The sequence below is a fragment of the Streptomyces sp. NPDC031132 genome (assembly GCF_055570595.1).
Map to the genome: position 1 here is coordinate 12,818 of NZ_JBVIGX010000033.1, position 55,910 is coordinate 68,727.

Below are 55,910 nucleotides of genomic sequence, written 5' to 3' on the forward strand. Positions count from 1 at the left end.
GGTTTTTCCCTGAGGTCGGGGGAGGAAGGGCCGGGGGTGGGGAAGGCGCGGGGGGGGGGGCGGGTCGACGGGGTTGAACCTTTCTTTGGGGGGGGGGGGGGGGGGTTGGGGCCCCCCCCCCCCCCCCCCCCCCCCGATGCTGTCGACCGGCGGCCGGCCCAGGGTGATGGCCGTGTTCACCAGGCCGACGTGGCTGAACGCCTGCGGGAAGTTGCCGAGTTGGCAGCCCGATACCGGGTCGTACTCCTCCGCGAGCAGCCCCACGTCGTTGCGTACGGCCAGCAGCCGCTCGAACAGCTCCCGCGCCTCCTTCTCCCGCCCGGTCATGTGCAGCGCGTCGGCCAGCCAGAACGAGCAGGCCAGGAAGGCCCCTTCGTCGCCGGGCAGCCCGTCCACCGACGGACCCTCGGTGCTGTAGCGGCGTACCAGGCCGCTGCTGCCGAGCTCCGCCCGGACCGCGTCGACCGTGCCGATCACGCGCGGGTCGTCGGGCGGCAGGAACCCGACCCGCGGGATGAGCAGGGTGGCCGCATCCAGCTCGCGGGAGCCGTAGTACTGCGTGAAGGTGCCCCGTACGGGATCGAAGCCGTTCTCGATCACATCCCGGTGCACCTGATCCCGCATGGTCCGCCACCGCTGCACGTCGCCGAGCAGCGAGGAGTCGCTCTCCATGGTGCGCACGGCCCGGTCCGCGGCGACCCAGGCCATCACCTTGGAGTGCACGAAGTGCCGGCGCGGCCCCCGGACCTCCCACAGGCCCTCGTCCGGCCGGTGCCAGTTGCGCTCCAGGAAGTCGAGGAGCGCGAGCTGGATCCGCCAGGCGTGCCGCTCGGAGGGCAGTCCGTTCGACCTGGCCAGGTAGAGGGAGTCGAGGACCTCCCCGTACACGTCGAGCTGGAGCTGGTCCACGGCCGCGTTGCCGACACGGACCGGGGAGGAGGAGGCGTAACCGCGCAGCCACGGCAGGTCGAATTCGGGGATCCGCCGCTCGCCGCCGATCCCGTACATGATCTGGAGGTCGGCGGGGTCGCCGGCGATCGTGCGCAGCAGCCATTCGCGCCAGGCGCGGGCCTCGTCCAGGAAGCCGGTCTCCAGGAGGGAGCCGAGGGTGAGGGTGGCGTCGCGCAGCCAGCAGTAGCGGTAGTCCCAGTTGCGGACGCCGCCGATCTCCTCGGGGAGGGAGGTCGTGGCGGCGGCCGCGATTCCGCCGGTCGGGGCGTACGTGAGGGCCTTGAGGGTGATCAGGGAGCGGGTCACGGCCTCCCGGTAGGGGCCCTCGTAGGTGCACTGCCCGCTCCACTCGCGCCAGTCGGCCAGGCTCTGCTCCAGGGCCTCGTACGGGTCGCAGGGCGTGGGGCGCGGCTCGTGCGAGGCGTGCCAGGTGAGGACGAAGGCGACCTGCTCGCCTGCGGCGACCGTGAACTCGGACCGGGTGCTGTTGGCCTCGCCCCAGGTGTGTACGGGCGGCTCGCTGCGGAACCAGACGGAGTCGGGCCCGGCGATGGCCACCCGGTCGCCGTTGGTGCGCCGGACCCAGGGGACGACGTGCCCGTAGTCGAAGCGCAGGCGCAGCACGCTGAGTACGGTGACCTCGCCGGAGAGGCCCTCGACGATCCGGATCACGTCGGGTGCGCTGTCGCGCTGCGGCATGAAGTCGGTGACCTTGACCGAGCCGCCGTCGGGGGTGTCCCAGTAGGACTCCAGGACCAGTGAGCCGTCGACGTAGGCGCGGCGGGTGCACTGCTCGCCGTCGGCGATCCCGGACGGGGCGATGCGCCAGTGGCCGTTCTCCTTGTCTCCGAGGAGTGCCGCGAAGCAGGCGGGCGAGTCGAAGCGCGGGAGGCACAGCCAGTCGAGGGACCCGTCGCGGCCGACGAGCCCGCTGGTCATGAGGTCGCCGATGAGTGCGTAGTCTTCGATGGGTTGTGTCATTTGTGCGCTGTTCCCCCGAATCCCCGGGCCCAATCAGCGTGGGGCCCGGGCACCCTCGTGCGCGCGAGAGACGGCTCGGGCCGTCTGTTTCGGACACGCCGGCGAGGCGTGATCCGAAAGAGAGACGTCCTAGTTGCGTACGAGGAGCAGCGCGCTCGCGATGACCACGCCGAGGGCGACGGCGAGGGCCCCGTGGGCCAGGCGGTGGCTGCGCAGGACGGGCAGGAACCGGTCGGCGGCGTACCGGCCGGGGCCGGTGAGGGCGAGGGCTGCGGCGCCCACGGTCAGGAGGAGCTCGTACTCGATGCCCTTCGGGGCGAAGAACGACCCGGCGCCGTGGACGGCGATCGCGTTGATCATGGTGCCGACGACCGCGGCTCCGGCGAGCGGGGTGAGCAGCCCGAGGACGAGTCCGAGGCCGCCGAGGGTCTCGGTCAGGCCGGCGAGCACGGCCATGGCGTCGCCCGACGGGTAACCGCTGGCGGTGAAGAACTGGCCGGTGCCGCTGATGCCGCCGCCGCCGAACCAGCCGAAGAGCTTCTGGGTGCCGTGCCCGGCCATGGTGAGTCCGAGGACCACGCGCAGGAGGAGCAGGCCGGCGTCGTGGGCGGGGGTGGAGAGGGCGGGCGGGACGGCCGGTGCGGCAGCGGCCTGCGGCTTCGTCGCGGTGACGGAGGGGCTGGTCATGGGGGGATCCTTCCGGTCGGGCGGTCCGGGGCGGGGACAGAGTTGTTCAAATTCGAACCGCCGGCCCCGACCCTAACCATTGATTCAAATTGGAACAACCCGTGTACCCTGGGCGCATGGCTGAAACGAGATGGCTGGACGAGCGCGAGATGCGCGCCTGGAGCGGCTTCCTGGCCGCATCCGCCCTGGTGAACCGCCGTCTCGACCAGCAGCTCAAGGACGATTCCGGGCTCTCGCACCCGCAGTACGAGATACTCGTGCGCCTCGCGGCGGCCCCGGACCGCGAGCTGCGGATGACAGAACTCGCCAATGGCCTGATCAATTCGAAAAGCGGGCTGACCTACCAGGTCACCCAGCTGGAGAAGGCGGGTCTGGTCCGCCGCCGCAGCTGCCCCTCCGACGTGCGCGGGGTCTTCGCCGTCCTCACGGACGCCGGCAGCGCCCGCCTGGAGGCGGCCGCGCCCGGTCATGTGGCCACCGTCCGGGAGGCGCTGATCGACGTCCTCACGCCCGAGCAGCTCGAGGTGCTCGCGGACGGGCTGGGCGAGGTCAGCCGCCGACTGCGCGAGCACGGCGGACAGCACGGCGGATAAGCGGATATCGGTACCCGACGGGGTATAGGGATGGCATGGACGCAACGGTCTGGCTGACGGTCGTCGCGGTAGTCGCCCTCGGGCTGGCGATCGCGGCCGGCGTGCTGCTCGTACGGGTCTTCGCGGCGCGGCGCCTGCTGCTCGACGCGGGGATCCCGCTGCGCGACAAAGCGCTCTTCTGGGTCGCGGTGATCTACACCGTCTCGCCCGTGGACCTGATCCCGGACCCGGTGTACCTCGACGACATCGGCGTACTTCTGCTGGCCCTGCGCTCCCTGCACGCGGCGGCGGGGGCGGTGCGACCGGGCTCGGTGGAGGCCTCGAAGCCCGCTGGGGCGAAGGAGCCGGACCCCGCGTAGCGGCAGGGCGCCCAACACCCCCTGGACCGGGGACTGTCAGTGACCTCCGGCACCATGGTGGCATGCCCCGTGAAGATCTTGACGCCCTGTTCTCCTCCCCCGCCGCCCTGCTGGAGGCCGGAGCCGCCCGCATACGGGAGTGGCCCGGCCCCGAGGCCGGCGGCGGGGCCGGCCGCGAGGTCTTCACCCAGGCCGAGGCCGTGTTCGGTCATGCGGAGGTGTCGCGGGCGGAGTTCGGCTCCTGGCTGCACTTCGCCGCGAAGGTGCTGGGGCACGATGCGTACGCGGAGCAGGTCGCCGCGGCCGAGCCCGGCATGCCGTGGCGGACCGTATGGGCCTGGTGGCGGCCGGTCGGGGCGTTCCGGGCCGAGCCGAACCTCAGCGGGGACGCCTCGGCCGGCGTCTTCGACGGGCCGGACGGCCGCAGCCTGCTGAAGGTCTGGTCGCTGTGGACCGAGGAGCGCTGGTTCGACCTCGCCACCGGCGAGCCGTGCCCCGCGCCCGCCGCCGGCGAGTTCACCCGGCGCTCGGCGGAGCGCGAGGAGGAGCCGTTCCTCTTCGCCCCGGACGAGGAGGCCTGGGCGCTGCACTGCCCCGGCACCTGGGAGGACCCCGTACCCCTCGGCGGGGGCCGGTTCCTGCTCACCGAGGCCCGCGGGATCGTGGTGGTGGAGCGCAACGAGGCGGTGGTGGCGGCGGGGTGGCCCACCGGCGGCGCCGACACCTCCTCGTGGGAGGAGGGCGCGGGCAATCCGTGGTTCGCCGGCCCGGAGCCGGGCGGGACTGTGCTGGACGCGGCCCGCGTGGAGGCGGTGTTCGGCGCGGACCACACGGTCCGCGTACCGCAGGCGCGGCTGCCCGCGGCGCTGACCCACCTCCCGACCCGGGAGCTGATCAGCACGGTGGGCCTGCCGCGCCACTGGGCGGCGGGCGTGACCTCGTTCGAGCTCGCCTGGACGGAGGAAGGACCCGGGGAGCCGGAGCCCGGGGACCCGGAGCCCGAGGTCGACTTCGGCGGTCTGCTCCACCTGGGGACGTTCGAGCTGGGCTACGCCGACGAAGGCCACGTGCTCCTCCACCCGGAGACGGGCGCGGTGTCGCTGGTCCGGGAGGACGAGGGGCCGTTCCCCTTCGCCCGGGACACCGAGACGTTCGTACGCCTCTTGGAGGCGGTGCGCCGGTTCATGGGGGCGTGCTGGGACCCGTATCCGGAGGAGAACGGCTACGGCTCCTTCCTCTGCGAGGTGGGGAAGCTGGAGCCGGACGTCCTGGAGTCCGACGACCCCGAAGAGCCCGGCGCCGCGGTCTGGGAGCACATCTTCGCGGCCATCACGGAACTGAGCGTCTACGGCTACTGACCGCTGCGCGTCCGGCGGGCCGGACCCGGCTCAGCGGACGCCGCACGGGCGGTACTGGATGCTGATGCGCGGCCCGACGGCGCGGCTGGACTTGGGGATGGCGTGCTCCATGGTCCGCTGGCAGGAGCCGCCCATCACGACGAGGTCGCCGTGCCCCAGGGGCAGGCGGAGCAGGGTGGGGCCGCCGTCGCGGGGGCGCAGGACGAGGTCGCGGGGGTCGCCGACCGAGACGATCGCGACCATGGTGTCCTCGGTGGCGGACCGGCCGATGCGGTCCCCGTGCCAGGCGACGCTGTCCCGGCCGTCGCGGTAGAGGCAGAGCCCGGCGGTGGCGAAGGGTTCCCCGAGCTCGGCGGCGTAGTGCCCGCTCAGCGTGTCGCGGGCCTCGGTGAGCGCGGGGTGCGGCAGGGGCTCGCCCTCGTCGTAGAAGGCGAGCAGGCGGGGTACGTCGACCTCGCGCTCGTACATCTGGCGGCGCTCGGCCCGCCACGGCACCTCCTCGGCCAGCAGCTCGAAGAGCGTGTCGGCGCCGGAGAGCCAGCCGGGCAGGTGGTCGACCCAGGCGCTGGAGCCGAGCGGGGTGCGGCGCACGTCCGAGAGCGGGCCGAGGCGGATCTCGTCGCCCTGGTCGAAGAGGGAGCCCTGGAGGCCGGGGATCGTACGCACGGATCCATCGTAGCGCCTCACTCGAACATTCGCTCGATTCAACGGCCCGCGGGGCCGCCTCCCCGCACCCGCATCTGCGCGAGCGGCCCGTCAAGGTATCGCTAGAGAGACGTCAAGGAGCCGTCAAGACGGAGCGCGGCCGCGCGCCCGGGCGTCCGTCGGCAGCGGGGCGCGAGACGGCGCGTCCGCGCAGGTGGGAGCCGGGTTTCGGGCAGGAGTTCACCCCTCCGGCCAACCGGAGCAGGCCGCCGCGCGACACCGTCGAGGGCCCGTCAGCATGGGAACGCGCGCGTGCACGGATGATCGGGTTCCGTACGCTTGCCCAGCCGTCGCGCCGATGGCCGGATCCAAGCCGTACGAAGGAGCACCCCCGATGGCCACCCCCACCCGGCCGAGCCGCCTGAGGGCATGGCTCCTGGAAGGCCTGACCGACCAGACGAAGCACAGGTCGGGGCATCGGCCGGAGGGGGAGCCCGGCGAGGGCGGCACCTCCGCGACCGCCGATCACGGGCGGCCGTGGTGGCGGGTGATGTGCCTGACGGGCCTCGACTACTTCTCGACCCTCGGCTACCAGCCGGGCATCGCGGCGCTCGCGGCCGGACTGCTGTCGCCGCTGGCGACGATCGTGCTGGTGGTGCTGACGTTGCTCGGAGCCCTGCCGGTCTACCGGCGGGTCGCGGAGGAGAGCCCGCACGGCGAGGGGTCCATCGCAATGCTGGAGCGGCTGCTGTCGTTCTGGAAGGGCAAGCTGTTCGTCCTGACCCTGCTGGGCTTCGCGGCGACCGACTTCCTGATCACGATCACCCTGTCGGCGGCCGACGCGACCGCGCACCTGGTGGAGAACCCGCATCTGACCAGCACCCTGAACGGCCACCAGGTACTGATCACCCTGATCATGATCGCCCTGCTGGGCGCCGTGTTCCTCAAGGGGTTCAGCGAGGCCATCGGGGTGGCCGTGGTCCTGGTCTTCTCGTACCTCGCGCTGAACGTCGTCGTCATCGCGAACGGCCTGTGGCAGGTCGTCAGCGAGCCCCACGTCATCGGCGACTGGACGCAGGCGCTGACCGCCGAGCACGGCAACCCGTTCATGATGATCGCCATCGCGCTCGTGGTCTTCCCCAAGCTGGCACTGGGCCTGTCCGGGTTCGAGACCGGCGTCGCGGTCATGCCGCACGTCCAGGGCTCCCCGGACGACACCGAGGAGAAGCCCGCGGGCCGGATCCGCGGCACGAAGAAGCTGCTGACCACGGCCGCCGTGATCATGAGCGTCTTCCTCATCACCAGCAGCTTCGTCACCACGCTGCTGATCCCCGCCGAGGCGTTCCAGCCGGGCGGGGAGGCCAACGGCCGCGCCCTCGCGTACCTGGCCCACGAGAACTTGGGGTCCGCCTTCGGCACGGTCTACGACATCTCGACCATCCTGATCCTCTGGTTCGCGGGCTCCTCGGCCATGGCCGGCCTGCTGAACCTGATGCCGCGCTACCTGCCCCGCTACGGCATGGCCCCGCACTGGGCCCGCGCCCTGCGGCCCATGGTCATCGTGTTCACCCTGATCGCCTTCCTGGTGACCTGGCTCTTCGACGCCGACGTCGACGCGCAGGGCGGCGCGTACGCCACCGGTGTCCTCGTCCTGATCACCTCGGCCGCCGTCGCCGTGACCATCGCCGCCCGCCGCGCCGGGGAGCGCGGCTGGACGATCGCCTTCGGCGTGATCTCCGCGGTGTTCGTCTACACCACCGCGGTCAACGTCGCCGAGCGCCCCGACGGCGTGAAGATCGGCGCCTGCTTCATCGCCGGCATCATGGCCCTCTCGCTCCTCTCCCGCCTCGCCCGCGTCTTCGAGCTGCGCGTCACCCACGTGGAATTCGACGACATGGCCCAGCGGTTCATCCGCGACACCGCCAACCGGACGATACGGTTCATCGCCAACGAGCCCGACAGCCGCGACAAGGCCGAGTACCGCGACAAGGTCCGGCAGATCCGCGCCGACAACGACATCCCGGCCGGCGACGACGTCATGTTCGTCGAGGTCACCGTCCTGGACGCCTCCGAATTCGAATCGGGCATGCGCGTGCGCGGCGAGGTCCTCCACGACCGCTATCGCGTCCTGACCCTGGAAAGCTCCAGCATCCCCAACGCCCTCGCCGCGCTGCTGCTCCACGTACGGGACGAGACCGGCCAGCGCCCCCACATCTACTTCGAGTGGACCGAGGGCAACCCGATGGCCAACTTCCTGCGCTTCTTCCTCTTCGGCCAGGGCGAGGTCGCCCCCGTCACCCGCGAGGTCATCCGCGAGGCCGAACCCGACCGCAACCGCCGCCCCCACGTCCACGCGGGCTGACGCAGGCCACTACCCCCGCCAGGGCGCGAGTCCCCACTGCAGCGTGTGCCGGGCCCCCGGTTCGAGACGTACGCGCGCGGTGTCGCGGCGGAAGGCGTCGGGGCCGCAGCTCATCGCCTCCACGGCGACGCTCCGGCGCCGGTGCGGCTCGGGCAGGGTGTCCCCGGTGAACACCTGCACGAAGTCCGCCCCCTCACCGAGCCACAGATCGGTACCGTACGCGCCGGACCGCTCGGCAAGACGTACGACGGCCCGCCCGTCCGCCTCCCGCCGCAGGTCCGTGAAGGCCGTGTCCAGCCGCTGCGGGCCGATGGGCCGCAGCGCGCCGAAGTCGTAGGGCGTCCCCGAGACCGGCTCGGACGCGACGGGCAGGCCGCGGTCGTCGGTGCGCAGCCAGGTCCGGGCGGGCACGGTCAGCAGCATGCCGTCGACCGTGCCGGGTCCCACGGCGAGATACGGGTGCTGACCGGCTCCGTACGGTGCGGGGGTGTCGCCGACGTTCTGCGCCGTGAGCGTGACCGTCATGCCGTGGCGGTCGAGTGCGTATTCCGCCCGCGCCACCAGGTGGAAGGGGTAGCCGGGTTGGGGCCAGAGCGTGGTCGCCAACACCACGCGGGTGTCCGCCTGCTCCACCGCCTGCCATGACGTCCAGCGCAGCAGCCCGTGGATGGCGTTGGCGTGTTCGATCTCGTTGACCGGCAGCTGCAGTTCCTGCCCCTGCCACCGGTACCGGCCGTCTCCGATCCGGTTGGGCCACGGCAGGAGGAGCTGTCCGCGTCCGCCCTCTATCCGGTCGTCGACGCCGAAACCGTCGACGACCAGGCGCTCGGCGACGGCGTAGTGGCGCAGGGCGCCGCCCAGCTCCACGACGACGACGGTCTGCTGACCACAGGTCAGCCGGAACTGGGCACCCGTCCGATGCATGTTCGCCATCCTCGCCGGTGGCGGTCGGGGTTCGGGATCCCGCACACCGGGTGGTTCCATTCCATCACCGTGCGGATCACCTCGCACCTCGGCCGGCCGTCCCCCGCCGTGGGCGTGCACGGTCGGCCGGTCTCCCCCGCCGCCGTTGAGCCGTTCGGCTCGGGGAGAGCCCTCCATCGGGCCAGCTGCGGTCGTGCCACCTGGCCGGGGCCGTGCCGCGGTGCTCTCGTGGTGGCGCGGCCTTCGTGTCCCCGTCAGCACCCAGGGAGAGTTTCAGTGGAAGCCAGCGGCAACGACCGTGGAACGCTGCTCGTTCCTCAGCTCCTCAAGGGGCAGAAGGCCCTGGTGACAGGGGCGAACTCCGGCATCGGGAAGGCCACCGCGATCGGCCTCGGACGAGCGGGCGCCGACGTGGTCGTGAACTACGTCTCCGGGCAGGACGCCGCGGAAGAGGTGGTGCGGGAAATCGAGGGCTTCGGGGTCCGCGCCTACGCGCACGAGGGCGACGTGTCGCAGGAGGACCAGGTCGTCGACATGGTGGCCCGGATGGTCGAGGAGTTCGGGACCATCGACGTCATGGTCGCGAACGCCGGTCTGCAGCGGGACGCCGCGGTCACGGACATGACCATGGCCCAGTGGAGCAAGGTGCTGGACGTCAACCTCACCGGTCAGTTCCTGTGCGCCCGTGAGGCGACCAAGGAGTTCCTGCGCCGCGGCGTCGTGCCGGAGGTGTCGCGCTCCGCCGGGAAGATCATTTGCATGAGCTCGGTGCACCAGATCATCCCCTGGGCCGGGCACGTGAACTACGCCTCCTCCAAGGGCGGCGTACAGATGCTCATGACCACGCTCGCGCAGGAGCTCGCCCCGCAACGGATCCGGGTGAACGCCGTCGCTCCGGGTGCGATCCGCACGCCCATCAACCGCAGCGCCTGGGACACCCCCGAGGCCGAGGCGGACCTGCTGCGGCTCGTCCCGTACCGCCGCGTCGGCGACCCCGAGGACATCGCGAACGCCGTGACCGTCCTCGCCTCCGACCTGCTCGACTACGTCGTGGGGACGACGATCTACGTGGACGGAGGCATGACCCTGTTCCCCGGGTTCGCCACCGGTGGCTGAGGCCCGCAGCCCTTCAGCCGTCCGGCACGTACCCCTGGGGCTCACATGAACAGCGCGATCGCGATCTTGGCGGACACCCCTGCGCAGCTGCTCCCCGCCCGCGAGCTCATGGCCTTCACCCTGGCCTCCCACATGCTGCTCGTGCCCTTCGGCGTGGCCCTGCCGGCCATCACCCTCCTGATGCACTACCGCGGGCTGCGCAAGGGCGACGCGGTCGCCCTGCTGCTCGCGCGGCGCTGGTCGGCGGTCATGGCCGTGCAGTTCGCCATCGGCATCGTCACCGGCACCGTGCTCTCCTTCGAGTTCGGCCTGCTCTGGCCGGGCCTGATGGGCAGGTGGGGCGACGTCTTCGGCCTCGGATTCGGGGTCGAGGCCTGGGCGTTCTTCCTCGAGGCGATCCTCATCGCCATCTACCTCTACGGTTGGCGGAGGCTGAAGCCGTGGACGCACTTCTGGCTGGGTCTGCCCCTGCCGCTGACGGCGCTGCTGGGGGCGTTCGGAATCATCGCCGCGAACTCCTGGATGAACACTCCGCGCGGCTTCTCGCTCGACGCCGACGGCAATCCCGTGGACGTCGACGTCCGCAAGGCGATCTTCACACCGATGTTCGGCCCCGAGTACTGGCACTTCGTGGCCGGTGTCGTCCTGACGGCGGGCTACGTCGTGGCCGGGGTGTACGCGGTCGGCTGGCTGCGCGGCCGGCGTGACCACTACCACCGGCTCGGCTTCACCGTGCCGTTCACCGTCGCCGCGATCCTCACCCCCGTGCAGTTCGTGCTCGGGGACTCCATCGCCCGCTCGGTCTTCCACAAGCAGCCGGTGAAGTTCGCCGCCACCGAGATCGTCTGGAAGACGGACACCCACGTACCCGAGTACATGTTCGGACGCCTGCATCCCGACGGGTCGATCTCCGGTGGGATCAAGATCCCCCAACTGGACTCGATCCTCGCCGGTTTCAGCCCGGACACCCAGGTGACGGGTCTGTCGTCGGTCCCCGCGAGCGACCGCCCGACGGCGGCCCAGGCCACGATCGCCCACTGGGCGTTCGACATCATGGTGACGATCGGAAGCCTGCTCGTCCTGCTCGCGCTCTGGTACGGCTGGTGCTGGCTGCGGCGCCGCGACCTGCCGCGCTCACCGTGGTTCTTCCGGTGCGCCGCCGTGGCCGGAGCGGCCTGCCTGGTGACGGTGGAATGCGGCTGGATCACCACCGAAGTGGGCCGCCAGCCCTGGATCGTGTACGAGAACATGAGGGTGTCCGAAGCCGTCACGGACACCCGGGCCTCGTCGCTGTGGGCGATGCTCGGAATCGTGATCGTGGTCTACGCGCTGATCTTCGGCACCTTCCTGGGCGTCCTGCTCAAGATGCGCACCCGCTGGCGGGCCGCCGACGAACAACAGGGCGAGGCGGAGGCCGCCGGCACGCCGGAAGGCGACACCCCTTACGGGCCCCGCCGGGCGACCGCCGCGGCCGCACCGGACCACGGCGCTGCACGCGGTGACGGAGGAGGGCGATGATCCAGGACGTCGTGGCCTGGGTGCTGCTGGCCGCCGTGGCCGCCTACGCGTGCGCCGGCGGGACGGACTACGGAGCCGGGTTCTGGGATCTGTTCGCGGGCGGCACCGAACGGGGCAAGCGGCCCCGTTGGCTGGTCGACCACGCCATGGAGCCCGTCTGGGAGACGAACAACGTCTGGCTCATCTTCGTCCTGGTGTTCATGTGGACGGGCTTTCCGGTCCTGTTCCAGACGGTCTTCACGGCCATGTGGCTCCCCCTGGCGCTCGCGGCCGTGGGGCTCGTCCTGCGCGGTGCGGGCTTCGCCCTGCGCAAGCCCATGACGCGCATCGCGCGCCGCAGGATCTACGGCGCCGCCTTCGCCGTGTCCTCCCTCCTGGTGCCCTTCTTCCTCGGGGCGGTGGTCGGCGGCCTGGCCACGGGCCGGGTCGCTCCAGGGACGAAGGCGTCCGCCGACGCATGGTCCAACGGGACCTCCGTGCTCGCCGGGCTGCTCACCGTCGCCGCGACCGCCTTCCTGGGCGCGGTGTTCCTCACCGCCGACGCGCGGCGTTTCGACGCCCCCGACCTCGTCCACTACTTCCGGCTGCGGGCCTGGTGCAGCCTCGGGGCCGTCGCCGTCCTGGCCGTCGTCGGCCTCGGCGTCACCCACCACGACGCGCGCTACGTCTACGACGGGCTCACCAGCGGCGTCGGCCTCGCCGTAGTCGTGGTGGCCGCCGTCTGCGCCGTGGCCACCGCCGCGCTGCTCTACCGCACCGCCACGGGCTGGGCGAGGATCACGGCGGTCGGCAGCGTCGCCCTCGTCGTGGTCGCCTGGGGGCTGGCCCAGCGGCCGTACCTCATCCCCACCTCGCTGACCGTGGACCAGGCGGCCGGAGCGTCGACGACACTGCGCTGGCTGCTCCTGGTCACGGTCATCGCGATGGTGCTCGTCGGACCTCCGCTGGTCCTGCTCTACCGGCTGGACACCAGCGGCGCCCTGCAGCCTCTCGCCGAGAACGACCTGCGGCGTACCGCCGCGAACCGGGATCCGGGCAGGGACCGGTGATCGTGGTGGGGTGCGCCTGCCGGGCGATGGACCGCGGCACCGCCGGGGCCGAGGCAATCAACCGCCCAGGAGTACGGCGATGTCCCCGGACCGCGGCACGGGACCGCCGGTCCGGGTGACGGGCAGCAGCGTGCCGTCCGCACGCACGAGGAACAGCAGATGGTGTCCGGCCGGGACGGCACCCTGCAGGCGACGCGTGACGAGGCGGGCGCCCTGGTCGTAGCGGCGGGACAGCTCGGCTCCGGTCAGCGCGGGGTCGAAGAGCACGTGGCCGCCCGTGTACGGGGCGACGACGCCCTGGGTGTCGGTCGCCGGCCCCAGGCGGTACACCGGGCCCTCCACACTGCCCTGCAGGTTCATGGAGGCCAGGGCGTTGAAGTCGCTCTCGTCGGTGAGGAGCAGGACGCCGGTGAGGCCCTCCAGCTCGGCGCCCGAGCCGGTGGCCGCGGCGAACAGCTCGCCGGGGGCGAGTTCGAGCCCCGCGGCCCTGATCCGGTCCCGCTGCGCATCGTGCCCCGCCCACATGACGACCTCCAGCCCGGCCGACCTCAGAGCCAGTCCCAGATCGACCACCCAGGGATCACCGCCCACGAGCAGCGGCCGGGAGCGCGACGGACGCACGACGCCCAGCCGCTTGGCGACCGGCATGGCGGTGAACCCGTAGAGCATGACGGTCACCACGATCACCACGAACGTGGCGGGAAGGATCTTCGAGGCGCCGCCCACGCCCTTGGCGGCCAGCGTGGCCGAGAACGTCGAGGCGGTCGCCGCGGCCACGATGCCGCGCGGCGCCATCCATCCCAGGAACCCCCGCTCCCCGCGCGTCAGATCCGTACCGAGCGACGCGGCGGCCGCCACCAGCGGCCGGGTCACCAGGACGAGGAGCGCGACGAGACCGAGCGTCGGCAGCACCACATGGCGCAGCGAACGGGGAGTGACGGTGGCCGAGATGGAGATGAACAGGAGGCCGATGACCAGGTGCACCAGGGTCTCGAAGAAGGGATTGCGGGCGCCCGTGTCGGAGCCGGGCAGGTTCGCCACCGCCAGCCCCATCAGCACGGCGGCGATCAGGCCCGTGTCGTCCCGGACCACGTTGCAGGCAGCCGCCACACCGATCACCGCGGCCAGCTGGACCGTGGTGCCCAGCACGGCTCCCGGCCGCAGCCTGCGCAGCAGCATGAGCACCACGGTGCCCACGACGCCGCCGGCCAGGCCCACCGCGGCACTGGTGGTGAACTCCAGCACCTCGCTGCCGAGGCCGCTGCTGTTCCCGGCCACCACGCCGTGGAAGACGAGGGCCCCCAGGATGGCTCCCACCGGGTCGATGAGCGTGCCCTCCCAGATGAGGATGTGCTGCAACCGCTCCGTGGGCCGTACGAAGTTGAGCAGCGGTCCGACGACCGTGGGGCCGGAGACGATCAGGATGGCCCCGAGCATCACGGCCGCACCGCCCGACATCCCCAGCAGAGGGCCGGCGAGCAGCGCCGCCGACCCCGCGGTGAGCAGCCCGCCGAGCCAGATCAGCCGCACCACGACCCGGCGGGTGTGCGCCCTGAACCGCTGCAGGTCCAGGCCGAGCCCGGCGTCGTAGAGGATCACCGCGACGGCCAGCGAGACCAGCGGGGAGAAGGCGGCTCCGAGCAGCTTTTCCGGGTTCACGTCATCGGTCAGCGCGCCGGCGGTGAATCCGACCGGCAGCAGGACGATCAGCGCGGGGATGCGCAGCCGGGTTGCCAGCAGCTGGGAGCCCACGGCCAGGACGACGATCAGTCCGAGGCCCGTGAACACCTGGTCTTCCGACAAGGCGGCGGCTGTGTTCACGGCCCGGCCCGCCGGTTCCGGTGGGCCGTGACACGCCGCCACATCGCCCGCTGGACCTTGAGCGTCCCGGTTCCGACCAGGATCAGTACGAAGATGTTGAGCATCAGTTGGAACAGGGATCCCAAGGCTTCGCCCCAACTGGCGAACGCGCACGAGACCCCGATGTCGGCTGCCGCCGGGATGGTGGTCACCGAGATGAAGACGCCGAGCAGTGCGCTGGTGCGGGCTTCGGTCAGCGAGACGATGCCCACGATCCCGGCGAGCACGGCCACCACCGCCGAGAAGAAATTGGGTGTGTTGATCAGGTTCGACACAGGCCTGATCCCGAGCTCGAAGGCCTGCGGCTGGAGGCCGAAGCCGCGGACGAGCAGGCCGAACAGGAAGGTGGCCGCCACGACCAGCAGGAAGCCCACGAGCAGCGCCGCAAGGCCCTCCCGGACGGGTGGGCGGGAACGGTGGTCGATGCCCAGGGCGACGCTGCTGACGGCTCCGTACTCCGGACCGACCACCATGGCCGCGACGATGAGGATCTGCGAGTTGGTGATGATGCCGACCGCACCGATGACACCGGCGATGCCCATGAAGAGGTAGAAGCTCGGGGGATACCGCCCCGAGGCCCGGATCCGGGCCTCCACCTGCTCCCATACCGGCACGCGCAGCCGGGACCCGAGCACCTCGGCCCCGGCTCTGGCCGCGTGATCGGAGAAGGCCGTGTCGATCGGGTCGAGGACGATGGACCCCCGCCGTTCGAGTCCGAGGTCGCGCAGCCCGCGCAGTACCTCGTTGGCGACTCCGGTGAGGACGTCGCACACGATGGCGTCGCCGTCGGGGTTCCGTACGCTGCCGGGCTGCAGGGAGAGGTTGAGGACACACGGCTGGGCGCTCAGCAGGGCCATGGCACGACCCGTGAGGTCCGGCGGGCTCACTGCCCGGACGTGCAGCATGTCCAAGCGAATCTCCGCGTGTGAGGGGGAGGCGCACGGGTACGCCGGGCCCGGACAGGCCACCCGTCCATTAACGCGGCGGTCCGGGGGCTCGGCAAATCGGATGCGGCCGGCTCACCGCTCGGCGCGCGCGGGCAGCGGGTGTGCCGGATGGTGAGGGCATGGGTACGTCCGACGGGATGACCGAGGCAGGCTTCCGGTCGCTCTATCGTGAACTGCGCAGTGCGGCACCCGGCGGTGCCGCACCCCTGGGAGCCCTGGACACCCTCACGCCCGCACAGACCCTGGCAGCCGTCCGCGAGGTCCGCACCGGCCGCACGGTCTCGCTCGCCGCGCCCGTGAACACCCGCGAGGCACCGGACAACGCCGAACCGGCCGAGCACCGGCTCACCGCGCCCGTCGGCGGCGTCCCGGACCCGGGCGGCCTGCAGTTCGCCCGGGACCGCATCGCCATGAACATCCACGGCGACGTCGACAGCCACATCGACGCGCTCTGCCACGTCATCTACGGCGGCACCCTGCACGGCGGCGTCCCCGCCACGGACGTGCTCTCCGAGGACGGCGCCGCGGCCCTCTCCGTCGACCTGGTCCGCAACGGCATCGTCGGCCGGGGAGTGCTCCTGGACATCCCGCGGCTGCACGGCAGCCCCTGGCTCGAACCGGGGTCGCACGTGAGCGCCGAGGACCTGGCCGCCGCCGAAGCGCGGCAGGGGCTGCGGGTCGGCAGGGGGGACATCCTCCTCGTACGCGTCGGGCACCGGCGGCGGCGCCGGGAGCTCGGCGCCTGGGACACGGCCGGCTCCCGGGCCGGGCTCCACCCGACCGCCCTGCGCTTCCTGGCCGAGCGCCAAGTGGCCGTGCTGGGCAGTGACGGCAACAACGACACGGCTCCCAGTGCGGCGCAGGGCGTCGCGTTCCCGGTACACGTGCTCGCCATCCACGCGATGGGGTTGCACCTGCTCGACTACCTGCAGTTCGAGGAGCTGTCTCCCCTCTGCGAACGGGAGGGCCGCTGGTCGTTCCTCTGCGTCATCGCGCCGCTACGGCTGCCCGCGGCGACCGGTTCTCCCGTCAATCCCCTCGCGATCCTGTGACCGGCCGGGCATCCCGGCGTTCCCGCCCGCCCGACTCGCTGGGCATCCCCTCCGGAGCTACGTTGTAGTTGCGATACGGACCCCAACTCACCCGACAGGAGCAGATCGTGCTCCGGGGAGGTGGCCTGCATGCCCGAGGCTCGGGAGTACGACGTCATCATCATCGGCACAGGTGCCGGCGGCGGCACGCTCGCCCACCGCCTGGCGCCCACCGGCAAGCGGATCCTCCTCCTCGAGCGCGGCGGCTACCTCCCACGTGAACGGGACAACTGGGACTCGACCGAGGTCTTCGTCAAAGGGAAGTACCGCGCACCGGAGTTCTGGTACGACAAGCACGGAGACCGGTTCCCGCCCGAGGTGAACTACTACGTCGGCGGAAACACCAAGTTCTACGGCGCCGCGCTCTTCCGCTTGCGCCCCGAGGACTTCGGCGAACTCCGCCACCATGACGGCATCTCTCCCCCCTGGCCGCTGAACTACGGCGACCTGGAGCCGTACTACACGCAGGCCGAGCACCTCTACCTCGTCCACGGCCGGCACGGCGAGGACCCCACCGAGGGGCCGGCCAGCGCCCAGTACGCCCATCCGCCCGTGGAACACGAGCCGCGCATCCAGCAGTTGAGCGACGATCTGGAGAAGCAGGGCCTGCACCCCTTCCACCTCCCGATCGGGGTGAACCTCCTCCAGGACGACCAGGGACGGGCGGCGCACGGGAGCGCCTGCATCCGCTGCGACCGAGTCGACGGCTTCCCCTGCCTGGTCGGGGCGAAGTCGGACGCCCAGGTCATCTGTGTGGACCCGGCCCTGGAGCACGCCAACGTCGAGATGATCACGCATGCCGACGTACGCCGGCTCGAGACGGACGCCACCGGGCGCAGCGTCACCTCGGTCGTCGCGGAACTGGGCGACGGCTCGACCGTCCGGTTCGCCGCCCACATCGTGGTGGTGGCCTGCGGGGCCGTCAACTCCGCCGTCCTGTTGCTGCGTTCGGCCGACGGCAGGCACCCTCAGGGCCTGGCCAACAGCTCGGACGTGGTCGGCCGGCACTACATGCGGCACAACAACCTGGCCCTGATGGCGGTGTCCCAGGAGCCGAACGGCACCAAGTTCCAGAAGACGCTGGCCCTGCACGACTGGTACCTGGGCAGCGACGACTGGGACTACCCCCTCGGCGGCATCCAGATGCTCGGCAAGTCGGACTCCGAGCAGATCCACGGCGAGGCACCGCGCTGGGCCGGTGCCGTGACCCCGGACATGCCCTTCGAGGTGCTCGCCCATCACGCGGTCGACTTCTGGCTGTGCGGTGAGGACCTGCCGGCGCCGGACAACCGCGTCACCCTCGACGGGGACGGCGGGATCCACCTCGCCCTCGACGAGAAGAACAACGTCGCCGGTCTGAAGCGGCTGCGGCACAAGCTGCAGGGCATGCTGGGCCACTTGGGCATGCACGAGCACCATCTGCTGTCGCACAGCATCTACCTGCACAAGGGCATGCCCATCGGCGCCACGGCGCACCAGGCCGGCACCGTCCGCTTCGGCCGCGACCCGCAGAGCTCCGCGCTCGACGTCAACTGCAAGGCCCACGACCTCGACAACCTCTACGTGGTCGACACGAGCTTCTTCCCGAGCATCGGAGCGGTCAACCCCTCGCTGACCGCCATCGCCAACGCCCTGCGCGTCGGAGACCACCTCGCGGAGCGACTGCAATGACCGGGACCCGGGCGGATCACCGCTGAGCCGTCCCGAGGAGGACAGACATGGACCGCTACCCGCCCATAGCCGACCACGGACTCGTGGGGGACCTGCAAACCGCGGCACTGGTGTCGTCCAGAGGAGTGATCGACTGGTTCGCGGCCCCGCGATTCGACTCCCCGAGCATCTTCGCGGCGCTGCTCGACCACGACAAGGGCGGTCACTTCCTGCTCGCGCCGGAACAGGACGAGGGAACGTGGAAGCAGCTCTACTACCCGGACACGGCGGTCGTGGTGACCCGCTTCATGTCCCCCGACGGGGTGGGCGAGACCGTCGACTACATGCCGGTCCACCGGGGCCTCACGGCGTCCGACCGGCACACCCTGGTGCGGGTGATCCGCGCCGTGCGCGGCACCGTGCGCTTCTCCCTCGAATGCCGCCCCCGCTTCGACTACGCGCGCACACCCCACCAACTCGACCTGGCGGACGGCCGGGCGACGTTCCGTGCACCCGGGGCGACCGCGTTCCTGCAGGCCACGTTTCCGCTCGAACGGGACGGCCAGGACGTCCGGGCCTCGGTCACGCTCACCGACGGCCAGGCGGAGGCGGCGGTGTTCACCACCGGCCGGGAGGGCAGCACGGCGCCGCCCCCGCCGGAGCGTGACCGGATCACCGAGGAGCTGTGGGAACAGGTCGACTACTGGCAGAAGTGGGTGCGCACGTCGCACTACCACGGCCGCTGGGCGGAGATGGTGTACCGCTCGGCCATCACGCTCAAGCTGCTCACGTACGCCCCTTCCGGCGCGCCGGTCGCCGCCGCCACGATGGGGCTTCCCGAGCAGGTCGGCGGCGAACGCAACTGGGACTACCGCTACACCTGGGTGCGCGACGGGTCCCTGTCGGTACGGGCCCTGCTCGACCTCGGCTTCGCGGAGGAGGCCGCCCGGTTCACCCACTGGCTCGGCAACCGCCTGCGCGCCCACGAGGGGCCGGACGGGGAGCCCCTGCAGATCATGTACCGGGTCGACGGTGACCCGCACCTGACCGAGGAGATCCTCGAACACTTCGAGGGCTACCGGGGTTCGTACCCCGTGCGGGCCGGAAACGCGGCCATGGACCAGTTGCAGCTCGACATCTACGGCGAGGCGCTGTACGCCCTGTCCGAGGGCCACGCGGTCGCCGTACAGGCCGACTACCGCGGCTGGAAGGCCCTCGCCCGGACCCTGGACTGGCTCGCCGACTCCTGGGACCGGCCCGACGAGGGCATCTGGGAGACCCGCGGCGGACGGCAGGACTTCACCTACAGCCGCGTGATGTGCTGGGCGGCCTTCGACCGCGGCCTGAAGGTCGCCTCCGAGTTCAGCCGGCCGGCCGACACCGCCCTGTGGACGAAGGCCCGTGACGACATCCTCGAACAGGTCATGGAACGCGGCTGGAGCGAGAAGGAGCAGTCCCTGGTCCAGCACTACGGCAGCCACGTCCTGGACGCCTCGCTGCTGCTGATCCCCCGGGTCGGATTCCTCGCGCCGCGGAGCGCGAGCTGGCTGTCCACCCTCGACGCCATGGACCGCGTTCTGGTGTCCGACAGCCTCGTCTACCGCTACGACCCCGCAGCCTCGCCCGACGGACTGCGCGGCTCGGAGGGGACGTTCAGCCTCTGCACGTTCCTCTACGTCGATGCCCTCGCCCGTGCCGGGCGGCTGCCGCAGGCCCGCTACACCTTCGAGAAGATGCACACGTACGCCAACCACATCGGGCTGTTCGCCGAGGAGATCGGCCCCAGCGGCGAGCAACTCGGCAACTTTCCCCAGGCCTTCACCCACCTGTCCCTCATCATGGCCGCGACCACGCTGAACGAGGCGCTCGACGCCATCCAGCGCTGAACCCGCCGCCGTCTGCGCCGGGCGCGGCGGCCTGGTCCCGGGCATCGGGCTGCTCTACCGTCGCCATCGGGCCCACCGCCCGGAGGCTCACCGGTCGACCCGATCAGGAGACACCCATGCGGATGCTGATCAACAGCCCCGAGACCGTCGTCGCCGATGCGCTGCGGGGGATGGCCGCCGCGCATCCCGAGCTGGACGTCGACGTGGAGCGGCGGGTCGTCGTACGGCGCGACGCGCGGGACGGGGGCAGGGTCGGTGTGGTCTCCGGGGGCGGGTCGGGGCACGAGCCGCTGCATGCCGGGTTCGTGGGGTACGGGATGCTGTCGGCCGCGTGTCCCGGGGAGGTGTTCACCTCGCCCGTGCCCGACCAGATGCTGCGGGCGGCCGCGGCCGTGGACTGCGGGCAGGGGGTGCTGTTCGTCGTCAAGAACTACACCGGTGACGTGCTGAACTTCGAGATGGCCGCCGAGCTCGCCGAGGAGGACGGCCTGCGGGTGGAGCGCGTCCTGGTGAACGACGACGTGGCCGTCACCGACAGCCTGTACACGGCGGGGCGGCGCGGCACCGGGGCGACGCTGTTCGTCGAGAAGATCGCCGGCGCGGCGGCCGAGGAGGGCGCCCCGCTGGAGCGGGTCGCGGCGCTCGCCCGGCAGGTGAACGCGTCCTCCCGCAGTTTCGGGGTGGCGCTCAGCGCGTGCACGACACCGGCGAAGGGCAGTCCGACGTTCGACCTGCCCGACGGGGAGCTCGAGTTGGGGATCGGCATCCACGGCGAGCCGGGCCGCGAGCGGCGGGCCGTGATGCCGGCGCGCGAGATCGCGGAGGTCGCGATGGGCGCCGTGCTGGAGGAGCTGGCGGAGGTCGGTCCGGCGGACGGCCCCGTCCTGGCGCTGGTCAACGGCATGGGGGCGACGCCGCTGCTGGAGCTGTACGGGTTCCACGCGGAGGTGGCCCGGGTGCTGGCGGAGCGCGGGGTGGCGGTGGCGCGGACGCTGGTCGGGAACTACGTCACCTCCCTGGACATGGCGGGATGTTCGGTGACGCTGTGCCGCGTGGACGAGGAGCTGCTGCGGCTGTGGGACGCGCCGGTCCGCACCGCGGCTCTGCGGTGGGGCTGCTGAGAAGCTGGGCGGACGAGGTGCGGACGAGGCAAGGAGACGGAAGTGCGTGACGTGGACTTCTTCCGGCGCTGGATGACGGCCGCCGGGGCCGCGGTGGAGCGCGAGGCGGACCGGCTGACCGAGCTCGACTCCCCCATCGGGGACGCCGACCACGGGAGCAATCTGCTGCGCGGCTTCACCGCGGTACGGGCGGCCCTGGAGGCGGACCCCGCCGCGACGCCGGGGGCGGTGCTGCAACTGGCGGGGCGGACGCTGATCTCGACGGTCGGCGGCGCGTCGGGCCCGCTGTACGGGACGCTGCTGCGGCGCACGGGCAAGGAACTCGGGGAGGCCGCCGAGGTCTCGGACGAGGAGGTGCGGAAGGCCCTGTACGCGGGAGTGGGCGCGGTGGCGCAGCTCGGCGGGGCGGCACCGGGCGACAAGACGATGCTGGACGCGCTGGTGCCGGGGGTGTCGGGGCTGAGCACCTCGTACCGGGCGGCGGCGGACGCTGCGGAGGGCGGCGCGCGGGCGACGGTGCCGATGCTGGCCCGCAAGGGGCGGGCCAGTTACCTGGGCGAGCGGAGCATCGGGCACCAGGACCCGGGGGCGACCTCGGCGGCCCTGCTGCTGACGGCTCTCGCGGACGCCGCCGACACGGGTGACGGGGCGGACGCCGCATGAGCGCGCCGGGGGCGGTCGGGATCGTACTGGTGTCGCACAGCGCGGTGGTCGCGGAGTCCGTGGCGGAACTGGCGCGGGGCCTGGCGGCGGGCGGGCCGGTCGTCCCGGTGGCGGCGGCGGGCGGCACCGCGGACGGCGGCCTGGGCACGAGCGCGGAGCGCGTCGTGGCGGCCGCGCACGAGGTGGACCGGGGCGCGGGGGTGGCGCTGCTGGCAGACCTGGGCAGCTCGGTGCTGACGGTGAAGGCGCTGCTGGTGGAGGACGAACTCCCGCCGGGGGCCCGGCTGCTGGACGCCCCGTTCCTGGAGGGCGCGGTGGCGGCGGTGGTCGCCGCCTCCGCGGGCGCCCCCCTGGACGCGGTGGCCGCGGCGGCAGAGGAGGCCTACACGTACCGCAAGGTCTGAGCCGGGGGCCCGGAACCGGGCCTGGGCGTCGGCCGGCCGGCCGGCGTGCCCGGCCCGGTCAGCGGCGGCGGAGGGATTCGATTTCGCGGCGGTCGCGCTTCGTGGGGCGGCCCGTGCCGCGGTCGCGGACGCCGACCACCTCGGCCTCGATGCGCGTCGGCGCCGGCGGACTGTTGTCGACGAAGCATTCCGCGGCCACCGGCGCACCGACCCGCTTCGTCACCGGCCGCTTGACGACGACGATGCGCTCGCGCCCCGCGTGGAACAGCCGCACCTCGTCCCCCGCCCGCACCACCTGCGCCGGCTTCGCGCGCTCACCGTTGACCCTCACATGGCCCGCCCGGCAGGCGGTCGCCGCGACCGAGCGGGTCTTCGTCAGGCGGACCGACCAGATCCAGGCGTCCACCCGGGCGGATCCCGTGGTTCCCGTGCCCGCGTCCGTCCCCGCGCCCGTTCCCGTTGCTTCATCAGCCATGCCAAAACTTTAGCCACCCGGCCCGCCTACGGCGGAATGCATTTTGGCGGATTCGCCGAGAGCCATGGCATCTGCCATGTGCATCTCCCCAAGGGAATTGCAAATGCGGGACAGGTGCCCCTACCTTGTCGCACATGCAGTCCTACACCATCGGACAGGCGGCGCGCCTGCTGGGCGTCAGCCCGGACACCGCCCGCCGCTGGGCCGACGCCGGCCGGGTCGCGACCCATCGCGACGACTCCGGCCGGCGACTGATCGACGGCCGCGACCTGGCCGCCTTCTCCGTGGAGGTGGGACAGGGCGCCCACACCGAGGACGAGGAGCCGTACACCTCGGCCCGCAACGCCTTCCCCGGCATCGTCACCGCCGTGAAGCTCGGAGACGTGGCCGCCCAGGTCGAGATCCAGGCAGGTCCCCACCGCCTGGTCTCCCTCCTGACCCGTGAGGCCGTCGAGGAGCTCGGATTGGAGGTCGGCATGCAGGCCACCGCCCGCGTGAAGTCCACCAGCGTGCACATCGACCGCACCTGACCGTCCAGCACCAGCACACGTCCCCACCCGCTCCGCCCGTCACCGGCGCGGGTCACCATCGCGCGGTCCCGGCACCCGGCCGGCCGCCGACCCGACCGAGGAGCACCAGCGCATGTCCCCGACCTTGAACCGCCGCAGTGCCGTTGCCGCCGCGCTGACCGCCGCCCTCCTCGTGCCCGCGCTGTCCGCCTGCGGCAGCAGCGACGAGAAGGCCGCCGACACCGGGGCTTCCGCCTCGGCCTCCGCCTCCGCAGAGCCCAAGGCGGCGAACCTCACCGTCCTCGCCGCGTCCTCCCTCACCGACGTCTTCAAGACCGCGGGTGCCGCGTACGAGAAGGCGCACCCGGGCACGAAGGTCACCTTCTCCTTCGCCGGCTCCCAGGAGCTCGCCGCCCAGGTGAAGCAGGGAGCCCCGGCCGACGCGCTGGTCACCGCCGACACCAAGACGATGGACGGCCTGAAGACCGAGACCGACGCCTCGTCGATCATCGCCAAGAACCGCCTGGTCATCGCGGCCGGCAAGGACAACCCGTTCAAGGTCGACGAGCTGAAGGACCTGGCCGACAGCAAGATCAAGGTCGTGCTCGCCGCGCCCGAGGTCCCGGTCGGCCGCTACAGCAAGCAGATCCTCGACGCCCAGAAGATCGAGGTGAAGCCGGTCTCCCAGGAGCCCAACGTGCGCGCCGTATTGAGCAAGGTCGAGCTCGGTGAGGCCGACGCCGGCCTCGTCTACAAGACCGACACCCTCAAGTCCGGTGACAAGGTCTCCGTCGTGGACATCCCGGACGCCGAGAACGCCGTGGCCTCCTACCCGGCCGCCACCCTCAAGGCGTCCAAGAACGCCGAGGCCGCCGCCGCGTTCGTGGCCTGGCTGAGCACCCCCGAGGCGCAGAAGATCCTCCAGGACGCGGGCTTCCAGAAGGCGTAACCGGCACCGCAGAAGCAGCCGCAGCCGCAGCCGCAGCCGCAGCCGCAATGATCGAAAGGGACTGCCTGGTCCGGGGGGACAGGCGGTCCCTTTCGGCGTATCGCCCGCCAGGCCCCCGTGCCCGTCCCCCCGTACGCTTCAGCCAGGAATCCACATGAGCAGACACCGCACCCGCACCCGGCCCCCCGTAACCCTGGCGCTCCCCGCGCTGCTCGCCGTCGCGTTCCTGCTGCTGCCCCTCATCGGCATCCTCACCCGCACCGAGTGGGGCGAACTCGGCGCCCACCTCACCAGCCCGGGTGTGGTCCAGGCACTGCGCCTCTCGCTCTTCGTCTCCCTGTGGGCGCTCGGTCTCTCGCTGCTCCTCGGCGTGCCGCTCGCCTGGCTGCTGGCCCGTGTCCCGTTCAAGGGCAAGGCCTTCGTCCGCTCGCTGGTGCTGCTCCCGATGGTGCTGCCGCCCACCGTCGGCGGTGTGGCGCTGCTGTTGGGCTTCGGCCGGCGCGGGCTGCTCGGGCCCTGGCTCGAGGGCACGTTCGGCATCACCCTGCCGTTCCACACGTCAGGCGCCGTCGTCGCGGCCACCTTCGTCGCCATGCCGTTCCTCGTGATCAGCCTGGAGGGTGCGCTCGACGGGCTCAAGCAGAGCTACGAGGAGACCGCCGCCTCCCTCGGCGCCTCGCCGGTGCGGGTGTTCTTCACCGTCACGCTGCCGATGGTGGCGCCCGGCCTGATCGCGGGCGCCGCGCTCACCTGGGCCCGTGCGCTCGGCGAATTCGGCGCGACGATCACCTTCGCCGGAAACCTGCCCGGCACCACCCAGACGCTGCCGCTCCAGGTCTACCTCCTGCTCCAGGACCAGCCGGAGGCCGCCACCTCCGTGTCCCTGTTGCTGCTCGTGATCGCCATGGCCGTACTGATCGCGCTGCGCGGCCGCTGGACCGGCACCCCGGTCGCCCGTACGCCCGCCGAAGCTCCGCAGCTCCAGGACGAGGCGGCGGCCGCCGCCCCCGAAGCCGAGCGGACGCCGCCGGCTCCGGTCCCGGCCGCCCTGCACGCCGAGGAGCCCGGCGCCCCCCACGACGACGGCCGCTGGCCCCTGCACGCCGTCGTCACCGGCTTCAACGAGCTCACCCTCGACGCCGACCCCGGTACCACCATCGCCGTCGTCGGCGAGAACGGCGCCGGCAAGACCACCCTGCTGCGCGCCCTCCTCGGCCTCACACCGCGCGCCCATGCCGAACTGCGGCTCGGTGACACCGATGTCACCGCGCTGCCCCCGCACAAGCGCCAGGTGGCCTGGGTCCCGCAGGACGGCGCGCTGTTCCCGCACCTGAGCGCGCTGGCCAACACCGCGTACGGGCTGCGCGCCCGCCGGGTGCCGCGCGCCGAGGCCCGCCGCGAGGCCCAGCAGTGGCTGGACCGGCTCGGCGTCGGCCACCTCGCCCACCGCAAGCCCGCCCAGCTGTCCGGCGGCCAGGCCCAGCGCGTCGCCCTGGCCCGTGCCCTGGCCACCCGGCCCCGCCTGCTGCTCCTCGACGAGCCGCTCGCCGCACTCGACCAGACCACCCGGGCCCGCGTCCGGCACACCCTGCGCACGCACCTGGCCGGCTTCGGCGGGGTCTGCCTCATCGTCACGCACGACCCCGTCGAGGCGGTGTCGCTGGCCGACCGGGTCCTCGTACTCGCCGACGGGCGCACCCTCCAGGACGCCCCGCCCTCGGAGGTCACCCGGCACCCGCGCTCCCCCTGGGTCGCCCGGATGCTCGGCCGCAACGCCTGGTCCGGCACGGCGTCGGCCGACGGGCTCGTCCTGCCCGCCCGGGGGCGGCTGGTGGTGGCGGAGCCGCTGCCCGAGGGGTCCCGGGCGCTGGCGATCATCGGCCCCGAGGCGGTGTCCGTGCACCGCGACCGCCCGGCGGGCAGTCCCCGCAACGTCTGGCAGGGCTCCGTACGGGAGATCACCGCGGTCGGGAGCCGACTGCGCGTGCTGGTCGGCTCGGCGGAGGCCCCCGACCTGGTGGCGGAGATCACCCCGGAGGCCGCGGCCGAACTGGGCCTGGTCGACGGCTCGAAGGTCTGGACGAGCGTGAAGGCGACCGAGGTCACGCTGGTGGAGCTCTAGGGGGCGTCTTGTCGATCAGGCCGGGCTCGCGGCGTCCGGCAACGCGCGCTCGCCGCGTTCTCGTCACTCGCCGACGTCCCCCAGCTACCGCTGGGAGGTGCCCCCACCGCGTCGACTCCCTCCTCGGCCTTGCGATCGCACGCACCGGACGCCGCTCCCTGATCCGGCCTGATCGGCAAGACACCCCCTAGGGGGTGTGGCGGACGGCGAGCCAGTCCCCCGGGGCGAAGGCGTCCACGCCCACCAGGGTGCGTCCGGTGCGCGGGGCCGTGACGGACAGCACGCCCTCGGAGCGGGCGGCCGCGAAGGCCGGGGCGCCGCGGGTGATCACGGCGGCGCGTTTGCCGGTCGTGCGGCGGAACTCGGCGAGCAGGTGCGCCGTCAAGGCCGTTTCCTTGCGGTCGACGGTGTCCGGCGCATACGCCTGTACGACGGCCACCGCGCCCGTGGCCGACTCCCGGGCGGCGGCCGCCAGAGCCTCGCGCAGGGCCCGCATCCGGTACAGACCGCCGCCCCCCAAGGTGGGCTTGGTGGTGTCGAGCGGCAGAAACCGTACGCCGCGGTGCACGAACTCCGGCCCGTCCGCGCCGGTCAGCACGAAGTCGGCAGCGGCGTCCTCGCCCCCGACGGCGAACCGCCAGGGCTGCGCCCGGACCCCGTCCTCGGTGGCCACGATCGGATCCCGCAGCACGGGCGCTGCGGCGGGCCCCGTGGGCGGGGTCCGGGCGCCGAGCGTGTCGAGGGCCAGCCGTCCGGGGCCCGTCCCCCCGACCGCCGAAAGCCGGGTCACGCTGAGCGGCGGCTCGGCGGTGGCCGGGAGCGGCAGGGTGAGCTCCCGCCAGCCGGTCCAGTCAACGACGGGCCCGCGCACCGTGACGGCGGCCCCGTCGGCGTCGGCCAGCTCCACCGCGGGCCGGGCCCCGGAGCCGTCGCCGCCCACCCAGAGCGTGAGCGAACGGGCGAGCTCCGGGACGGCGAGGGGCCGGGGCGGGGCGGCGCGCCCCTGGGCCGCGGCCCCGGGCAGGTCCAGGGCGAGCCCCGCACCGGAGTGCCCCTGGGCCGCGGAGGCGCCCGGTCCTGTCCAGTCGGCGACATCGGCCAGATCCGTGACCGGCAGGGTCACCAGCCCGACACCCAGGGCGATTTCGGCACTGAGGCCCGAGTCGGCGCCGAGCGCCCCGGCGTCGGCAGGCGCGCCCGCGCTGCCGCGTGCGGCCCCGCCCGGGCGGACCGTGGCGCGTAGGTGGCCCGTGGCCTGGGGGGCCAGGGCGGTGACGGTGAAGCCCCCGTGGCCGTCATCGGTGACGCGCCACCGCGAGCGGTCGAACTCCAAGGCCACGTCCCGGGGTTCCACGACGGCGGCTCGGCCCTGCGCGTCGTACCCGGTCAGCCGGAATCCCGTGCTCTCCCCCTGCGCCGCGAGCCCGATCCGGGCCCGGGTGGGCCGGATCCGGGTCAGCGGGCCGAGGACCTCGAGCGGGAGCGCGCCGTGCGCCGTAGTGCGCCGGGCGTGCGCCGTCGCACGGCCGGGGCGCACGGCGTGGAACACCCCGGCGGAGTCGACCGTGCCGGCCCCCTCGGCCGACCACACCGGCGCGCCCGGCGCCGGGCCCAGCAGCGCGTCGTACCCGGTGGCCTTGAGGGTCCGGGTGAGCCGGGGGAAGACCCGGGTGAGGTCCTCCGTGGTCCCGCCGACGGGTTCGACGCGGTAGCCGGCGGTCCGGCCGGAGCCCGCCGGGGCGGTGAGGACGAGTCCGTTGGGCACGGGCCGCAGCTTCCCGTCCGACGGGGAGTTCTCCAGCGCGAGCGCCGACGCCCCGCTCAGCCCGGCGAGCAGGGTGGAGGAGCCGCCGCCGTCGAGGTTCAGGGCCTCGTACGCACCGAGACGGTGCATCAGGCGGCCCAGCGCGGTCAGGGTGAGGCCGCCGCTGTCCCGCTGGCGGCCGTCCACGGTGAGGATCCGCAGCCGCCGGCCGTCGCGCGAGAACCCGACGGCCGTGCGCGGGGCGGCCGTGTTGTTCGATGCGCCGTCGTGGTTCTGCGGGACGCCGGCCACGACGAGGGCCTCGCGTCCGCCGACGGCCGCGACCGGGACCGGCCCCGAGTCCGGGACGGCCCGGGCGGCGACGGCCACGGCGTCCCCGGCCCGCAGCGCAGCGAGTTCGGCAGCGGCCGCACCACCGGCGGCGGTCAGCACGGTGGTGCCGGGTTCGGGGCGCTCCCGGCGGGCGGGGCTGCGTACCGGCGGGGCGGCCTCCGTGACCCGGCCCTCCCGGACCGTCACGGCGGCGTCCACGGCGGGCAGTTCCGCCCCCGGCCAGTCGGCGGTGTACGCGGCGAGGCCCTCGGCGGGCGGCCGGGCCGCGTTGTACCCGGCGAGCAGGCGCACCGCCCCGCCGGGCAGGGTGACGCTCCCGCCGAGCGCGATGCGCAGGACCCGCCCGATGCCGTCGGCGCCGAACCCGACGGCCGGGGCCGCGCCGGGGCCGGGGGTCGCGGAGTGCAGCAGCCGGCCGCCGCCCAGGCCGGGGCCGAGCGGCGCGCCCGTACCGCGGATGTCGAAGAAGTCGCCGTTCACGGCGGCGACCACGCGCCGCCCGGGCCCTGCCGGGTGGCGGGCGGCGGCCGCGGCGACGGTGGCCGGTCCGCGGCCGCCCAGGTACTCGGCGCGGACGCCGCCGCGCCCGCCGAGGTCGACGAGGAGCTCGTCGATCCGCAGCCAGCGGTCGGTCTCCAGCCGGTCGTACGACTCCAGGCGGATCCCGGGGGCGATCTGCCGGCCGGTACGGGCGGTCTCGAGGCCGTCGGCCTGCGCGGCGGCAGATGCCTCGGCGGGGCCGACCAGGGCTACGGCGAGCAGGACGGGCAGCAGCGGACGGAGGCTCAGCACCCAGGCAGGATCGGTCACTCGGCCCGCTCCGGGCGGGCACGACCGTTCGTGCCCCGCGGTTTCAGCCATTCGCCCGGTCACGCGGGGCACGGGCTCCGCTTCCTGCCCGGATAAGGATTTGGCGGCCGGATGTCGGGCTGACATGGTTCGGACGTGTCCCGCCGCAGGTCAGCGGGCACCCGCTTCTTCGTCACATGTTCCCGTGGGGGGTACACACCGCATGTCCTTCAACGAGCCGCCGGGTCCGCCGACTCCGCCCCCGTCGCAGCCCTCGTCGCAGCCCTCGTCGCAGCCCTGTTCGCAGCCCCCGTCGCCCGAGCAGCAGTCGCCCGCCGCGCAGCCGTACCCGCAGCCGGCACCGCCGCAGCCGCACCCGGCTCAGGCCTACCCGGCCCAGCCGTACCCCGGCCCGCAGCCCTACCCCGGGCAGCCCTACCCCGCGCAGTCCCGGCAGCCCGGACACCCCGTCGGCCCGTACCCGGGTCTGCCCTACCCGGGACGGCACCCCACCACCGACGTGCTGCGCTCGCCGCGCGGTCTGGCGGTCGCTCTCACCGCGCTGTTGTCGGTCGCGGCGGTGGTCAACCTGTTCTCGGCGGGCATCAGCGGGTACGTCTTCTCGCTCATGCAGAGCCTCATCGCGGACGCGTCGAACGTCGGCGACAGCACGCTCGAGCAGGGGGACGTTTTGACCGGCGTCGCCGGCGTCCTCCAGTTCGTGATGCTGCTGGCCACGGCGGTCGTCTTCGTCATCTGGTTCCACCGCGTGCGCGTGAACGGCGAGATCTTCCGCCCCGACGCGTTCACCCAGACCCGCGGCTGGGCGATCGGCAGCTGGTTCATCCCGGTCGGCAACCTCTTCTTGCCGTTCCGGATCGCGAAGCAGATCTGGGTCGCCAGCACCCAGCTCGCACCCGACGGCTCCTACCGTGAGGTCTCCGCCGCGCCCGTGAACGCCTGGTGGGCGCTGTGGGTCGGCTCGCTGCTGTTCGACCGCGTCTTCAGCCAGATGTACAAGCGGGCCGAGACTCCGGAGGCGCTGCGCGCGGCGTCCGCCATGGGGATCGTCACCGACCTGTTCACGGTCGGCGCCGCCGTCCTCGCCATCGTCTTCGTCCGCAGGCTGACGGCCCTGCAGAACACCAAGGCGGAGCAGGGCCCGTACGCGGCCGTCTGAGCCCGCCAGGCCGCCGCCGGACGTCTCAGGGCGCCGCGTGCCCCGGGACGGCGAACTCGCACCACACGCACTTCCCGCCGCCCCGGGGCTCCACGCCCCATTCCTCCGCGAGCTGGTCCACCAGCAGCAGGCCGCGCCCCGACACCGCCCAGTCGCCCGCCTCGCGCCGGTGCGGCAGGGCACTGCTGGAGTCCTCGACCTCGATCCGGATCCGGCCCTCCGCGGTCAGCCGTACGTTGACGTGGCCGCCGCCGTCGGTGTGGACGAGGGCGTTGGTCATCAGCTCGTCCGCCGCCAGTTCGATCTCGTCGGCCCGCCCCGCGGCGCCCCAGGCGGCCACCGCCGCCCGGATCAGGTGGCGGGCCATCGCCGGGCCCTCGGGATCTCCCGGGGTGAGCCGCAGCCGCAGCGGGCCGCCGCCGCGCGGGGCGGGAGTGCCGCGGCGGCGCAGCAGGAGCAGGGCCATGTCGTCCCCGACGCCCGCGTCGCCGACGAGGTCGCACAGGACGTCGGCGAGCTCCTCGACGTCGACCGGGCCGCTGTGGACGGCTTCCATGAGCTCCCGGATGCCGGCCTCGGAGTCGCCGTCCGACCGTTCGAGCAGGCCGTCCGTGCACAGCACCAGGGTGTCGCCGGGGTGCAGTTCGAGGCTGGTGACGGGGTAGCCGGAGCCGGTTCCCGCCTGCTCGCGCTGTGGCAGCCCGAGCGGGAGTCCGCCGGCCACCTGGACCCGGTGGCAGGTGCCGTCACCGCGCCGCACCACCGGGTCGAGGTGGCCGGCGCGGACCATCTGGAGCATGCCGGTGTTCAGGTCCACCTCGGCGTACGTACAGGTCGCGAAACGTTCCGTCTCGAGCTCCCGCAGGAAGGTCGAGGCCCGGGCCATGGCCGTGCCGGGCGTGTGCCCCTCGGCGACGTAGGCCCGCAGGACGATCCGCAGCTGGCCCATCACGGCCGCCGCGTCCGTGTCGTGCCCCTCCACGTCGCCGATCATCACCCCCACCCGGCCCTCGCCGAGCGGGATCACGTCGTACCAGTCGCCGCCGATGTCCCGCCCCATCCGGGCGGCCCGGTACCGTACGGCGATCCGCGCGCCCGGCACCTCCGGGATCCGGCGCGGCAGCATGGCCCGCTGCAGGCCCTCCGCGAGGTCGTGCTCCTGCTCGAACAGGATGGCGCGCTGGAGGCTCTGCGCGATGCCGCTGCCGAGGGCGACGAGCAGGTTCCGCTCCTCCGCGGTGAAATCCCCGTCCCGCGTGTACAGCAGCCCGAGCGCGCCGATGGCCCGGCCCTGGGCGATCAGCGGCAGGTAGACGCCGCTGCGCACGGCCAGCGGCTCGATGTACGGCCAGAGGTCCGGGTAGCGCTGTTGGAACTCCTCGCGGGAGCCGAGGAACACCGGCTGCAGGCGCCGTACGGCCTCGCTCATCGGGAACTGCGCGTCGATGCGGGTGTACTCGATCTCCGGGACGTACGAGCCGAGCTGCCCCTCCGCGACGAGGTGGATGCGGCCGCCGTCGACGATGCCGAGCATCACGCTGACCGCGCCGAGGTGGCCGAGGGCCTCGGGGTCCTTCAGGACGTCGGTCACGTCGTTGACGGTGCGGGCGTGGGCCAGGATGGCGCTGGTCCGCTCGACGACGCCGGTCATCCGGCGCCGGTCGTCCGCCTGCTCCCCGCCGGCGCCGGGCTCGCCGGGGTCGTGGGCCGCGTCGCGCAGGATCCCGATGATCCGGTACGGGCGGCCGTTCGCGTCGCGCAGGATGTGGCCCTGGATGTGGGTCCAGGCCGGGGTGCCGTCGCGGCGCCGGGTGCGGACGTACGCCCCGTAGTGGCTCCGGCCGTCCTTGAGCGCCTGGGCCACCCGGCTGTCGAGCCGGACCTCCTCGCCGGGAGACACCCGCGTCCGCAGCCCCTCGGGGGTGCCGCTGAACTCCTCCGGGCGCAGGTCGAGGACCTCGAGGGCGGTGGGATCCAGATGCATCTGCCCACTGTCGAGGTCCCAGTCGAAGGTGCCCATGCGATTGAGCGCGAGGCTCATGTCCGGCTGCGCGGGCCAGTCGACCTCGGGGCTCGCTCCCCTTTCGGCCATGCAGCCAGGGTCTCACCGTTCCCGCACGGATGCCCGCCCGCGTCAGGTCCCGGCGTCGCCGTCGGCTCCGGGCTGCTCCGTCACGGCAGGCGGTGTCGGGGTGCCGGCCCGGGGAGACGTGTTCGGGTCAGGTCCGGGCTGCTTCGACCTCTGCTTCAGCTCCGGCGCCGCCGGGGACGGCGGGGCCGGAGAGGGTGGTTCCGACGAGCTCGGAGGGGGCGCCGGCGCGGAGGACACGGACGCGGTCACCGACGCCTTCGAGGACGCGGGCGCGGACGCGGGCTGCGAGACGGACGGCGTGACGGACCCGGGCGGCGCCTTGGACTCGGGCGGCGTCGGGGTCGGCGATTCGGGCCTGAGGGGCGCCTTGGACGCGGGCTTCGACGGCGCCGTGGACTCGGGCTTGGACGGGGTCTCGGAAGGACGCCCGGGTGGGAACACGGGCTTCGTCGACGATTGCGCCGGTGACGGCGGGACCTGCGTGAGCGACGGGCTCGGCTGCATCGGCGTGATCGGCGGCTTCGGGACCACGGGCGGCGGAACGGGCTTGTCGCGCTTGCCCTGGTGGTCGGCGCGGTCACGCTCGAACCAGTGCCGCTCGTGGCGGTCGTAGATGACGAACTTCTGGACGACGGTCACCGACGGCGCGATGACGACGACGTCCTTGGGCCGGTACGAACTCCACGGCTGCCCGGACCGCTTCGGGTCGGCCTTCAGCGCCACCGGGGACCCGAGCGGGTTGCCGCACGCGCACCGCACCCGCGGCACCCCGCGGGCATCCACCAGTACCGCCGTCCCCGCCTGCAGCACCGCCTGGTAGCTGGTGGCCTTGCCGTCGCGGTAACCGTGGTTGGTGACGCGGGTGTCCATGCCCAGCTGCACCGGGGTGAGCGAGCGCAGGTAGCCGGGTACGGTCGCCGGCTGGATGCCGAGCGCCGAGGCGAAGGCGCTGTTCTTGGCGGGCTGGGCGGTCAGCGCCCCGATCTGCTTCTCGACGTCGCAACTCGCCGTTGCCTTCGTACCGCCGTACAGGCCCGGCGCCGAGCCGCTGATGCTGCGCGTCTCGATCGTGCCGGTGGTGGGCGCAGCGCTCTGCGGCGCGGCCGGTGTGGCGGTCTGCGGCGGAGGAGTGGCGTCCTTGGCCGCGGTGGACTCCGTGAACGGGTCCGGGCCGGACGCGGCGGCGGGCTGCAGGAACACCTCGCCGCCTGCGGAGGGGGCGCCGCCGGGCCGGGTCAGGACCACGGCCAGGACCACTGCGGCGGCCAGCGCGACGAGCGCGGTGGCCAGCCGGGGCCCGGACCGCCACCAGGGGCCGCCGGACGGCGGCCCCGGCGGCGTGCCTCCTGGCGGAGCCGGCGGCGGGGGTGGCGGCGGCCCCTCCTGCCCACCCGAGAGGGGGCCGGAAGGGGGACCTGCGGGGCGCTCGGCCGACGGGGGTATGGACTGCGTCGGCTCCTGCGGCTCCCGGCCGGAGGGTTGCGTGGTCACGTGCCCTACTTCCCGGGCGGAGGAGTTCCGGCCCCCTGTGGACGCTCCGCGACTCGAACGCGGAAATGTCAGGATTTCTTGCACTCTTGCGGACCATTGTCTGCGCCGCTCGGGTGGTGGCCGCAAGCCGAGCGTGCCTACGGTGGCACGGTGAGCAGTCCGTCAGCACCGAGTTCGGTACCCGGGGGCTCCGCGAGGGCATGGCGGGACGCCCTCGTCGCCGTCGTGGCGGGCTTCGCGGTGATGGCCGCCGTCGCCGCGGCGGGTCTGGCCTGCGCGGGGGCCACCGACCTGCCCGGCGGGGCGTTTCCCCGGGTGGTCGCTGCGGTCGTCGTACTGGCGGCCGGCGGGTCGGTCGAGGTGACCGGCGCGGCCGGCTTCCTGGCCGACGCCCATGCGAGCCTGTCCGTGCTCCCGCTCTCGGTGAGCCTCGCCGGAGCGCTCACGGCCGGCTCGCTCTTCCTGCGCCCCCTGCACAACCGTGCGGTGACACGGCCGGGCGAACTCGCCTCCCGCACCGTCCCGCTGGTGCTGCTGTGGCTGCTCGCCCTCACCGGCGTCGCGTTCCTCGCCCGCCAGACCTTCGGCATCTCCACCGGCGACTCCCTGGTCACCGACCTCGGCGAACTCCTCGACTCCTCCCCGACGGTCGGCTTCAGGGCCGCCCTGCCCGCGACGCTGTTCTTCGGACTGCTGTGGATCCTGGGCCTGTTGCTGATCGCCCTGCTGATCTCGCGCCGGGCGCCGCTCCCGGCCCGGCTGGTCCGCTTCCACGCGGCGGTGCGGCCCGCCGCCTTCGCCACCGTGGCGCTGCTCCTCGCGTACGTCGTCATCGGCCTCGGTGTCGGCGTGGTCGTGGCGCTCACGCAGGGCCACGCGGACCGCACGTTCGCCGTGATCCTGCTCGGCCTGCCGAACCTCGCCTGGCTCGCGCTCACGCTGGGCCTCGGCGGGGCCTGGGACGGCCGGGTCGAGGGGCTGTTCGGGCTGCCGATGCCGCAGCTGCTGGACCAGGTGCTGCGCGGACCGAAGCTGTCCCGGGTCGACGTGGGCTCGCTCGCGCAGCACGACTCCCGGGCCTGGTGGCTGGTGGCGGTGGCCGCCGTGCTGCTGCTCGGCGCGGGCTTCCTGGCGGCCGTGCGCTCCCCCGCGCACGTCCGTGTCTGGCAGCACGCGCTCCGCCTGGGCGTGGCCCTCGCCCTGGCCACCCTGACGGTGTGCCTGCTGACCGCCCTCGAGGCCCGGTTCGGGCTGTCCCTGCTGGGCATCGGCGACGTCGGCATGCTCGGCGCGAAGACGGAGCTCCAGCCCGTGCTGTGGCGCAACGTGGGCCTCGCCCTGATCTGGGGCGCGGTCGCGGGTTTCCTCGGAGCCCTGCTGGCCCGTCCGGTGCAGCGCCGCGGTCTCGTCGAGAAGCCGCCCGAGACCCTCACCCGCTGACCCGGCAGACGATCACCCGCTGACCCGTCCCCGGCCCGTCGGCCTGCCGGTCCTGGCAGGACCCGGGCGCGAACCCACCCGGCGCCGCGAACTCACCCGCCGTCCGGCGGCGTCACGACCTGCGTCGGTTCGGCCGCTTCACGCCCCGGTTCCCGGCCGGGTGCGCGCCCGGGTGCAGCGGGCGCCCGCCCGCCTGCCGTTGCCGTGTCCCCCCTTCCGCCGGGCGATTCCCTGCGGTGCGTCTGCGGGGCCGGCGGCTCCGGCTCGGCCGGTTCTCCCAGTCCCGTGCCGACCGCGTACGTCGCGAGGCGGATCCCGTCGCCGTACATCCAGCGTCCGCTGCCCTCCTCGTACAGCCAGACGGCCTCGTCGTCGACGACGATCCCGACCCGCAGCCCCTGCGTCGCCCGCCGGAAGCCCTCGGTGTCCGTGCGCCCGGCGGCGAGTTGCTCGGCGGCGTGCCGGTAGCGCTGCAGGGTCTCGGCGCCGCGTGCGAGCAGCGGCATCGGGTCCTCTTCGGCGTGCGTGACCGGCCGCCCGCCGGTCGGCGGCGGCTCCGGCACGGCGACCAGGAGCCGTCCGTCCACCCAGGCGGACCACCCGTTGGCGCACAGGATCTCCCCCCACTCCCCGCGCCGGGACAGGAGTTGCACGGGCAGGAAGGGGTCCAGGGGCACGGTGGGCCGGGAGACGTCGGGCTCTTCCCACGCGGGCAGCCCCTCACGGGGGACCACGTGCGTGGGCTGGAAGTCGAAGGGCCCGGTCAGGTTGGCCATCGACGCCTACTTTCGCATGATCGCGGGCTCGTGGCGGCGCAGCAGCCGCAGGACCAGCACTCCGAACAGGACGGACAGGCCGACGAGCATCCCGAGATCGAGCAGCCACACCCCCGCGCTGTGTGCGAAGAGCGGGTCGTCGGTGAGCTTCCCGGGGACGATCGCGCCGAGGTCGATGGTGCCGGCCATGGCGCCGAGCGCCCACCGGGACGGCACCAGCCAGGCCAGCTGCTCGATCACCGGCACGCCGTTCAGCTGCAGCAGGGCTCCGCAGAAGACCACCTGGACGATGGCGAGGAGGACCAGCAGCGGCATGGTGACCTCCTCCTTCCGGACCAGGGCGGAGACCAGCAGGCCGAGCATCATCGCGGTGAAGGACAGCAGGGCGACGGCGATCGTGATTTCGACGAGGGGCGACAGGAAGACGCCCTTGCCGCCGGGAGCGTTGGTCTTCACTCCGTAGAGGCCGACGAGCGTCATCACCACGGCCTGGGCCACGGTGATGGCGCCGAGCACCACCACCTTGGACATCAGGTACGCGGATCTGGACAGTCCTACGGCCCGTTCGCGCTGGTAGATGACGCGCTCCTTGACCAGTTCCCGTACGCCGTTGGCGGCGCCCGTCAGCACGCCGCCGACGCACAGGATGAGCAGGGCGTTGATCGCCGTCTCCTTGGTGAGGGAGCTGCCGGCCAGGGCCCGGGTCATGGCGCCCATGACGAACGGCAGGGCGATCATGATGACGAGGAAGGTGCGGTCGGCGCTGAGCGCGGCGGCGTAGCGGCGGACCAGCGTGGAGAGCTGGGAGCCCCAGCTCTGCGCCTTGGGCGGCGGGGCGACGAAGCCGGCCGCCCCGGACCGGTCCTCGTCGAGCCGGGGCTGCCGCGCGGCGTTCTGTACGTACGTGCGGTGCTGCGGGGCGGTGCGGTACTCCCCCGCCCAGTCCCGGTCCTGCTGGTTCTCGAAGGCTTCGAAGGCCTCGGGCCACTCGTCGAACCCGAAGAAGCCGAGGGCCTCCTCGGGCGGCCCGAACCAGGCGATGCGCCCGCCCGGGGCGAGGACCAGCAGCCGGTCGCACACGTCGAGGCTGAGCACGCTGTGGGTGACGACGATGACGGTGCGGCCGTCGTCCGCGAGGCCGCGCAGCATGTGCATGACGGAGCGGTCCATGCCGGGGTCGAGGCCGGAGGTGGGCTCGTCCAGGAAGAGCAGGGAGGGTTTGGTCAGCAGCTCCAGGGCGACGGAGACGCGTTTGCGCTGGCCGCCGGAGAGGCTGTGGATGGGCTGGTCGGCGCGCTGCCCCAGGCCGAGTTCGCCGATCACCTCGTCGACCCGGGCCTCGCGTTCGGCCCGGGCGGTGTCCTGCGGGAAGCGCAGTTCGGCTGCGTAGGCGAGGGCCCGGCGGACGGTGAGCTGCGCGTGCAGGATGTCGTCCTGGGGGACGAGGCCGATGCGGCTGCGCAGTTCGGCGTAGTCGCGGTAGAGGTCGCGTCCGTCGTACAGGACGCTGCCGTGGTCGGCGGGGCGCAGTCCGGTGAGGGCGCCGAGGAGGGTGGACTTGCCGGCTCCGCTGGGGCCGACGACGGCGAGCAGGCATTTGGCGCCGACGGGGAAGGAGACGTGGTCGAGGAGGGTCTTTCGGCCGCGGTCGACGGAGACGGCGAGCTCCTGGACGTCGAGGGAGACCTCGCCGGTGTCGAGGTACTCCTGGAGCTGGTCGCCGACGAGGCAGAGGGCGGTGTGGCCGATGCCGACGATGTCGCCCTCGGTGACGGGGGCGCGTTCGACGCGGGCGCCGTTGAGGAAGGTGCCGTTGTGGCTGCCGAGGTCGATGATCTCGTACGTGCCGTCGGCGAGGGCGTGCAGTTCGGCGTGCCTGCGGGAGACGACGAGGTCGTCGATGACGAGGTCGCTGTCGGGGGCGCGGCCGATGCGCACGGCGGTCCGCGTGGGGAGCGGGCGCACGGTGGTGGGGTGGCGGAAGGTGCCGGTCAGGGACGGGGTGGACACCGAGGACGGCCCGGAGCCGGCGGGGCCGCCGTTCGGGGCCTGCCCGAGGCAGCGGGCGAGCGGGCCGTCGGAGGCGTTGCCGAAGCGCAGTTCGCTGCCGACGCCGATGCTCCACTCGTGGACGCGGTGGCCGTCGACCCAGGTTCCGTTGGTGCTGTGCTCGTCCTCGAGGGTCCAGTGGTCGCCGTCGGGGCGCAGGATCGCGTGGTGCCAGGAGACGCGGGCGTCGTCGAGGCAGATTTCGCACAGGGGGTCCCGGCCGACGTGGTACGTCCGGCCCGGGCTCATCGCGGTGGAGCCCGTGTCGGTTTCCAGGACGAGCTCGGGCGCGGTCGGCACACCGGGGCGCTGGACCATGAGCAGATTTTCCCACGATCCGACCGGTCCAGCATAACCGCAGGTCAGCGGCCTCTTATGGGTAATGACAACGGTCCCCGTTGCAGCCTTTGCCCATTGCGTCACGGTGCGCTTCACTTCACGCGTCGGAACCGAACAAACGGGGGACGCCATGAGTGGGCACGACCACGCGCACGACGACCACGGCCACGCCGCCGGCCACGACCACAGCGGTCAGAGCGACCACGGCGGTCACGGTCACGGCGGTCACAGCCACGGCGTCTCCGCGGACGCCGACCGGCGCTGGCTGGCCATCGCGCTCGGCCTGATCGGCGCGTTCATGGCGGTCGAGGTGGTCATCGGCATCGTGGCCCAGTCCCTGGCCCTGATCTCCGACGCCGCCCACATGCTCACCGACGCCGTCTCGATCGTCCTCGCGCTGATCGCGATGCGGCTCGCCGCCCGCCCGGCGCGCGGCGGATTCACGTACGGCCTCAAGCGCGCGGAGATACTCTCCGCCCAGGCCAACGGGCTCACCCTGCTCCTGCTCGCGCTCTGGCTGGCGTACGAGGCGGTCCGGCGGCTGATGGACCCGCCGGAGGTGGCGGGCGGGCTGGTCCTCGTGACGGCGCTCGCGGGCATCGTCGTGAACGTGGCGGCCGCCTGGTGCATCTCCAGGGCGAACCGCTCCTCGCTCGCCGTCGAGGGCGCCTACCAGCACATCCTGAACGACCTGTTCGCCTTCATCGGCACCGCCGTCGCCGGTCTGATCGTGCTCACCACGGGATTCGTCCAGGCCGACGCGATCGCCACGCTCGTGGTCGTGGTCCTGATGGTCAAGGCGGGCTACGGGCTGGTCCGCGAGTCCGGCAGGATCTTCCTGGAGGCCGCGCCGGCGCACCTGGACCCGGACGCGGTGGGCGACCGGCTCGTCGGGCACCCGCCCGTCACCGAGGTGCACGACCTGCACATCTGGACGATCACCTCCGGACAGGCGGCCCTGTCGGCGCACGTGCTCGTCGAACCGGCCGGCGACTGCCACGCCGTACGCCGCGACCTGGAGCGGCTGCTGGACAAGGAGTACGGGATCACGCACACCACCCTCCAGGTGGACCACGTACAGGAAGCGCTGCTCAGCGTCGGCCGCCCGGGCGAGGACCCGGCCGACCCGCACTGCGCGGACGCGCACGGCCCGGTGCACCGGCAGGGCCCGCACGACCACTGACGGCCGGTCCACGGCCGCGCCGCCGGCCGATCGCCGGTGGCCGCGCTGACCCGCCCGCCCCCGGGGCATACATGCAGGCATGACGCAGAAGCGCAGCGCCGGACTGCTCCTGTTCCGTACGGCCGCCGAGCCCGGCACCTCCGGGGAAGAAGCCGTCGAAGTACTCCTCGGCCATATGGGCGGCCCCTTCTGGGAGCACAAGGACGACGGGTCCTGGGCCATCCCCAAGGGCGAGTACGAAGCGGACGAGACCCCGCTCGCCGCGGCCCGCCGGGAGTTCACCGAGGAGATCGGCCTGCCGCCACCGGAGGGACCGTACCTCCCGCTGGGCGAGGTGCGGATCCCGGGCGGCAAGCTGGTGACGATCTGGGCCGTACGGGCCGACCTCGATCCGGCGCTGATGGAGCCCGGCACGTTCACGATGGAGTGGCCCCCGCACTCGGGCCGGACGCAGGAATTCCCCGAGCTGGACCGCGTGGCCTGGTTCACTCCACCCGTGGCCGAAAGCAAGCTGACGAAATCTCAAATTCCCTTCCTGGAGAGGCTGTTGGGGCTCCTGAAGGGTTGACCCGACCTTGACTTGCCAACAAACCCCACCTGCATGGACATTGCACATATGACGAACGTCGTGCTGGTGGGAACCCTGGACACCAAGGGTGTCGAGTACGGCTGGCTGCGCGCGAGGCTGCTGCGCACCGGCGTCGAAGTGACCATGGTCGACACAGGGATCATGGGCGAACCCCGGGTGCCCGCGGACGTACCGCGCGAAGCGGTGGCCCGGGCAGCGGGAACGGAACTGTCGGAACTACGCGCGGCCGCCGACCGGGGCGCGGCCGTGACCACGATGGCCCGTGGCGCCGAGGCGACGCTCTTACGCCTGCACGCCGAGGGCCGGCTGCACGCGGTGCTCGCCATCGGCGGCAGCGGCGGCACCTCCATCGCCACCCGGGCGATGCGCGCGCTGCCGCTGGGCGTGCCGAAGCTGATGGTCTCGTCCATGGCGTCCGGGGACGTGGCCCCGTACGTCGGCTCCTCGGACATCGCGATGATGTACAGCGTGGTGGACATCGCGGGGATCAACAGCGTCTCCGCTCCGGTCCTGGCGAACGCGGTCGAGGCGGCCGCGGGGATGGCCAAGGCCTTCGAACGGGCCTCGCTGGACCGGCACCGACCGGCCCGGCTCGGCGCCGGCTCCCGCCCGCTGATCGCGGCGAGCATGGCGGGCGTCACCACCGTCGGTGTGGACGCCGCCCGCGAGCACCTGACCGAACTCGGCTACGAGGTGCTGGTCTTCCACGTCAGCGGCACCGGCGGCCGCACCCTGGAGACCCTGGCCGGGCAGGGCATCTTCGCGGGCGTGCTCGACCTGACGCTCAGCGAGCTCGCCGACGACCTGTGCGGCGGCATCCTCACCGCCGGCCCCGACCGGCTCAGCGCCGCCGGGCGGGCCGGGATTCCACAGGTGGTGAGCCTGGGGGCGCTGGACATGGTGAAGTTCGGCCCGCTGGAGAGCCTGCCCGAACGAGCCCGCTACCGGCGGGTCCACGTACACAACCCGTCCATCACGGTGATACGTACGACCCCCGCCGAGTGCGCGGAGCTCGGCCGCCGGGTCGCCGCCAAACTCCGTGCGGCGACCGGCCCCACGGCCGTCTGCGTCCCACTCCGCGGACTGTCCACGCTCGGTGCGCCGGGCGGCACCTACCATGACCCCGACGCGGACCGGGCCCTGTTCTCGGCGCTGCGCGAGGGGCTGCGCGGCAGTTCCGCCCGGCTCTACGACTACGACACCCACATCAACGACCCGGACTTCGGGAGGGCGGCGGCCGACCGGCTCCACGCCATGATCGGCGCGGCGCGGGCCGCGGCGTGACCGTCGTCTGACCACCGACCGCCGACCGATCGCCGTGCGAGATGCCCGGCAGGGTTGGGAACCGGCCGTGGCGGAAACCGTGTCCCTGGGGGTGGCCGGTCGGTGTGCGACCGGGCCTGGGGCTCGGTGACGCCACGGACGGGGGCAGACGATGAAGAACGTGTGGACGGTGCCCGGCTATGCGCAGGTCCGGGAGCTCGGCTCGGGTGGCAGCGGCCGCGTGGTCCTCGCCGTCCACGAGGCCACAGGCACGCCGGTCGCGGTGAAGTACCTCAGCGACCGGCTGCGCGAGGACCCCGCGTTCGTCGGGGAGTTCCGGGCCGAGGCCCGCCTGCTCGGCGGACTGGACACCCCGTACGTGGTCCGGCTGTACGAATATGTGGAGGCGCCGGGCGGCGCCGCCATCGTCATGGAGCTGGTCGACGGGATCTCCCTGCGGGCGCTGCTGAAGCAGGCCGGGCAGGCCGATCCCGAGGCCGCTCTCGTGGTGCTGAAGGGCTCGCTGCTGGGCCTGGCCGCGGCGCACCGGGCGGGCGTCGTCCACCGCGACTACAAGCCCGAGAACGTACTGGTCGCCCCCGACGGCTCCTCGAAGCTGGTCGACTTCGGGATCGCGGCGCGCCGCGGTACGACGCCCGGGGTGGCCGGCACCCCGGCCTACATGGCACCCGAGCAGTGGCAGGGCCGGCCGGCCTCGCCCGCGGCCGACGTGTACGCGGCCACGGCGACGTTCTTCGAGTGCCTGACCGGCCGGAAGCCCTTCGCCGGGGAGAACTTCGCGGAGCTCGCCGTCCAGCACATAGAGGCGCCGGTCCCCGAGACCGAGGCCCCCGAGCCGGTACGCCCGCTGATCCGGCGGGGTCTGGCCAAGGCTCCGGAGCAGCGGCCGGAGAACGCCGAGGCGTTCGTGGCGGAACTCGAGGGCGTGGCGCTCGCCGCGTACGGGCCGGACTGGGAGGAGCGCGGGCAGCGCAAGCTCGCCGCGCTGGCCGCGCTGCTGCCGCTGCTGTTCCCCTCGGCGGGCGCCCCGGCCGCGGGGACCACGGCGGTGGCGACGACCACGATCGCGAGCCCCTCGCGTTGGGCCCCGGGCCGGCGCGGCCTGATCGCGGGCGGCGCGGCGCTGGTCCTGGGCGTACTGACGGCGCTCACCTACAGCGCGGTCGGCGGGGAGCCCGGCGGGGCCTCGGCGCTGAACGCCTTCGCGACGTCCAGCGCGAACCCCGGGGGTACCGGCCCGACGCCCGCCCCCGGCCCGAGCGTGTCCGCCTCCCCCTCCCCCTCTCCGTCCCCCTCCCCCTCGTCGTCCCCGTCCGCGTCGTCGTCGCCCACCCCGAGCCCGAGCTACTCACCGACGGTGACGCCCACGGTCACGGCGCCGACGACGAAACCGCCCACCACCCCGCCGCCCTCGCCGAAGCCGTCGGTGGTCGTCGGCGCGGTGTCCGTCACCGTCCGCCAGACGGGGAACTCCCTCGGCCAGGCGACCGTGGCCGTCAAGGCGTCGGGCACCGCGCCGGTGACGGTGGTGCTCGAATGGTTCACCGGCGACGCGGAGGGAAGGCTGGGCAAGCCCGACGGCGCGCCGGACACCCTCACGTACCAGCCGGGCGCCGCGTCGCTCGTCCAGGCCCACACGTTCTCGGGCACGGGCTGCTACTGGGGCGTGCGGGCCACCACCAAGCCCGCCGCCGGCAACGGTTCCTCGACCTCCCAGGTCTTCGTCAGGCGGTGCACCATCTCATGAGCGACAGCGACGACTACAGCGCCACCGTCCTCGGCAGCCACTGGTTCAGCGGGCCGCAGCCGCAGCCGCAGGAGGCCGTGCCCGACCGGGTCGAGGGCTCGGTGCTGCGGTTCGGGCCCGGGGTGACCGCCGCCATGCCGGCGCCGTTCCCCGTGGTCGCGGAGCCGGTGCCGGCCCGTCGGCGCGGGGAGTGGCGCCGGTACACCCTGGCGGCCGTCGTCCTGCTCGCGGTGCTCGCGTACCTGGCCTGGCAGCGGTACGGCCCGGCCCTCGAGGTGCGGGACGTGACGGTCGCCGCCGCCGACCCGCAGGGTCCCGGCTGCGATTCCACCGCCGACGTGGTGGCCGTCGTACGGACCAACGGGCGGCCGGGGACCCTCACGTACCGGTGGATCCGCTCCGACGGCACGCAGTCGGAGCAACTCACCGAGCGGGTGCCGCGCGGGAGGAAGGAGGCCCGGCTGCACCTGTTGTGGACCTTCCAGGGCCGGGGCACGTACGCGGCCGAGGCGAAGCTCCAGCTGGTCTCGCCCGGGCAGCGCACCGCGGCGACGCAGTTCACGTACCGCTGCACGGGCTAGCAGACGGCGGCGGGGGGACCGACAGCCCGGTCAGAACCTGGCGTGGGCGGTGATGTCCGCCTCGAACTCGCCCGTCATCGCAGGGGTGACCGTCGGCCTGCACTGCGCGACCGCCGCCAGGTAGTCCTGCGTGGAGGCGCCGAGCTGGGCCGCCGCCGCGCCGCGCGCGCCCACCGCCTCCAGGTCCCGCTCGAAGGACACCTGCGCCGCGATCCGCGCCGCGTGCTCGATGTCGGCCGGGGTGAACAGCTCGCTGGCCGCCACCAGGGCCGCCACGTCCACGTCCGTACGGCCCGCCGTGTAGCGGGACCAGATCGCGGCGCGCGCCCCCGCGTCCGGGGTGCCGATCGGGATCAGGTAGTCGAAGCGCCCGGGCCGCAGGAACGCCGGGTCCAGGGAGCGGATGGAGTTGGTCGCGCACACCAGCAGCCGCTCGCCGCCCTCCCGGAATCCGGGGATCAGCTTGAGCAGCTCGTTGGTGACCCCGTGGATCCCGCCGGGCTGCGCGGGCTCGGTGCGCACGGGCGCGATCTCCTCGACCTCGTCGATGAAGACCAGGACCCGCTCCAGCTCGGCGATTCGGGCGAACGCGTCGCGCAGTGCGGCGGCCAGATTGCCCTCGTCGGCGAGGCGGGACGGCAGCAGTTCCACGAAGGGCCAGCCGAGCCGGGAGGCGATGGCGCGGGCGAAGGTGGTCTTGCCGGTGCCGGGCGGGCCGAAGAGGGTGATGGCGCGCGGCGGCCGCACGCCGTGCGCGGCGGCCCGTTCGGGCTCGGCGAGCGGCAGCACCACGCGCCGTTCTATGAGGTCCTTCTCGTGCTCCATGCCGGCGACCTTGGTCCACAGGTCGTTGGGCAGGAAGCGGCCGCCGAGGTCGTCGAGGAGGCCGGCCGCCGGTCCGTGCAGCGGCTCGGTCTTCTCGAAGTAGGCGACGGCGGGCTGGCGCGTGTAGCCGGCGTTGAGCAGGCCCTCGCCGAGCAGGTCCTCCTCGGGCAGGACGTACGCGATCCGGCCGACGCGGGCGGCGATCAGCCGCCGCTCCAGCTCGACGAGCAGGGCGCTGGCCAGGCCCCGGCCGCGCCAGCCCGCGGCGATCGCGATCCGCATCACCCAGGCCCGCTCGCCGGTGACGCAGGCGAGGGCGGCGCCGATCGGGACGCCTTGGTGGACGGCGACCACGCAGGGCTGCCGGTCTGTGAGGGCGCTGATGCATTCGGCGAGCGAGAAGACGGACTCCTGGCCGAGTTCGGCCGTGGTGTCGATCAGATGGACGACAGCGGCGAGATCACTCTCGCGGTAGTCGTGGATGAGCCAGTTCACCGGGTACCGCCCCTCGTTCGTGCTCCTGCGGCGAGGCTAGGGGCGGTCGGGGCCGGCGATCACGCTCCGCGGTGCACAACAGCCGGTCCGGAAACCGTCCGCGTCGTCCATAGACTGGTGGTTTCCGCCCGCGCCGCGCACCGAGGACCCGATCAGTTTCATGACTTCCCACATACCCGAGGCCGAGGGGTCCGCCGACAGCTCCGCCCGGAGGTCCGCTGCCGGGCGGCGGACGATCGTGTGGCTGGTTCCGGTCCTGTGGACGTTGGGGCTCGGGCTGTGGGGGCTCTCCCGGCAGGACAGCGTGTGGCGGGACGAGGCGGCGACCTGGCAGGTGGCCGGGCGGTCGGCGGGCGAGATCCTGGACATGCTCGGCAATGTCGACGCCGTGCACGGCCTGTACTACCTCCTCATGCACGGGCTCTTCGAGCTGTTCGGGGCGAGTACGGCCACGCTGCGTCTGCCGTCGGTGCTTGCGGTGGCGGCCGCCGCGGCCTGCGTGGCCCTGATCGGGCAGCGGCTGGCCGGCTTCTGGGCGGGGCTGGGCGGCGGCCTGGCGCTGGGGCTGCTGCCGGCCGTGCAGTTCTACCTCCAGGAGGGCCGGCCGTACGCGCTGGTCGCCGCCGGTGCCGGACTGTCGACCCTGCTGCTGGTGTCGCTGCTGTCCGCGCCGCCGGAACCCCGGCCCGGGCGACGGGTCTGGCCGCGGTGGGCGGCGTACGGGCTCGCGGTGCTCGTGTGCGCGCTGCTGAACTGGCTGTCGCTGCTGATCCTGCCCGCGCACGCGGCGACGCTGTGGTGGGTGCGGGCCGACCGCGGTGTGTGGCTGCGCTGGGCGGCGTACGGGGCGTGCGCCGTCGCGGGGGCGCTGCCGCTGGTGCTGTTCAGCCGGAGCCAGTCCGACCAGGTGTCGTGGATACCGCCGCTGACCTGGCACATGATGATCGGCCCGGCGATCCTGCTGGCCGTCGGCGGCCTCGGGGCCTGGCTGGACCGGCCGCGCGTGGGCCGGCTGTCGGCGGCCGCGGTGGGGCTGCCGCTGCTGGCGGTGCCGCAGCTGGGGCTGATCGGGATCTCCCTCGTCCAGCCGCTGTTCCTGGACCGGTACGTGCTGTTCGGCATGCTGGGCCTGGCCCTGCTGATCGGCGCGGGGCTGGACGCAGGCGTGCGGGCCGTCCGGCCCCGGTTCCCGAGGGCGGCGGGCCTGCTCGTGCCGGGCGTGGTCGGGATCGCGGTGCTGGCGCTGCTGCCGGTGGAGCTGGGCAAGCGGGCTCCGGCCAGCCGGGTCGACGACGTGCTGGCGGTGGCCGGCGAGGTGGCCCGGCTGGGGCGGCCCGGGGACGCGGTGCTGTTCGTGCCGGCCGCCCGGCGGGACACGGCGCTGGTTTCCCCGGAAGCCTTCGCTGGGCTGGTGGACGTCGCCCTGGAGCGGAGTCCCGTGGCCTCGGCCACCCTCAAGGGCGAGGAGGCCGACCCGGCGCGGATCCGGGCGGCGCTGCTCGGGCAGCGGCGGGTCCTGCTGGTGACGGACGCGGCGAAGGTGGCGAAGCCGTCGGGGGCCGCGCGGGACGCGGCGAAGGCGGCGGTGCTGAAGGAGCGGTTCGCCGTGGTGGAGGACCGCCAGGTCCGCGGCCGCCGGGTGACCGTGTACGAGCGCCGCTGACGACGTACGGGCGCCGGTGGCCGCCGATGCCGCTCAGGCGGCGTGGGGGTGGGCCGCCGCGGTGTGGGAATCCAGCCACGAGAGCGAGGCCTCGGCCAGGTCCGGCCAGCCGTGGTCGACGGTCAGGGAGTGGCCGCGGTCCTCGAAGCACTGGTACTCGGTGGTCGCGTGGGAGTGCCGGTACTGCTTGTAGGTCGAGCGGGTCAGCAGGTCCGGGACGGTGTGGTCGAGCCTGCCGGACAGCAGGAGCAGCGGGCCGCGGGTCTCGTTCTCCGTGTCGACCTTGGTCGGGGAGTGCGGGGTGAAATTGCCGAGGGCCAGCTGGAACAGCGGGCGGGCGGTGCTCGGGATGGTCCACTCCTCGAAGAGCTCCTCGGCCTCCTGCTCGGAGACGGCGTTGGCGAAGCCGTAGCGGAACTGCTCGCGGTTCAGCGAGACGGACCGGCGGGTGTTGCCGGGGTTGTGCAGGACGGCGAACGTCGACTTGGCCTGGGCCGGGGCGATGGCCTTGACGCCCTTGATCTGCCCGGGGCAGATGGCGACGGCGGCCTCGGCGAGGCCCTGGCCGAGCAGGTGCTGGGCGATGAACCCGCCCACCGAGTGCCCGACGAGGACGGGGCGGACCGGCAGGGCACGGATCACCTTGGCGTGCGCCTCGGAGATCTCGACCAGGCCGACGCCGGCCTGGTCGTCGGGTCGGCGGCGGGCCTCGGTCACGGTGCCGGGGACCCCCGGCCACTCCGGCAGGACGGGCTCGTAACCGGCTTCACTGAAGGCGTCGGCCCAGCCCTCCCAGCTCGACGAATGCAGCCAGAGGCCGTGGATGAACACCACGGGCGTTCGGCGCTGTGCGGTCATGGCGGGACACCTCCTGGACCCCCCTGGCGCCTCTGCCAGTCTCGCCCGTGTGGCGCGGCCCCGCCTGCGGAGCCCGGATTCACAGCGCATTCATATGGAATACCGGGCTCCGGGCATAGCTTCTGAGGGGAGTCTCGGTGCATGATCCCGTGCATGCTTCCCCGACCGGCCCACCGCGCCCGTACCCGGCGGGCGTCCCGGATCCTGCTGGCGCTGGCCGCGATGGCCGCCCTGGTGAGCGTGGACCTGCCCGACGCCGTGGCCGTGCCACCGCTCGGGGTGACGGCCGAGGCCGGGTCCGACCGGGCGGCGGCACGGGTGGGCGCCCTCTTCGCGGGCGCCCTCGACGGCGGGCACTTCTGCACCGCCGCGGTGGTGCACAGCGACGACCGCAATGTGATCGCCACCGCCGCGCACTGCCTGGACGACCCGGACACCACGCTGTTCGCGCCGGGCTACCGCGACGGCAAGGCCCCGTACGGGGTGTGGAAGCTGACCGGCGTGCACGTCGCCCCGGGCTGGACGGACGCGCGGGACCCGGACGAGGACATCGCCTTCGCGACGGTCGCCCCGGCGGACGGCGGCACCGGGCGCATCGAGGACGCGGTGGGCGGCTTCCCGGTGGCCACCGAGCAGCCGGACGACGTGACGGTGACGATCCTCGGCTACCCCAGCACGGACGAGGCCCCGCTGCACTGCGCCAACGCCACGAGCCTGTTCTCGCAGACCCAGCGCCGGATCGACTGCCCCGACCTCAGCGGCGGCACGAGCGGCAGCCCCTGGCTGGCGGACGGCGCCGTGGCCGGCGTCCTCGGCGGCTACGAGGGCGGCGGCACGGACGCGGACGTCTCGTACAGCGCGGTGATGCGCGACCAGGCCCTGGAGCTCTACCGCGAGGCCGCCGTCTCCGCCGGCTGACGACCCACCCGGCGCCCTCAGACGGGGCTCCGTTCCTCCTGGATCCCGACGGGGGGTGCGAACCAGGTCGGGTCGTCGCGTCGGGCTCGGTGGATGCGGTCCAGCGCGAACTGCTCCAGCGGAGGCAGGGCGTCCGGTTCGAACCAGGCCACCTCCAGCGACTCGTTGTCGTTGGCCCGGGCCTCGCCGCCGGTGGCCCGGCAGCGGAAGGTGATGTCCTGGAACTGGCAGACGTCGCCGTTCGGGTAGGTGATCGGCTCGAGCATCTGGACCAGCACCACCCGCTCCGGGACGCAGTGCACCGCCGTCTCCTCGTACACCTCGCGCACCGCCGTCTCCGCGGGCTGCTCCCCCGGCTCCGCAATCCCGCCGACCACGGCCCACCGGCCGGTGTCGGAGCGCCGGCCGAGCAGCACCCGCCCCCGGTCGTCGAAGACGATGGCCGTGACGCCGGGCAGCAGGAGCAGCTGGTTCCCGGCGGAGGCGCGGATCTCGCGGATGAACTCAGGTGTGGTCATCCCCCGACCCTACGAGGCCGCGCGCACCGGCCCGCGTCAGGCTGCCCGGCGGGCCCTGATCCGGCGGGCGAGGGTCCAGCCGAGGCCTCCGGCGGCGGCCAGGAGCAGCACGTACTCGGGCAGCGGGCCGAAGCGGGTGGCCGGGGTCTGCGTGGAGCGCAGCGGGATCTCGGCGACCAGCGCGTCCGCGGTGAACATCTCGGTCTGCCGGACGATCTCCCCGTCGGGGCGGATGACGGCGCTGACACCGCTGGTGACGGGGACGAGCACGGTCCGGCTGTGCTCGACCGCGCGGACCCGGTCCATCGCGAGCTGCTGGTAGGTCATCTGCGACCGGCCGAACGTGGCGTTGTTGCTCGGTACGGCGATCACCTGCGCACCGTCCTGGACGGTGGAGCGCACGGCATCGTCGAAGGCGGCCTCGAAGCAGGTGACCATGCCGACCCCGCTGCCCGCCATGTCGAAGACGCCCGGGTCCTTGCCGGGGCCGAAGTCGCGGCGCACCCGGTCCACGTCCGAGCTGAAGAGCCGGACGAAGGACCGCATCGGGATGCGCTCCCCGAAGGGCTGGATCTTGCGCTTGTCGTACGTGTCCGTGGGGCCCTTGACCGGGTCCCAGAGGATCATCGTGTTGCGCAGCGGGCCGGTCTCCGGGGCCAGTACGGAGCCGATCGCGACCGGCACGCCGATGGCCTTGACCGCATTGTCGATGACGCCGTAGGCGTCCGGCTGCGTGTACGGGTCGATGTCGGAGGAGTTCTCCGGCCAGACCACGAAGTCGGGCTTCGGGACCCGGCCGGCCTTGACGTCCGCGGCGAGCTGGACCGTGCGGTTGGCGTGGTTGTCGAGGACCTGGCGGCGCTGGGCGTTGAAGTCGAACCCGGCGCGCGGCACGTTGCCCTGGACGACGGCGGCCACGGCGGTGCCGTCCTCGGCGGCGTCGGACACCAGCGGGCGGGCGGCGAGGGCCGCGCCGATCGGGGCGGCGACGGTGAGGGCCGCGAGGGCCGCGGTGGCCCGGCGGGGGTGGCTGCGTGCGATGCGCAGGGCCTCGTACAGCCCGAATCCGCAGAGGGCGACGGCGAAGGAGAGCAGCGGGGTGCCGCCGAGGGCGGCGAGCGGCAGGAAGAAGCCGTCGGCCTGGCCGAAGGCGAGCTTGCCCCAGGGGAAACCGCCGAACGGGGCCCGGGCGCGCAGCGCCTCGCCCGCGATCCAGACGGCCGCACCCCACAGGGGCCAGGCGGGGAGCCGGCTGACGAGGGCGATCCCGAGGCCGGTGAGGCCGATCAGGAGGGCCTCGAGGGTGACGAGGGCGATCCACGGGACCGGGCCGACGCCCTCGCTGGTCCAGACGAGCAGCGGCAGCAGGAAGCCCAGGCCGTGCAGGAGGCCGAGGCCGAAACCGGCGCGGGCGCGGCGGCCGTGCAGGCAGCCGCCGAGGACGGCGAGGGCGACGGGGGCCAGCCACCACAGCGGGCGGGGCGGGAAGCTCAGGTAGAGCAGCACACCGGAGCCGGCGGCGAGGGCGGCACGCACCGGCCAGGAGGCCGCCCGGCCCTTCCAGGGGGACACGGCGGCTTCGGTTCCGGTGGCTCCGGCTTCCGCTCGGGCTTCCGCTTCGGCGGTGCGGCCGGGGTCTCGGGTGATGCTGCTGCTCATTTGGCGGAGTGTACGTCCCCACGCGCCGGGGACGGGAGAGCAACTCAGCGGGCCAGGGCGCGCAGGTGGGTGCGGATGACCCGGACCGCGTTCTCGGCGTCGTCGACGGTGACGGTGAACACCTTGCCGTCGCCGAGCCGCAGCTCCACCCCCTCGCCCCGCCGGACGATGACCGCGGTGCCCTTGTCGGGGCGCCAGCGGTAGCCCCAGCCGCCCCACTGCTGCGGGGTGATCCGGGGGAGGAATTCGGCGGAGGCCACCTCCGCGAGCCTGATCTTCCGGCGCGGCAGCCCGACGTGGCCGCAGCGGACCTCCAGCGCCTCGGCGTCGACGGTGACGTCGACGTGCACGAAGGCGAGGGTGCCGTAGAGGATCAGCAGTCCGACGGCGAGGCAGCCGATGACGGACATCAGCAGCGGGGCGATGCCGGCGGTCCACGACGAGTCGACGGCGAGCTGGATGCCGAGTGCGAGACAGGCCGCGCCGGCGGCGGCGAGCAGCCACTGCGCACGGTTGGAGGCCCGGCCCGTCCACAGCGGACCCGGGGGGTGACCCGTCATGTGTAGCAGCGTACTCACGTTCCGCATGTACGCCACCGCCTCTCGCCCCGCACGGCGCGGGCGCGTCGGATCACGTGTGATCTCGTGTGATCGCGTCTGCCCGGCCTTGACCTCAAGCAAACTTGAGGTCCTACGGTCGTCCGCATGACCACTCACGAGGCAACACAGCACGCGGCACAGATCGTTCCGGAGCGCTACCGCACGGCGGTCGTGGCCCACGTCATGGTGTCCGACGCGGCCGCCGCACTCTCCTTCTACGGGCGGGCCTTCGGCGCCGTCGAGGACTTCCGGCTCGACCACCCCGAGGGCGGGGTGATGCACGCCGAGATACGGATCGGCGGGGCCGTGCTCATGCTCGGGGACACCTCCGAGGGCCCGTTCACCGCGCCCTCGGAGCTGGGCGGCACCTCGGTCGCGCTCCACGTGTTCGTACCGGACGTGGACGCGCTCGTACGGACGGCGGTGGCCGAGGGCGCGGAGCTGCTCCAGCCGCCGGCGGACCAGTTCCACGGCGACCGGACCGCCATCGTCCGCGACCCGTTCGGGCATCTGTGGGTGTTCCTCACCCACCTGGAGGACGTGTCCTGGGAGGAGCTGGAGGCGCGGCGCGCGGGCGCGTGACCAGAAGGGACCCGGAGCTTCCGGGGCTGCAGCCGGGAAGGAGGCCTAGGAGCGCGTCGCGCAGGGGCGGGGCGCCGGGCCGTCATGAAGCGGTGCAGGTTCCGCGAGCCGAAGGCGACGCGCTGGGCGCTGCGGCGCCGCTCGCCGTCGTACGCGCGCAGGGCGGCGGACCCTCCCCGCCGCCGGCCTCGACGACCTGGAAGGCTTCGCACACGGTGTACTGGCCTGCGTACGCCCCGAACCGTCCGAGGAGGAACCGTGATCACTCGACTCGACCGCGCCGTGGGCGCCGTTCTGGGCTCGGCCGTCGGTGACGCGCTCGGCGCGCCCTACGAGTTCGGGCCCGCCGGCGAGTTGACCGCGCGCGGCGAGGAAATGCGCGGGGGCGGCGGCTGGGACCCGGGCGAGGCGACCGACGACACGCAGATGGCCGTCCTGGTCGGCGAGTCCCTGCTGGAGCACGGCGGCCTCGAACTCCCCGACGTCTTCGCGCGGTTCCAGCGCTGGGCGGTCGGCGAGCCCAAGGACATCGGGCTCCAGACGGAGGACGTGCTGACCAACGGCGAGGCCTGGGACCTGGCCGCCGCACTGCACTTCCAGATCAACGCGCGGGCCGCGGGCAACGGTTCCCTGATGCGGGCCTCCACCTCGGCGGTGTACTTCGCCTCCGCCGGGCGGGAGGGCACGATGGACGCCGCCCGCCGGATCGCCGCGCTGACGCACGGCGACCGGGCCGCCTGGGAGGGCACGGCCCTGCTGCACGAGCTCGTACGGGTGACTCTCGACGGGGGCGATCCGCTGGCCGCCCTCCCCGAGGCGCTCGCCGCGGTGCACCCCGACCACCGCGAGCGGTACGGGGTCGTCCTCGGCCCCGACTGGCATCCGGGACTGGCCACCGAGTTCAACGGAGCGGTCTGGCCCTGCCTCGGCTCGGCGGTGTGGGCCCTGCGGACGACCACCGGGTTCGCCGAGGCCGTACGGGCCGCCGTGGACCTGGGCGGGGACACCGACACGGTGGCGGCGGTCACCGGCACCCTGGCCGGCGCCCGCTACGGGCAGGCGGCGATCCCGCCGGAGTGGACCGCTCCGCTGCACGTACCGCTGCCCGGGTTCGGGGACAGGGTGCTGGACGCGGACGGGCTGCGCGCGCTCGCTCAGTCGCTCGCGGGGCGGACGTAGCGCTCGGGGAGCAGATCCGCCACGGGCACGGACCGCAGCGCGCCGCCGGACCCGAGGATCACCCGCAGCCGCGGGTGGAGGTCGAGGAGCACCTGGCGGCAGCGGCCGCACGGCGGGAGCACCCCGCGCTCGCGGTCCCCGACGGCGACGATCGTGTCGAGCTCGCGGATGCCCTGCGCGACGGCTGCGCCGAGGACGACGAGTTCGGCGCAGGGGCCTCCGGTGAAGTGGTACACGTTCAAACCCCCGACGGTCCGGCCGTCACGGGCGCGGGCCACCGCCGCCACGGTGTGGTCCTCGCCGTGGCAGCGGGTCCGGGGCGGCCGCGACGAGGGCGAGGTCCTGCGGGGTCATCGCCGGATCATCGCCCGACGGCCGCGCCTTCTTCCGCGAGCAGCCGCCCTTCGGCGTACCCGAGCGCGGCGGCGGGGAGCGCCCCCTCCTGCCCGCTGAGCAGGACGGTCAGGGTGCCGGTACGGGGCAGGCCCGGCTCGGGGAGAACGCCGAGGCGGCGCAGCGCCTGTACGGCGACGGGCTCGGCGGAGCCGTGGTAGCGGAGGTCGGCGCCGCCGGTCCGCTCGGCCAGGGCGGCGCGGATGGGCGCCTCGACGAGCTCGTAGTGCGTGCAGCCGAGGACGACGTCGGTGACGTCGGCCGGGGTCAGCGCGGCGGCCGCGGCGACGGTCTCGGCGACGGCGGCGCCGTCCCCCGCCTCGACGGCGTCGGCGAGTCCCGGACAGGGCACCTCGGTGACACGGGCTCCGGCGGCGAAGTCACGGATCAGCCCGCGCTGGTACGGACTGCCGGTGGTGGCGGGCGTGGCCCAGATGGCCACGCGCCCGCCCGCCGCGGCGGCGGGCTTGATCGCCGGCACGGTCCCGATCACCGGGATCCCGGGCTCGAGGGCCGCCCGGAGGGCGGGCAGCGCGTGCACGGAGGCGGTGTTGCAGGCCACGATCAGCGCGTCCGGCCGGTGCCCGGCGGCGGCCTGGGCGACACCGAGGGCGCGCCCGGTCAGATCGGCGGGGGTACGCGGCCCCCAGGGCATGCCGTCGGGGTCGCTGGAGAGGACCAGATCGACGTCGGGCCGCAGCCGCCGCATCGCGGCAGCCGCCGCGAGGAGGCCGATTCCGGAGTCCATGAGGGCGATCTTCACCTGGTCACCTTAATCGAAGCCGCCGGGAAAGCCCCCCATGTGAGGCGGGGGCGGGGTGGGGTGGAGTGGGGCGAGGGCAGCAGGGGACCAGCCGGCCGGGAGCGTCAGGGGCTCCGGGGGTGGGGTTCGCGAGGACCGAACGACCGGGGGGCGGCGGGCCCGGCGGGATCTGAGCGACGGGCGCCAGTCGACGGGATACCGGGCGCGGCGGGGTCTGAGCGGCCGGGTCCGCGCACGCGAAGCCGTCGTGCCCGCCGGCGCCGCCGGCGGGCGGAGCCCGCGGAGGCGGGATGGCCGGATGCGGCGGGGGCATGGGCCGGGTGGCCTGTCGAGCCGGCGCCGGAAGGGGCGGCCGAACGTCGGGGGCAGGTTCCTGTGCTCGGCACCGGAGGCCGGTCGGGGGGAGGGGGGCGGGGGGAGGGGGGTCCACGGACGCGGCGACGGAAAGGTCGATCGGGAGACCGGTGGCGGGGTCTTCGCACTCGGCACAGTGAGAGCCGATCGGGACGCACGGACGGCGGGTTCCGCACAGCCGACATCGGGAAGGCCGGCCGGGACGCACGGACGGCAGCTTCCGCACAGCCGACATCGGGAAGGCCGGCCGGGACGCACGGACGGCGGGTTCCGCACAGCCGACATCGGGAAGGTCGATCGGGACGCACGGACGGCAGCTTCCGCACAGCCGACATCGGGAGGGTGGTCGGGGGGCCGGAGCGCCCTTGAGGGACCGGCACGACACGGAAGGACAGTGGACTGACGGGACGCCCCCGGACACTTACCGACGCCGCTCGCACAGCCCCCCGCCCCCTGCCGGGAAGCCCCCGAAGGATGGCCGGGGGGGTTCGGATCCGGTCCAGCCCCGATCAGAGATGCCGAGCAGGGGCCCCTGGTCATCCGGAGTCCGTTCACCAGGACACCGAGGTGGAGCAGGATGTTGCCCCGGGGAGGGCACGGCTCCCTGAAGGGCCCATAGGCACCCTTTCCGCGTCCGGGCGGGGTCAACCTGCACCAGACAGCGACCAGATGCCCATGCCGGTAGGGGTGGGCCCGCAGGCGCCCCAAATCGCTACGCGCTCCTCTCTGCTTGGCGTCCGACGGCCGTCTGGGGCCGGTCATAAGCCGCCCACGACCGGCAGAGGTCAGCCTGGGATGCGAGTGCGGGTCGTTTGTCCCGTTTTGGCGACCGGTTGAGGGGTGAATGGGCGCCTGCCGGAGTGAGAGGTTGAGAAATCCGGCATCAGGCTCCCTCTCGCCCACTTTTCACCCCAACTAGCGTGCAGACGCCCGGAACCCCCCCTGGGAGGCGTCTGGGCGGCCTATGTCCAGCCCCAGACGGCCGTCGGACGCCGAGAGATGAGAAGCACGTAGCGATTTGGGGCGCCTGCGGGCCCACCCCTACCGACAGGGGCATCTAGTCGCTGTCTGGTGCAGGTTGACCCTGCCCGGGTCCGGAAAGGGCGCCTATGGGCCCTTGAGGGAGGCGTTCCCCTCCCCCTGGCCTCGATCCTGCTCCACCTCGGTGGTCCTGGTGAACGGACTCCGGATGACCAGGGGCCCCTGCTCGGCATCTCTGATCTGGGCAGGTCGGAATCCGAACCCC

The 55,910-nt window shown here is 73.3% G+C and carries 45 protein-coding genes and 2 pseudogenes; 27 read left to right on the plus strand and 20 right to left on the minus strand.

Translation table 11 applies throughout. The features are described 5' to 3' along the window. Together ACZ49B_RS31955 and ACZ49B_RS31960 are read right to left on the minus strand one after the other, a co-directional pair. The coding region (locus ACZ49B_RS31955; RefSeq protein ID WP_468312678.1) for a glycoside hydrolase family 15 protein at positions 1–1,932 on the minus strand (1,932 nt) is incomplete at its 3' end. Between the two features lie 129 nt (positions 1,933–2,061). Beyond that, positions 2,062–2,619: a DoxX family protein gene (locus tag ACZ49B_RS31960; RefSeq protein WP_468312681.1), complete on the minus strand. Its 558-nt coding sequence runs from the start codon at positions 2,617–2,619 to the stop codon at positions 2,062–2,064. 116 nt (positions 2,620–2,735) lie between these two features. Between ACZ49B_RS31960 and ACZ49B_RS31965 the strand changes: the two genes are divergently transcribed. The 3 genes from ACZ49B_RS31965 to ACZ49B_RS31975 all read left to right on the plus strand — a co-directional run bounded on the left by ACZ49B_RS31965 (position 2,736) and on the right by ACZ49B_RS31975 (position 4,929). Further along, the gene (locus ACZ49B_RS31965) at positions 2,736–3,212 is read left to right on the plus strand and encodes a MarR family winged helix-turn-helix transcriptional regulator (protein WP_468312684.1); all 477 of its coding nucleotides are present in this window, start codon (positions 2,736–2,738) and stop codon (positions 3,210–3,212) included. 35 nt (positions 3,213–3,247) lie between these two features. Further along, positions 3,248–3,571 carry a YkvA family protein gene (locus ACZ49B_RS31970; RefSeq protein WP_468312687.1) on the plus strand — a complete coding sequence of 108 codons (324 nt, stop codon included), beginning with the start codon at positions 3,248–3,250 and terminating at the stop codon, positions 3,569–3,571. Between the two features lie 62 nt (positions 3,572–3,633). Further along, complete coding sequence (locus ACZ49B_RS31975) at positions 3,634–4,929, plus strand: SUKH-4 family immunity protein (RefSeq protein WP_468312689.1); 1,296 nt, start codon at positions 3,634–3,636, stop codon at positions 4,927–4,929. A gap of 30 nt (positions 4,930–4,959) precedes the next feature. Here ACZ49B_RS31975 and ACZ49B_RS31980 read toward each other — a convergent pair whose 3' ends face one another. Then, entirely contained in the window at positions 4,960–5,595 is a 636-nt protein-coding gene (locus tag ACZ49B_RS31980; protein WP_468312692.1) for an alpha-ketoglutarate-dependent dioxygenase AlkB, read from the minus strand. Between the two features lie 373 nt (positions 5,596–5,968). Here ACZ49B_RS31980 and ACZ49B_RS31985 point away from each other — a divergent pair, with 373 nt between their 5' ends. Then, positions 5,969–7,936 carry an APC family permease gene (locus ACZ49B_RS31985; protein ID WP_468312694.1) on the plus strand — a complete coding sequence of 656 codons (1,968 nt, stop codon included), beginning with the start codon at positions 5,969–5,971 and terminating at the stop codon, positions 7,934–7,936. A gap of 9 nt (positions 7,937–7,945) precedes the next feature. Here the strand turns inward: ACZ49B_RS31985 and ACZ49B_RS31990 are convergent, their stop codons facing one another. After that, positions 7,946–8,860 carry an aldose 1-epimerase family protein gene (locus ACZ49B_RS31990; protein WP_468312697.1) on the minus strand — a complete coding sequence of 305 codons (915 nt, stop codon included), beginning with the start codon at positions 8,858–8,860 and terminating at the stop codon, positions 7,946–7,948. Positions 8,861–9,136: 276 nt separating this feature from the next. Between ACZ49B_RS31990 and ACZ49B_RS31995 the strand changes: the two genes are divergently transcribed. From ACZ49B_RS31995 to ACZ49B_RS32005, 3 genes are read left to right on the plus strand one after another with little or no spacing between them, the layout of a single operon-like run. Beyond that, on the plus strand, positions 9,137–9,976 hold the full coding sequence (locus tag ACZ49B_RS31995; RefSeq protein ID WP_468312699.1) for an SDR family oxidoreductase: 840 nt from the start codon (positions 9,137–9,139) through the stop codon (positions 9,974–9,976). Positions 9,977–10,021: 45 nt separating this feature from the next. Further along, positions 10,022–11,494, plus strand: a complete 1,473-nt coding sequence (locus tag ACZ49B_RS32000) for a cytochrome ubiquinol oxidase subunit I (protein WP_468312702.1) — start codon at positions 10,022–10,024, stop codon at positions 11,492–11,494. Further along, entirely contained in the window at positions 11,491–12,543 is a 1,053-nt protein-coding gene (locus tag ACZ49B_RS32005) for a cytochrome d ubiquinol oxidase subunit II (RefSeq protein ID WP_468312705.1), read from the plus strand. Before ACZ49B_RS32000 ends, ACZ49B_RS32005 begins: the two co-directional genes overlap by 4 nt. 57 nt (positions 12,544–12,600) lie before the next feature. On the opposite strand, the gene ACZ49B_RS32010 is transcribed toward ACZ49B_RS32005, so the two are convergent. Further along, positions 12,601–14,346, minus strand: coding sequence for a cation:proton antiporter (locus ACZ49B_RS32010; protein ID WP_468312708.1), 1,746 nt, complete (start codon positions 14,344–14,346; stop codon positions 12,601–12,603). A gap of 14 nt (positions 14,347–14,360) precedes the next feature. Next, positions 14,361–15,314: a DUF389 domain-containing protein gene (locus ACZ49B_RS32015; protein ID WP_468312711.1), complete on the minus strand. Its 954-nt coding sequence runs from the start codon at positions 15,312–15,314 to the stop codon at positions 14,361–14,363. A gap of 155 nt (positions 15,315–15,469) precedes the next feature. Between ACZ49B_RS32015 and ACZ49B_RS32020 the strand changes: the two genes are divergently transcribed. From ACZ49B_RS32020 to ACZ49B_RS32045, 6 genes are all read left to right on the plus strand, one after another. Next, positions 15,470–16,402: a cyclase family protein gene (locus ACZ49B_RS32020; RefSeq protein WP_468312714.1), complete on the plus strand. Its 933-nt coding sequence runs from the start codon at positions 15,470–15,472 to the stop codon at positions 16,400–16,402. 129 nt (positions 16,403–16,531) lie between these two features. Next, a complete protein-coding gene (locus ACZ49B_RS32025; RefSeq protein WP_468312717.1) occupies positions 16,532–18,112 on the plus strand; it encodes a GMC oxidoreductase in 1,581 nt (526 codons plus the stop codon). 47 nt (positions 18,113–18,159) lie between these two features. Next, a complete protein-coding gene (locus tag ACZ49B_RS32030) occupies positions 18,160–19,977 on the plus strand; it encodes a glycoside hydrolase family 15 protein (protein WP_468312719.1) in 1,818 nt (605 codons plus the stop codon). 116 nt (positions 19,978–20,093) lie between these two features. After that, on the plus strand, positions 20,094–21,098 hold the full coding sequence (dhaK, locus tag ACZ49B_RS32035) for a dihydroxyacetone kinase subunit DhaK (RefSeq protein WP_468312722.1): 1,005 nt from the start codon (positions 20,094–20,096) through the stop codon (positions 21,096–21,098). Between the two features lie 42 nt (positions 21,099–21,140). Continuing rightward, on the plus strand, positions 21,141–21,761 hold the full coding sequence (gene dhaL / locus ACZ49B_RS32040) for a dihydroxyacetone kinase subunit DhaL (RefSeq protein ID WP_468312725.1): 621 nt from the start codon (positions 21,141–21,143) through the stop codon (positions 21,759–21,761). Beyond that, entirely contained in the window at positions 21,758–22,165 is a 408-nt protein-coding gene (locus ACZ49B_RS32045) for a PTS-dependent dihydroxyacetone kinase phosphotransferase subunit DhaM (RefSeq protein ID WP_468312728.1), read from the plus strand. The genes dhaL and ACZ49B_RS32045 overlap by 4 nt, the downstream gene beginning before the upstream one ends. A 58-nt stretch (positions 22,166–22,223) precedes the next feature. Here the strand turns inward: ACZ49B_RS32045 and ACZ49B_RS32050 are convergent, their stop codons facing one another. Continuing rightward, a complete protein-coding gene (locus tag ACZ49B_RS32050) occupies positions 22,224–22,640 on the minus strand; it encodes an RNA-binding S4 domain-containing protein (protein WP_468312731.1) in 417 nt (138 codons plus the stop codon). Between the two features lie 134 nt (positions 22,641–22,774). On the opposite strand from ACZ49B_RS32050, the gene ACZ49B_RS32055 reads away from it, so the two are divergent. The 3 genes from ACZ49B_RS32055 (at position 22,775) to ACZ49B_RS32065 (ending at position 26,220) form a co-directional block, all read left to right on the plus strand. After that, positions 22,775–23,170, plus strand: coding sequence for a TOBE domain-containing protein (locus tag ACZ49B_RS32055; RefSeq protein ID WP_468312733.1), 396 nt, complete (start codon positions 22,775–22,777; stop codon positions 23,168–23,170). 112 nt (positions 23,171–23,282) lie between these two features. After that, positions 23,283–24,098 (plus strand): molybdate ABC transporter substrate-binding protein, encoded by an 816-nt coding sequence (gene modA / locus ACZ49B_RS32060; RefSeq protein ID WP_468312735.1) that lies wholly within the window; start codon positions 23,283–23,285, stop codon positions 24,096–24,098. Between the two features lie 154 nt (positions 24,099–24,252). Then, complete coding sequence (locus ACZ49B_RS32065; RefSeq protein ID WP_468312738.1) at positions 24,253–26,220, plus strand: ABC transporter permease; 1,968 nt, start codon at positions 24,253–24,255, stop codon at positions 26,218–26,220. 187 nt (positions 26,221–26,407) lie between these two features. Here ACZ49B_RS32065 and ACZ49B_RS32070 read toward each other — a convergent pair whose 3' ends face one another. Continuing rightward, complete coding sequence (locus ACZ49B_RS32070) at positions 26,408–29,128, minus strand: phosphodiester glycosidase family protein (protein WP_468312741.1); 2,721 nt, start codon at positions 29,126–29,128, stop codon at positions 26,408–26,410. 202 nt (positions 29,129–29,330) lie between these two features. Here ACZ49B_RS32070 and ACZ49B_RS32075 point away from each other — a divergent pair, with 202 nt between their 5' ends. Beyond that, complete coding sequence (locus ACZ49B_RS32075; RefSeq protein WP_468312743.1) at positions 29,331–30,287, plus strand: DUF4328 domain-containing protein; 957 nt, start codon at positions 29,331–29,333, stop codon at positions 30,285–30,287. A gap of 25 nt (positions 30,288–30,312) precedes the next feature. On the opposite strand, the gene ACZ49B_RS32080 is transcribed toward ACZ49B_RS32075, so the two are convergent. After that, entirely contained in the window at positions 30,313–32,379 is a 2,067-nt protein-coding gene (locus ACZ49B_RS32080; RefSeq protein ID WP_468312746.1) for a SpoIIE family protein phosphatase, read from the minus strand. Between the two features lie 42 nt (positions 32,380–32,421). After that, positions 32,422–33,870, minus strand: coding sequence for a DUF6777 domain-containing protein (locus ACZ49B_RS32085; protein ID WP_468312748.1), 1,449 nt, complete (start codon positions 33,868–33,870; stop codon positions 32,422–32,424). Positions 33,871–34,020: 150 nt separating this feature from the next. On the opposite strand from ACZ49B_RS32085, the gene ACZ49B_RS32090 reads away from it, so the two are divergent. After that, complete coding sequence (locus tag ACZ49B_RS32090; protein WP_468312751.1) at positions 34,021–35,310, plus strand: streptophobe family protein; 1,290 nt, start codon at positions 34,021–34,023, stop codon at positions 35,308–35,310. Positions 35,311–35,402: 92 nt separating this feature from the next. Here the strand turns inward: ACZ49B_RS32090 and ACZ49B_RS32095 are convergent, their stop codons facing one another. Both ACZ49B_RS32095 and ACZ49B_RS32100 read right to left on the minus strand, forming a co-directional pair. After that, complete coding sequence (locus tag ACZ49B_RS32095; protein WP_468312753.1) at positions 35,403–36,086, minus strand: hypothetical protein; 684 nt, start codon at positions 36,084–36,086, stop codon at positions 35,403–35,405. A 6-nt stretch (positions 36,087–36,092) separates the two neighbouring features. Beyond that, entirely contained in the window at positions 36,093–38,453 is a 2,361-nt protein-coding gene (locus tag ACZ49B_RS32100) for an FHA domain-containing protein (protein ID WP_468312756.1), read from the minus strand. A gap of 151 nt (positions 38,454–38,604) precedes the next feature. Between ACZ49B_RS32100 and ACZ49B_RS32105 the strand changes: the two genes are divergently transcribed. The 5 genes from ACZ49B_RS32105 to ACZ49B_RS32125 all read left to right on the plus strand — a co-directional run bounded on the left by ACZ49B_RS32105 (position 38,605) and on the right by ACZ49B_RS32125 (position 43,858). Beyond that, the gene (locus ACZ49B_RS32105) at positions 38,605–39,657 is read left to right on the plus strand and encodes a cation diffusion facilitator family transporter (protein ID WP_468312759.1); all 1,053 of its coding nucleotides are present in this window, start codon (positions 38,605–38,607) and stop codon (positions 39,655–39,657) included. Between the two features lie 79 nt (positions 39,658–39,736). Then, on the plus strand, positions 39,737–40,225 hold the full coding sequence (locus ACZ49B_RS32110) for an NUDIX hydrolase (RefSeq protein WP_468312761.1): 489 nt from the start codon (positions 39,737–39,739) through the stop codon (positions 40,223–40,225). A gap of 48 nt (positions 40,226–40,273) precedes the next feature. Next, positions 40,274–41,530: a Tm-1-like ATP-binding domain-containing protein gene (locus tag ACZ49B_RS32115; protein WP_468312796.1), complete on the plus strand. Its 1,257-nt coding sequence runs from the start codon at positions 40,274–40,276 to the stop codon at positions 41,528–41,530. Positions 41,531–41,681: 151 nt separating this feature from the next. Beyond that, positions 41,682–43,277 carry a serine/threonine-protein kinase gene (locus tag ACZ49B_RS32120; protein WP_468312764.1) on the plus strand — a complete coding sequence of 532 codons (1,596 nt, stop codon included), beginning with the start codon at positions 41,682–41,684 and terminating at the stop codon, positions 43,275–43,277. Beyond that, positions 43,274–43,858: a hypothetical protein gene (locus ACZ49B_RS32125; RefSeq protein ID WP_468312768.1), complete on the plus strand. Its 585-nt coding sequence runs from the start codon at positions 43,274–43,276 to the stop codon at positions 43,856–43,858. The genes ACZ49B_RS32120 and ACZ49B_RS32125 overlap by 4 nt, the downstream gene beginning before the upstream one ends. A gap of 30 nt (positions 43,859–43,888) precedes the next feature. On the opposite strand, the gene ACZ49B_RS32130 is transcribed toward ACZ49B_RS32125, so the two are convergent. After that, positions 43,889–45,178, minus strand: a complete 1,290-nt coding sequence (locus tag ACZ49B_RS32130) for an ATP-binding protein (RefSeq protein WP_468312770.1) — start codon at positions 45,176–45,178, stop codon at positions 43,889–43,891. A gap of 160 nt (positions 45,179–45,338) precedes the next feature. Here ACZ49B_RS32130 and ACZ49B_RS32135 point away from each other — a divergent pair, with 160 nt between their 5' ends. Then, positions 45,339–46,841 carry a glycosyltransferase family 39 protein gene (locus ACZ49B_RS32135; protein WP_468312773.1) on the plus strand — a complete coding sequence of 501 codons (1,503 nt, stop codon included), beginning with the start codon at positions 45,339–45,341 and terminating at the stop codon, positions 46,839–46,841. Between the two features lie 33 nt (positions 46,842–46,874). On the opposite strand, the gene ACZ49B_RS32140 is transcribed toward ACZ49B_RS32135, so the two are convergent. After that, complete coding sequence (locus tag ACZ49B_RS32140; protein WP_468312776.1) at positions 46,875–47,699, minus strand: alpha/beta hydrolase; 825 nt, start codon at positions 47,697–47,699, stop codon at positions 46,875–46,877. A gap of 153 nt (positions 47,700–47,852) precedes the next feature. Here ACZ49B_RS32140 and ACZ49B_RS32145 point away from each other — a divergent pair, with 153 nt between their 5' ends. After that, entirely contained in the window at positions 47,853–48,617 is a 765-nt protein-coding gene (locus ACZ49B_RS32145; protein WP_468312780.1) for a trypsin-like serine peptidase, read from the plus strand. A gap of 17 nt (positions 48,618–48,634) precedes the next feature. Here the strand turns inward: ACZ49B_RS32145 and ACZ49B_RS32150 are convergent, their stop codons facing one another. Genes ACZ49B_RS32150 through ACZ49B_RS32160 form a run of 3 tightly spaced genes read right to left on the minus strand, consistent with a single transcriptional unit; the run spans position 48,635 to position 51,354 of the window. Beyond that, positions 48,635–49,135 (minus strand): NUDIX hydrolase, encoded by a 501-nt coding sequence (locus tag ACZ49B_RS32150; RefSeq protein WP_468312783.1) that lies wholly within the window; start codon positions 49,133–49,135, stop codon positions 48,635–48,637. 36 nt (positions 49,136–49,171) lie between these two features. Next, positions 49,172–50,794, minus strand: coding sequence for an apolipoprotein N-acyltransferase (gene lnt, locus ACZ49B_RS32155; RefSeq protein WP_468312786.1), 1,623 nt, complete (start codon positions 50,792–50,794; stop codon positions 49,172–49,174). A 44-nt stretch (positions 50,795–50,838) separates the two neighbouring features. Further along, positions 50,839–51,354 (minus strand): hypothetical protein, encoded by a 516-nt coding sequence (locus tag ACZ49B_RS32160; RefSeq protein ID WP_468312788.1) that lies wholly within the window; start codon positions 51,352–51,354, stop codon positions 50,839–50,841. Between the two features lie 144 nt (positions 51,355–51,498). On the opposite strand from ACZ49B_RS32160, the gene ACZ49B_RS32165 reads away from it, so the two are divergent. Next, positions 51,499–51,975 (plus strand): VOC family protein, encoded by a 477-nt coding sequence (locus ACZ49B_RS32165; protein ID WP_468312791.1) that lies wholly within the window; start codon positions 51,499–51,501, stop codon positions 51,973–51,975. A 31-nt stretch (positions 51,976–52,006) separates the two neighbouring features. On the opposite strand, the pseudogene ACZ49B_RS32170 reads toward ACZ49B_RS32165, so the two are convergent. Continuing rightward, positions 52,007–52,151, minus strand: a pseudogene (locus tag ACZ49B_RS32170) (FAD-dependent monooxygenase); the annotation flags it as partial. A gap of 85 nt (positions 52,152–52,236) precedes the next feature. Here ACZ49B_RS32170 and ACZ49B_RS32175 point away from each other — a divergent pair. Continuing rightward, on the plus strand, positions 52,237–53,154 hold the full coding sequence (locus ACZ49B_RS32175; protein WP_468312798.1) for an ADP-ribosylglycohydrolase family protein: 918 nt from the start codon (positions 52,237–52,239) through the stop codon (positions 53,152–53,154). Here the strand turns inward: ACZ49B_RS32175 and ACZ49B_RS32180 are convergent. Together ACZ49B_RS32180 and ACZ49B_RS32185 are read right to left on the minus strand one after the other, a co-directional pair. Then, positions 53,130–53,471 (minus strand): annotated as a pseudogene (locus ACZ49B_RS32180) (cytidine deaminase family protein); the annotation flags it as partial. The gene ACZ49B_RS32175 and the pseudogene ACZ49B_RS32180 overlap by 25 nt on opposite strands. A 44-nt stretch (positions 53,472–53,515) precedes the next feature. Next, positions 53,516–54,310 carry a glutamate racemase gene (locus tag ACZ49B_RS32185; RefSeq protein ID WP_468312793.1) on the minus strand — a complete coding sequence of 265 codons (795 nt, stop codon included), beginning with the start codon at positions 54,308–54,310 and terminating at the stop codon, positions 53,516–53,518. Positions 54,311–55,910: the final 1,600 nt, after the last annotated feature.

Coding starts and splice junctions, on each gene's coding strand:
- ACZ49B_RS31960 (WP_468312681.1), bottom strand. CDS start 2,619: ATGACCAGCCCCTCCGTCACCGCGACGAAGCCGCAGGCCGCTGCCGCA.
- ACZ49B_RS31965 (WP_468312684.1), top strand. CDS start 2,736: ATGGCTGAAACGAGATGGCTGGACGAGCGCGAGATGCGCGCCTGGAGC.
- ACZ49B_RS31970 (WP_468312687.1), top strand. CDS start 3,248: ATGGACGCAACGGTCTGGCTGACGGTCGTCGCGGTAGTCGCCCTCGGG.
- ACZ49B_RS31975 (WP_468312689.1), top strand. CDS start 3,634: ATGCCCCGTGAAGATCTTGACGCCCTGTTCTCCTCCCCCGCCGCCCTG.
- ACZ49B_RS31985 (WP_468312694.1), top strand. CDS start 5,969: ATGGCCACCCCCACCCGGCCGAGCCGCCTGAGGGCATGGCTCCTGGAA.
- ACZ49B_RS31990 (WP_468312697.1), bottom strand. CDS start 8,860: ATGCATCGGACGGGTGCCCAGTTCCGGCTGACCTGTGGTCAGCAGACC.
- ACZ49B_RS32000 (WP_468312702.1), top strand. CDS start 10,022: ATGAACAGCGCGATCGCGATCTTGGCGGACACCCCTGCGCAGCTGCTC.
- ACZ49B_RS32005 (WP_468312705.1), top strand. CDS start 11,491: ATGATCCAGGACGTCGTGGCCTGGGTGCTGCTGGCCGCCGTGGCCGCC.
- ACZ49B_RS32020 (WP_468312714.1), top strand. CDS start 15,470: ATGGGTACGTCCGACGGGATGACCGAGGCAGGCTTCCGGTCGCTCTAT.
- ACZ49B_RS32025 (WP_468312717.1), top strand. CDS start 16,532: ATGCCCGAGGCTCGGGAGTACGACGTCATCATCATCGGCACAGGTGCC.
- ACZ49B_RS32030 (WP_468312719.1), top strand. CDS start 18,160: ATGGACCGCTACCCGCCCATAGCCGACCACGGACTCGTGGGGGACCTG.
- dhaK (WP_468312722.1), top strand. CDS start 20,094: ATGCGGATGCTGATCAACAGCCCCGAGACCGTCGTCGCCGATGCGCTG.
- ACZ49B_RS32045 (WP_468312728.1), top strand. CDS start 21,758: ATGAGCGCGCCGGGGGCGGTCGGGATCGTACTGGTGTCGCACAGCGCG.
- ACZ49B_RS32050 (WP_468312731.1), bottom strand. CDS start 22,640: ATGGCTGATGAAGCAACGGGAACGGGCGCGGGGACGGACGCGGGCACG.
- ACZ49B_RS32055 (WP_468312733.1), top strand. CDS start 22,775: ATGCAGTCCTACACCATCGGACAGGCGGCGCGCCTGCTGGGCGTCAGC.
- modA (WP_468312735.1), top strand. CDS start 23,283: ATGTCCCCGACCTTGAACCGCCGCAGTGCCGTTGCCGCCGCGCTGACC.
- ACZ49B_RS32065 (WP_468312738.1), top strand. CDS start 24,253: ATGAGCAGACACCGCACCCGCACCCGGCCCCCCGTAACCCTGGCGCTC.
- ACZ49B_RS32075 (WP_468312743.1), top strand. CDS start 29,331: ATGTCCTTCAACGAGCCGCCGGGTCCGCCGACTCCGCCCCCGTCGCAG.
- ACZ49B_RS32080 (WP_468312746.1), bottom strand. CDS start 32,379: ATGGCCGAAAGGGGAGCGAGCCCCGAGGTCGACTGGCCCGCGCAGCCG.
- ACZ49B_RS32095 (WP_468312753.1), bottom strand. CDS start 36,086: ATGGCCAACCTGACCGGGCCCTTCGACTTCCAGCCCACGCACGTGGTC.
- ACZ49B_RS32100 (WP_468312756.1), bottom strand. CDS start 38,453: ATGGTCCAGCGCCCCGGTGTGCCGACCGCGCCCGAGCTCGTCCTGGAA.
- ACZ49B_RS32105 (WP_468312759.1), top strand. CDS start 38,605: ATGAGTGGGCACGACCACGCGCACGACGACCACGGCCACGCCGCCGGC.
- ACZ49B_RS32110 (WP_468312761.1), top strand. CDS start 39,737: ATGACGCAGAAGCGCAGCGCCGGACTGCTCCTGTTCCGTACGGCCGCC.
- ACZ49B_RS32115 (WP_468312796.1), top strand. CDS start 40,274: ATGACGAACGTCGTGCTGGTGGGAACCCTGGACACCAAGGGTGTCGAG.
- ACZ49B_RS32120 (WP_468312764.1), top strand. CDS start 41,682: ATGAAGAACGTGTGGACGGTGCCCGGCTATGCGCAGGTCCGGGAGCTC.
- ACZ49B_RS32125 (WP_468312768.1), top strand. CDS start 43,274: ATGAGCGACAGCGACGACTACAGCGCCACCGTCCTCGGCAGCCACTGG.
- ACZ49B_RS32135 (WP_468312773.1), top strand. CDS start 45,339: ATGACTTCCCACATACCCGAGGCCGAGGGGTCCGCCGACAGCTCCGCC.
- ACZ49B_RS32140 (WP_468312776.1), bottom strand. CDS start 47,699: ATGACCGCACAGCGCCGAACGCCCGTGGTGTTCATCCACGGCCTCTGG.
- ACZ49B_RS32145 (WP_468312780.1), top strand. CDS start 47,853: ATGCTTCCCCGACCGGCCCACCGCGCCCGTACCCGGCGGGCGTCCCGG.
- ACZ49B_RS32150 (WP_468312783.1), bottom strand. CDS start 49,135: ATGACCACACCTGAGTTCATCCGCGAGATCCGCGCCTCCGCCGGGAAC.
- lnt (WP_468312786.1), bottom strand. CDS start 50,794: ATGAGCAGCAGCATCACCCGAGACCCCGGCCGCACCGCCGAAGCGGAA.
- ACZ49B_RS32160 (WP_468312788.1), bottom strand. CDS start 51,354: ATGACGGGTCACCCCCCGGGTCCGCTGTGGACGGGCCGGGCCTCCAAC.
- ACZ49B_RS32165 (WP_468312791.1), top strand. CDS start 51,499: ATGACCACTCACGAGGCAACACAGCACGCGGCACAGATCGTTCCGGAG.